This is a genomic window from Streptomyces sp. NPDC008163 (assembly GCF_042956885.1).
GTDB lineage: Bacteria > Actinomycetota > Actinomycetes > Streptomycetales > Streptomycetaceae > Streptomyces > Streptomyces drozdowiczii_A.
On record NZ_JBIBHG010000012.1, the window covers coordinates 113,812 to 169,370 of the forward strand.

Annotated in this window: 50 protein-coding genes, 5 tRNA genes and 1 pseudogene (1 of these 56 running past the window's edge); 26 read left to right on the forward strand and 30 right to left on the reverse strand. The window is 71.8% G+C overall.

Translation table 11 applies throughout. From position 1 onward, the window contains the following. Positions 1-38 precede the first annotated feature (38 nt). From ACFZAT_RS25515 to ACFZAT_RS25525, 3 genes are all read right to left on the reverse strand, one after another. The gene (locus ACFZAT_RS25515; protein WP_391267486.1) at positions 39-1,004 is read right to left on the reverse strand and encodes a DUF5926 family protein; all 966 of its coding nucleotides are present in this window, start codon (positions 1,002-1,004) and stop codon (positions 39-41) included. Between the two features lie 131 nt (positions 1,005-1,135). Next, the gene (locus tag ACFZAT_RS25520) at positions 1,136-1,600 is read right to left on the reverse strand and encodes an ATP-binding protein (RefSeq protein WP_391267742.1); all 465 of its coding nucleotides are present in this window, start codon (positions 1,598-1,600) and stop codon (positions 1,136-1,138) included. A 336-nt stretch (positions 1,601-1,936) separates the two neighbouring features. Further along, the gene (locus ACFZAT_RS25525) at positions 1,937-2,773 is read right to left on the reverse strand and encodes a glycerophosphodiester phosphodiesterase family protein (RefSeq protein WP_391267488.1); all 837 of its coding nucleotides are present in this window, start codon (positions 2,771-2,773) and stop codon (positions 1,937-1,939) included. Positions 2,774-2,963: 190 nt separating this feature from the next. Between ACFZAT_RS25525 and ACFZAT_RS25530 the strand changes: the two genes are divergently transcribed. The 6 genes from ACFZAT_RS25530 (at position 2,964) to ACFZAT_RS25555 (ending at position 7,993) form a co-directional block, all read left to right on the forward strand. Beyond that, the gene (locus ACFZAT_RS25530; protein ID WP_391267489.1) at positions 2,964-4,472 is read left to right on the forward strand and encodes a trypsin-like peptidase domain-containing protein; all 1,509 of its coding nucleotides are present in this window, start codon (positions 2,964-2,966) and stop codon (positions 4,470-4,472) included. Between the two features lie 53 nt (positions 4,473-4,525). Then, positions 4,526-4,610: transfer RNA gene (locus ACFZAT_RS25535), tRNA-Ser, on the forward strand. Positions 4,611-4,691: 81 nt separating this feature from the next. Further along, positions 4,692-4,765 (forward strand) — tRNA-Trp (locus tag ACFZAT_RS25540). 233 nt (positions 4,766-4,998) lie between these two features. After that, a complete protein-coding gene (locus ACFZAT_RS25545) occupies positions 4,999-5,310 on the forward strand; it encodes a hypothetical protein (protein WP_265542945.1) in 312 nt (103 codons plus the stop codon). Positions 5,311-5,563: 253 nt separating this feature from the next. After that, complete coding sequence (locus ACFZAT_RS25550) at positions 5,564-6,175, forward strand: SigE family RNA polymerase sigma factor (RefSeq protein ID WP_391267491.1); 612 nt, start codon at positions 5,564-5,566, stop codon at positions 6,173-6,175. Between the two features lie 168 nt (positions 6,176-6,343). Beyond that, on the forward strand, positions 6,344-7,993 hold the full coding sequence (locus tag ACFZAT_RS25555) for a long-chain-fatty-acid--CoA ligase (protein WP_391267493.1): 1,650 nt from the start codon (positions 6,344-6,346) through the stop codon (positions 7,991-7,993). Between the two features lie 94 nt (positions 7,994-8,087). Here the strand turns inward: ACFZAT_RS25555 and ACFZAT_RS25560 are convergent, their stop codons facing one another. After that, positions 8,088-12,602, reverse strand: coding sequence for a PAS domain-containing protein (locus ACFZAT_RS25560; protein ID WP_391267494.1), 4,515 nt, complete (start codon positions 12,600-12,602; stop codon positions 8,088-8,090). A gap of 224 nt (positions 12,603-12,826) precedes the next feature. Beyond that, entirely contained in the window at positions 12,827-13,285 is a 459-nt protein-coding gene (locus tag ACFZAT_RS25565; RefSeq protein ID WP_391267495.1) for an SSI family serine proteinase inhibitor, read from the reverse strand. Between the two features lie 199 nt (positions 13,286-13,484). Between ACFZAT_RS25565 and ACFZAT_RS25570 the strand changes: the two genes are divergently transcribed. The 5 genes from ACFZAT_RS25570 to ACFZAT_RS25590 all read left to right on the forward strand — a co-directional run bounded on the left by ACFZAT_RS25570 (position 13,485) and on the right by ACFZAT_RS25590 (position 15,767). After that, positions 13,485-13,575 (forward strand) — tRNA-Ser (locus ACFZAT_RS25570). Between the two features lie 162 nt (positions 13,576-13,737). Then, positions 13,738-13,810, forward strand: a tRNA-Arg gene (locus ACFZAT_RS25575). A gap of 54 nt (positions 13,811-13,864) precedes the next feature. After that, entirely contained in the window at positions 13,865-15,079 is a 1,215-nt protein-coding gene (locus tag ACFZAT_RS25580; protein WP_391267496.1) for a helix-turn-helix domain-containing protein, read from the forward strand. Between the two features lie 125 nt (positions 15,080-15,204). Then, complete coding sequence (locus tag ACFZAT_RS25585; protein WP_391267497.1) at positions 15,205-15,621, forward strand: ATP-binding protein; 417 nt, start codon at positions 15,205-15,207, stop codon at positions 15,619-15,621. Further along, positions 15,618-15,767: a hypothetical protein gene (locus ACFZAT_RS25590; protein WP_391267498.1), complete on the forward strand. Its 150-nt coding sequence runs from the start codon at positions 15,618-15,620 to the stop codon at positions 15,765-15,767. Before ACFZAT_RS25585 ends, ACFZAT_RS25590 begins: the two co-directional genes overlap by 4 nt. A 49-nt stretch (positions 15,768-15,816) precedes the next feature. Here the strand turns inward: ACFZAT_RS25590 and ACFZAT_RS25595 are convergent, their stop codons facing one another. Further along, positions 15,817-17,013, reverse strand: a complete 1,197-nt coding sequence (locus ACFZAT_RS25595; protein ID WP_391267499.1) for an FAD-dependent oxidoreductase — start codon at positions 17,011-17,013, stop codon at positions 15,817-15,819. Between the two features lie 114 nt (positions 17,014-17,127). Further along, positions 17,128-18,069: an RNA polymerase sigma factor SigJ gene (gene sigJ, locus ACFZAT_RS25600; RefSeq protein ID WP_391267500.1), complete on the reverse strand. Its 942-nt coding sequence runs from the start codon at positions 18,067-18,069 to the stop codon at positions 17,128-17,130. Between the two features lie 54 nt (positions 18,070-18,123). Here sigJ and ACFZAT_RS25605 point away from each other — a divergent pair, with 54 nt between their 5' ends. The 8 genes and pseudogenes from ACFZAT_RS25605 to ACFZAT_RS25640 all read left to right on the forward strand — a co-directional run bounded on the left by ACFZAT_RS25605 (position 18,124) and on the right by ACFZAT_RS25640 (position 26,976). Then, on the forward strand, positions 18,124-19,044 hold the full coding sequence (locus ACFZAT_RS25605; protein WP_391267502.1) for a DUF2797 domain-containing protein: 921 nt from the start codon (positions 18,124-18,126) through the stop codon (positions 19,042-19,044). 13 nt (positions 19,045-19,057) lie between these two features. After that, positions 19,058-19,933, forward strand: a complete 876-nt coding sequence (locus ACFZAT_RS25610) for an amidohydrolase family protein (protein ID WP_391267503.1) — start codon at positions 19,058-19,060, stop codon at positions 19,931-19,933. Positions 19,934-20,011: 78 nt separating this feature from the next. After that, positions 20,012-20,755: a response regulator gene (locus tag ACFZAT_RS25615; protein ID WP_391267504.1), complete on the forward strand. Its 744-nt coding sequence runs from the start codon at positions 20,012-20,014 to the stop codon at positions 20,753-20,755. 4 nt (positions 20,756-20,759) lie between these two features. After that, entirely contained in the window at positions 20,760-22,295 is a 1,536-nt protein-coding gene (locus tag ACFZAT_RS25620) for an ATP-binding protein (RefSeq protein ID WP_391267744.1), read from the forward strand. A gap of 4 nt (positions 22,296-22,299) precedes the next feature. Further along, complete coding sequence (locus ACFZAT_RS25625) at positions 22,300-22,677, forward strand: VOC family protein (RefSeq protein ID WP_391267505.1); 378 nt, start codon at positions 22,300-22,302, stop codon at positions 22,675-22,677. 160 nt (positions 22,678-22,837) lie between these two features. Next, positions 22,838-23,317 (forward strand): annotated as a pseudogene (locus tag ACFZAT_RS25630) (MOSC domain-containing protein); the annotation flags it as partial. A 99-nt stretch (positions 23,318-23,416) separates the two neighbouring features. Beyond that, the gene (locus tag ACFZAT_RS25635; RefSeq protein ID WP_391267507.1) at positions 23,417-24,799 is read left to right on the forward strand and encodes a glycosyltransferase; all 1,383 of its coding nucleotides are present in this window, start codon (positions 23,417-23,419) and stop codon (positions 24,797-24,799) included. After that, positions 24,796-26,976 (forward strand): glycosyltransferase family 39 protein, encoded by a 2,181-nt coding sequence (locus ACFZAT_RS25640; protein WP_391267510.1) that lies wholly within the window; start codon positions 24,796-24,798, stop codon positions 26,974-26,976. The genes ACFZAT_RS25635 and ACFZAT_RS25640 overlap by 4 nt, the downstream gene beginning before the upstream one ends. A 14-nt stretch (positions 26,977-26,990) precedes the next feature. Here the strand turns inward: ACFZAT_RS25640 and ACFZAT_RS25645 are convergent, their stop codons facing one another. Further along, positions 26,991-27,863: an endonuclease/exonuclease/phosphatase family protein gene (locus ACFZAT_RS25645; RefSeq protein ID WP_391267512.1), complete on the reverse strand. Its 873-nt coding sequence runs from the start codon at positions 27,861-27,863 to the stop codon at positions 26,991-26,993. Between the two features lie 219 nt (positions 27,864-28,082). Between ACFZAT_RS25645 and ACFZAT_RS25650 the strand changes: the two genes are divergently transcribed. After that, positions 28,083-28,853: a TetR/AcrR family transcriptional regulator C-terminal domain-containing protein gene (locus tag ACFZAT_RS25650; protein WP_391267515.1), complete on the forward strand. Its 771-nt coding sequence runs from the start codon at positions 28,083-28,085 to the stop codon at positions 28,851-28,853. Positions 28,854-28,919: 66 nt separating this feature from the next. On the opposite strand, the gene ACFZAT_RS25655 is transcribed toward ACFZAT_RS25650, so the two are convergent. From ACFZAT_RS25655 to ACFZAT_RS25675, 5 genes are all read right to left on the reverse strand, one after another. Next, on the reverse strand, positions 28,920-29,834 hold the full coding sequence (locus tag ACFZAT_RS25655; RefSeq protein WP_391267517.1) for an NAD(P)-dependent oxidoreductase: 915 nt from the start codon (positions 29,832-29,834) through the stop codon (positions 28,920-28,922). After that, positions 29,831-30,295 carry a TIGR03618 family F420-dependent PPOX class oxidoreductase gene (locus tag ACFZAT_RS25660; RefSeq protein ID WP_391267520.1) on the reverse strand — a complete coding sequence of 155 codons (465 nt, stop codon included), beginning with the start codon at positions 30,293-30,295 and terminating at the stop codon, positions 29,831-29,833. The genes ACFZAT_RS25655 and ACFZAT_RS25660 overlap by 4 nt, the downstream gene beginning before the upstream one ends. Before the next feature lie 26 nt (positions 30,296-30,321). Beyond that, the gene (locus tag ACFZAT_RS25665; RefSeq protein ID WP_391267523.1) at positions 30,322-31,140 is read right to left on the reverse strand and encodes a YceI family protein; all 819 of its coding nucleotides are present in this window, start codon (positions 31,138-31,140) and stop codon (positions 30,322-30,324) included. A gap of 212 nt (positions 31,141-31,352) precedes the next feature. Next, on the reverse strand, positions 31,353-33,845 hold the full coding sequence (locus tag ACFZAT_RS25670) for an MFS transporter (RefSeq protein ID WP_391267524.1): 2,493 nt from the start codon (positions 33,843-33,845) through the stop codon (positions 31,353-31,355). Positions 33,846-33,868: 23 nt separating this feature from the next. After that, entirely contained in the window at positions 33,869-34,390 is a 522-nt protein-coding gene (locus ACFZAT_RS25675; protein ID WP_391267526.1) for a MarR family transcriptional regulator, read from the reverse strand. A gap of 249 nt (positions 34,391-34,639) precedes the next feature. Here ACFZAT_RS25675 and ACFZAT_RS25680 point away from each other — a divergent pair, with 249 nt between their 5' ends. Then, entirely contained in the window at positions 34,640-34,852 is a 213-nt protein-coding gene (locus tag ACFZAT_RS25680) for a hypothetical protein (RefSeq protein ID WP_391267528.1), read from the forward strand. Positions 34,853-35,005: 153 nt separating this feature from the next. Here the strand turns inward: ACFZAT_RS25680 and ACFZAT_RS25685 are convergent, their stop codons facing one another. The 5 genes from ACFZAT_RS25685 to ACFZAT_RS25705 form a co-directional block, all read right to left on the reverse strand. Further along, positions 35,006-35,872, reverse strand: a complete 867-nt coding sequence (locus tag ACFZAT_RS25685) for a SigB/SigF/SigG family RNA polymerase sigma factor (protein ID WP_391267530.1) — start codon at positions 35,870-35,872, stop codon at positions 35,006-35,008. 234 nt (positions 35,873-36,106) lie between these two features. Next, positions 36,107-36,994 carry a SigB/SigF/SigG family RNA polymerase sigma factor gene (locus ACFZAT_RS25690; protein ID WP_391267531.1) on the reverse strand — a complete coding sequence of 296 codons (888 nt, stop codon included), beginning with the start codon at positions 36,992-36,994 and terminating at the stop codon, positions 36,107-36,109. A gap of 251 nt (positions 36,995-37,245) precedes the next feature. Continuing rightward, positions 37,246-37,539 carry a Dabb family protein gene (locus ACFZAT_RS25695; protein WP_018101787.1) on the reverse strand — a complete coding sequence of 98 codons (294 nt, stop codon included), beginning with the start codon at positions 37,537-37,539 and terminating at the stop codon, positions 37,246-37,248. 9 nt (positions 37,540-37,548) lie between these two features. Further along, positions 37,549-37,713: a hypothetical protein gene (locus ACFZAT_RS25700; protein WP_018101786.1), complete on the reverse strand. Its 165-nt coding sequence runs from the start codon at positions 37,711-37,713 to the stop codon at positions 37,549-37,551. A gap of 342 nt (positions 37,714-38,055) precedes the next feature. Then, complete coding sequence (locus ACFZAT_RS25705; RefSeq protein WP_391267533.1) at positions 38,056-39,249, reverse strand: DUF371 domain-containing protein; 1,194 nt, start codon at positions 39,247-39,249, stop codon at positions 38,056-38,058. A gap of 99 nt (positions 39,250-39,348) precedes the next feature. Between ACFZAT_RS25705 and ACFZAT_RS25710 the strand changes: the two genes are divergently transcribed. Then, positions 39,349-39,843 (forward strand): TrmH family RNA methyltransferase, encoded by a 495-nt coding sequence (locus ACFZAT_RS25710; RefSeq protein ID WP_391267535.1) that lies wholly within the window; start codon positions 39,349-39,351, stop codon positions 39,841-39,843. Between the two features lie 10 nt (positions 39,844-39,853). Here ACFZAT_RS25710 and ACFZAT_RS25715 read toward each other — a convergent pair whose 3' ends face one another. The 5 genes from ACFZAT_RS25715 to ACFZAT_RS25735 form a co-directional block, all read right to left on the reverse strand. After that, complete coding sequence (locus ACFZAT_RS25715) at positions 39,854-40,516, reverse strand: rRNA methyltransferase (RefSeq protein ID WP_391267537.1); 663 nt, start codon at positions 40,514-40,516, stop codon at positions 39,854-39,856. 175 nt (positions 40,517-40,691) lie between these two features. Further along, positions 40,692-40,779 (reverse strand) — tRNA-Ser (locus ACFZAT_RS25720). 77 nt (positions 40,780-40,856) lie between these two features. Further along, positions 40,857-41,354, reverse strand: a complete 498-nt coding sequence (tadA, locus tag ACFZAT_RS25725) for a tRNA adenosine(34) deaminase TadA (RefSeq protein WP_391267540.1) — start codon at positions 41,352-41,354, stop codon at positions 40,857-40,859. Between the two features lie 171 nt (positions 41,355-41,525). After that, the gene (locus tag ACFZAT_RS25730) at positions 41,526-42,080 is read right to left on the reverse strand and encodes a hypothetical protein (protein ID WP_391267542.1); all 555 of its coding nucleotides are present in this window, start codon (positions 42,078-42,080) and stop codon (positions 41,526-41,528) included. A gap of 191 nt (positions 42,081-42,271) precedes the next feature. Beyond that, positions 42,272-42,517 (reverse strand): hypothetical protein, encoded by a 246-nt coding sequence (locus tag ACFZAT_RS25735; RefSeq protein ID WP_391267545.1) that lies wholly within the window; start codon positions 42,515-42,517, stop codon positions 42,272-42,274. Between the two features lie 116 nt (positions 42,518-42,633). On the opposite strand from ACFZAT_RS25735, the gene upp reads away from it, so the two are divergent. After that, complete coding sequence (upp, locus tag ACFZAT_RS25740) at positions 42,634-43,269, forward strand: uracil phosphoribosyltransferase (protein ID WP_391267546.1); 636 nt, start codon at positions 42,634-42,636, stop codon at positions 43,267-43,269. Positions 43,270-43,313: 44 nt separating this feature from the next. On the opposite strand, the gene ACFZAT_RS25745 is transcribed toward upp, so the two are convergent. From ACFZAT_RS25745 to ACFZAT_RS25760, 4 genes are all read right to left on the reverse strand, one after another. After that, a complete protein-coding gene (locus ACFZAT_RS25745; protein ID WP_391267746.1) occupies positions 43,314-43,910 on the reverse strand; it encodes a LytR C-terminal domain-containing protein in 597 nt (198 codons plus the stop codon). 131 nt (positions 43,911-44,041) lie between these two features. Further along, positions 44,042-44,338, reverse strand: coding sequence for a type II toxin-antitoxin system VapB family antitoxin (locus ACFZAT_RS25750; RefSeq protein WP_003955420.1), 297 nt, complete (start codon positions 44,336-44,338; stop codon positions 44,042-44,044). 69 nt (positions 44,339-44,407) lie between these two features. Beyond that, positions 44,408-45,028 (reverse strand): HhH-GPD-type base excision DNA repair protein, encoded by a 621-nt coding sequence (locus ACFZAT_RS25755; protein WP_391267548.1) that lies wholly within the window; start codon positions 45,026-45,028, stop codon positions 44,408-44,410. 92 nt (positions 45,029-45,120) lie between these two features. Beyond that, positions 45,121-47,196: a TerD family protein gene (locus ACFZAT_RS25760; RefSeq protein ID WP_391267549.1), complete on the reverse strand. Its 2,076-nt coding sequence runs from the start codon at positions 47,194-47,196 to the stop codon at positions 45,121-45,123. A 264-nt stretch (positions 47,197-47,460) separates the two neighbouring features. On the opposite strand from ACFZAT_RS25760, the gene serS reads away from it, so the two are divergent. Further along, entirely contained in the window at positions 47,461-48,753 is a 1,293-nt protein-coding gene (gene serS / locus ACFZAT_RS25765; RefSeq protein WP_391267551.1) for a serine--tRNA ligase, read from the forward strand. A gap of 39 nt (positions 48,754-48,792) precedes the next feature. Here serS and ACFZAT_RS25770 read toward each other — a convergent pair whose 3' ends face one another. Both ACFZAT_RS25770 and ACFZAT_RS25775 read right to left on the reverse strand, forming a co-directional pair. Beyond that, on the reverse strand, positions 48,793-51,099 hold the full coding sequence (locus tag ACFZAT_RS25770) for a tetratricopeptide repeat protein (protein ID WP_391267553.1): 2,307 nt from the start codon (positions 51,097-51,099) through the stop codon (positions 48,793-48,795). 282 nt (positions 51,100-51,381) lie between these two features. Then, positions 51,382-52,161, reverse strand: coding sequence for a methyltransferase domain-containing protein (locus ACFZAT_RS25775; RefSeq protein WP_391267749.1), 780 nt, complete (start codon positions 52,159-52,161; stop codon positions 51,382-51,384). Positions 52,162-53,726: 1,565 nt separating this feature from the next. On the opposite strand from ACFZAT_RS25775, the gene ACFZAT_RS25780 reads away from it, so the two are divergent. Beyond that, positions 53,727-54,647 carry a hypothetical protein gene (locus tag ACFZAT_RS25780; protein WP_391267555.1) on the forward strand — a complete coding sequence of 307 codons (921 nt, stop codon included), beginning with the start codon at positions 53,727-53,729 and terminating at the stop codon, positions 54,645-54,647. Between the two features lie 30 nt (positions 54,648-54,677). Beyond that, the gene (locus ACFZAT_RS25785; RefSeq protein ID WP_391267556.1) at positions 54,678-55,226 is read left to right on the forward strand and encodes a hypothetical protein; all 549 of its coding nucleotides are present in this window, start codon (positions 54,678-54,680) and stop codon (positions 55,224-55,226) included. Between the two features lie 323 nt (positions 55,227-55,549). Here ACFZAT_RS25785 and ACFZAT_RS25790 read toward each other — a convergent pair whose 3' ends face one another. After that, a protein-coding gene (locus ACFZAT_RS25790; protein ID WP_391267557.1) for a histidine phosphatase family protein crosses the window boundary here: on the reverse strand, positions 55,550-55,559 show its 3' portion. The gene runs 584 nt beyond the window's last position; only the last 10 of its 594 coding nucleotides appear in the window; the start codon falls outside the window, past its right edge; the stop codon is at positions 55,550-55,552.

The window sequence follows — 55,559 nt, forward strand, 5'->3', positions numbered from 1 at the left end:
GTGACGGGAGTCACCTCCCGGCCGAGCCGCGGTCACGGTCAGCTGAGCGTCACCTGGCGATTGGTGAGACCGCCGCGCGCCCGTCGCTCCTCGGCGGTGAGCGGCGCGTCCGACGCGAGCGCCGTCGCGAGCCGCTCCGCGAACGCGGCGGCGGGCTTCTCGCAGTCCTCGGCGCCCATCGCGCTCGGCAGGTCCCAGACCGGGACCATCAGCCCGTGCGCCCGGAACGAGCCGACCAGCCGGGTGCCCTCGCCGAGCGAGGACTCGCCCGCCGCGTGCAGCCGGGCGAGCGCGTCGAGGAGCTGCTCCTCGGCGTGCGGCATGACCCAGCGCAGGTGGTTCTTCTCCGGCGTCTCGCACCAGTAGGCGGCGTCCACGCCCGACAGCAGGGCGGTCGGGATCGCCGCCTCGTTCGCACGTTCGAGCGAGGCGGAGACCTCGGCCGTGGCGTTCTCCGAGTCCGGCACCCAGAACTCGAAGCCGGAGTGGACGACCGGCTCGAAGGGCGCCTCGTTGTCCAGGAGGTCCTGCAGCCGGGGACCGTCGGCCGGCACACGGCGGGCGGCCACGGGCGAACCGGGCTCGGCCTCCAGCGCGCGGCTCAGCGTGTCCGCGAGGTCCCGGCTGAGGTCACCGGAGGAGGTGTCGTTCTGCAGAGCGAGCAGGACGGAGCCGTCGTCGCGGCGCAGCGCGGGCCACGCCATCGGCAGGACCGTCGCGAGCGTCACCGACGGCACGCCCTCGGGCAGGCCGCCCTTGAGCGTCAGCGGGGCCGTGGCCGCCGGGACCAGCTCGCGCAGCGCGACCCAGTCGCACTCGCCGGCCAGGCCCTCGAACGGACGCTGGACCAGCTCGGTCACCGCCTGTGCCGCAGCGCGGCCGTGACACGCCTTGTAGCGGCGGCCCGAACCGCACGGGCAGGGCTCACGAGCCCCGACCACCGGGATCTCGCCGTCCTTGAGCTGCTGCTTCCCGGCCTTGGTCTGAGGGCGCTTCTTCGCCATGGTGGGCTAACTCCCGATTGCGACAGTGCGGTCTGGCCCGCGAGCCTAGTCGCCCCGCCGCTCACCGCGGCACCACTGCCGCGCCGGCCGGCCCGGTCCACGTACGCGACCCGTCCGGGCCGCCCGGGTGTTCAGCCCGCGTCGTCGAACGCGTCGTCGAAGGCGCCGCTGAAATCCAGCCCTTCGAGACCCGGCACGACGGCGGCCGTGGGCGTGCCCGGCAGCCCGGTCATCCCGGCCGGCCGTCCGCTGCCCCGCGCGCCGCGCGAGCCGCGGCCCCCGTCGACCAGGACCCAGACGGTGACCTCGCCCGGTGCGTCGTCCCGTACGCCCCACTCCTGGGCCAGGGCGCTGATGATGTTGAGTCCCCGGCCGCCGCGAGCGGTCACCGAGGGGGTTGCCGGAATCGGCCGGGTCGGGCCGCCACCGTCCGTCACCTCGACGGTCAGTCCGCCCGTCCTGTCGACGCGCCAGGCGGCGCGCACGTCGCCGTCTCCCGTCTCGGTCTGCCAGCCCAGTGGCCTGCCGTGCCGGCAGGCATTGCTGAGCAGCTCGGAAAGAATCAGCACCGCGTCGTCGACGACCGAATCCGACACCCCGTGGCTGCGCAACTGCTCGCGCATCCGGTGCCGCGCCTGGCCCACGCCTGCAGGGCCATGGGGAACGGCCATGCTCGACGACGTGGGCACCTCCTGTGCCACCACCAACGCCACCCCCGAGACCTCCTTTGCCCCCACGCCACGGAGTGGATGCCCTCCTGAGCTGTGCCGGAAACCGGCCAGGGGGCTGTCAGTGACGCACTCGTCACGAACAGACACGGTCCGAGTGCGCCGGTGTACTCCCTGTAGCTGATCTCCTGATGAGCAGATGGGCTGATGCGTTGATACGTAAAGACGCGGCAATGTGTGAAGGCGCGACCGTGTGCGCCGCTGTCACGAACGGCCGAGCTGGGCCAGGACCTGCTTGGGGCGGTTGGTGATGATGGCCTCGACACCGAGCCGTACGCAGAGGTCGACGTCCTCCGGCTCGTTCACCGTCCAGACGTGCGCCCGGTGCCCGGCCCGGTGGAGCCGCTCGACGTAGCCGGGATGGCTGCGCAGGATCCGGACGCTGGGTCCGGCGACGCGCGCCCCGGCGGGCAGCCGTCCGTCGCGCAGCCGGGGCGACACGAACTGCATCAGGTACACGGTGGGCAGATGGGGCACGGCCGCCCGGACGCGGTGCAGCGAGCGGGCCGAGAAACTCATGACGCGTACTGGCGAAGGGGCGCCGGCCGGCGGTGGCGCGTCGAGCTCGAAGCGTTTCAGCAGGTGCAGAAGGCGTTCCTCGACCTGCCCCGCCCAGCGGGTCGGGTGCTTGGTCTCGATGGCCAGCTGGAGCGGCCGCCCGGATGCCCGCGTCTCCACCAGGAGCTCCAGCAGCCGTTCCAGGGTGAGTACGGAGGTGAGCTCCCCGGGCACCGGGTCCCAGTCCGGTGACTCCGTGTCGTCGCGGTCCTTCCAGGAGCCGAAGTCGAGGGCGGCGAGGGCGTTGAGCTCCAGGGCGGAGACCGCGCCGCGCCCGTTGGACGTACGGTTCACCCTGCGGTCGTGCACGCAGACGAGGTGGCCGTCGGCGGTGAGGCGTACGTCGCACTCCAGGGCGTCGGCGCCGTCCTCGATCGCCTTCCGGTACGCGGCGAGGGTGTGCTCGGGGGCGTCGTCGGACGCGCCCCGGTGGGCGATGACCTGAATGGGATGCTGCTGCCGTCCTCGGTTCACCCGGGTCATGGTGTCACCGCGGGAACACGGCCGTGCACACCTTGCGACGCGGGGCCGTTTTGTCCGATGTAAGGGTCGTGCGCAGATGCACAGGTCCTGCTTACAGTGGCCTGACGTGTCGTGGGAAAAGCTGACTGCGGACACGTACACAGCGGATCTCTTGCCGAATGACTGATGTGGAACCGAGGAGTAAAGAGCTGTGAGCACCGAGAACGAGGGCAACGAGGGCAACGCGGCCGAGGCCGCCCCGTCCGTACCTCCCGTGCCGGCCGACGCTCCCCAGGCGCACCCCGAGGACGCGCCCCCCGCCGCCTCCCACGCCGACGAGACGGCCACCCGGCAGCAGCCGGCCGCGCAGGCGCCCGATCACCAGGCCGCCCCGCCCGCCCCCTCCGCGCCCGACCCCGCGACCGCGCAGACGGCCGCCTACCCGACGAACCCGCAGTACGCGCCCCCGCCCCCGCCGCAGTCCGCGGCCGACGCGGGCTGGCCCCCGCCGCCGCCCGCCGTCCCCGCGTACGCCCAGGGGGCGCACGGCAGCGGCGGCGGTCCGGTGTGGGGCCCGCCCGGCGGGACGCACACGCCCGAGGCGCCGCGCAAGCGCGGTGCGGGCGGCCTGGTGGCGGCCGTGGTGGTGGCCGCGCTCGTGGCGGGCGGCATCGGCGGTGCCCTCGGCTACTGGGCCGCGGACCGCAACGACGACGCCGGCTCGACCACGGTCTCCGCGTCGGCGAACCCGCAGGACCTCAAGCGGGACCCGGGCACGGTCGCCGGGGTCGCCGCGAAGGCGCTGCCGAGCGTCGTGACGATCGAGGCGCAGGGCGGTGACGGCGAGGGCGGCACGGGCACCGGCTTCGTGTACGACAAGGAAGGCCACATCCTCACGAACAACCACGTGGTGGCCTCCGCGGCGGACAGCGGCCAGCTCACGGCGACGTTCTCCAACGGCAAGAAGTACGACGCCGAGGTGGTCGGCCGGGCCCAGGGCTACGACGTCGCCGTGATCAAGCTGAAGAACCCGCCGCAGTCCCTGACCCCGCTTCCGCTGGGCAACTCGGACAAGGTGGCGGTCGGCGACTCGACCATCGCGATCGGCGCCCCCTTCGGCCTTTCCAACACGGTCACCACGGGCATCATCAGCGCGAAGAACCGCCCGGTCGCCTCCGGTGACGGCAACGGCGGCAGCAACTCGTACATGAGCGCTTTGCAGACCGACGCCTCGATCAACCCGGGCAACTCCGGCGGCCCGCTGCTCAGCTCGGGCGGCGCGGTCATCGGCATCAACTCGGCGATCCAGTCGACCGGCAGCTCCGGCCAGAGCCAGGCGGGCTCCATCGGCCTCGGCTTCGCGATCCCGATCAACCAGGCGACGAACGTCGCCCGGCAGCTCATCAAGACCGGCCAGCCGGTCTACCCGGTCATCGGCGCCACGGTGACGATGGACGAGCAGAGCGGCGGCGCCGTCATCGCGGAACGCGGCACGGGCGGCACGGAGGCGGTCACGAAGGACGGCCCGGCGGCCAAGGCGGGCCTGCGCGCGGGCGACGTCATCACGAAGTTCAACGACACCGTCGTCGACAGCGGCCCCACCCTGATCGGCGAGATCTGGACCCACAAGCCGGGCGACCGCGTCACCCTGACCTACGAGCGCGACGGCAAGACGGCGACGGCCGAAGTCACCCTGGGCGAGCGCAAGGGCGACAACTGACCGGCTAGGCTGTCCCCGCGCCGAACCGGTCCTCACCGACCGCACCGGCGCGGGGTGGGTTGCCCGAGCGGCCTAAGGGAACGGTCTTGAAAACCGTCGTGGCGCGAGTCACCGTGGGTTCAAATCCCACACCCACCGCAGATGAACGGCCCCCGACCGGGCGAATCGGCCGGGGGCCGTTCGTATGGGTGCGGGGCTCCTAGGATGCCGGTGGGGGCGGGGCCGTAGCGCAGAGGTCGTCGCGCGCGGTCTCCAAAACCGTGAGGACGCCGGTTCGAATCCGGTCGGGCCCGCCTCCGCCTTTCCCTCGTCCGAGGACGCTCATGCGGGCGCTGGGCGCATAGTTCGCCCCAGGCCGGGGGTTTGGTTCGGGGTTCTCACGCTTGCGGGGGAACCGGAAGCTGTGGGTGGTTCGCCGGTACGGCGGTGGGCAGCTTTGGTCCGCGACGTCGTGATCAGCACCGGGCGGTCGGCCGCCGGCCCGGGTCCAGCCTCAGCCCTACTTCCGGTTCCTGGAGGAACAGACATGGCAAGCATCCGTACCGCTCGTGTCCTCGCCGTCGCTGCCGCGCTGCCGCTGGCCGCCGTTCTCCTCGGCGGAGTGGCGCAGGCGGACAACGGCTCTTTCGCGAGCAGCGGATCGAACGCGGGCGTGGCCACCATCAGCGGCAGCGGGGTCGGCCGGGACAACGCGGGCAACTCCTCGACCTCGCAGCAGCAGGCGACGGGTGCCGGAGCGTCGAACCAGAGCACCTCCGCGCAGGTGAACGGGTCCGCCTTCACCAATATCGACCAGTCCACGCACAACCTGGCGGTGAACTTCACGAACCTCTGGTGAGCCCCGCGCCGTTCGCGGCCCGGTCGGGGGGCCGGACCGCGACGGACGCACCCGGCGGCCCGCCCGTACGCCACCGAGGCGCACGGGCGGGCCGTCCGCCGTCCGTCCGCCTCAGGGCTGACCCCGAGGCCCCGGGTACACCCCCCTCCACCTACAGGAGGTCGATGGGGGCCCGGTCCTACACCCTGAGGCGGACGAGGTTTCGGGACCTGGGGGCGATTTGGGATGCGGGCCCCGCTCCTAGCGTGGAGCCATGACCACGCCAGTCCGCACGATCGCCCGCAGGGGAGCCGCACCGGTACGCACCTACACGCCGGGCGCCCCCGGCCGCGCCGGGCACGCCGCGCGCACGTCGGCGGCGCCGCATCTCCCGTACCCCTCCTTCACGTCGTTCGTGCAGGCGCGCGGTCCGGTGCTGCTGCGGGCGGCGCGCTCGCTCACCGCCAATCCGAGCGACGCCGAGGACCTGCTGCAGACCGCGCTCACCAAGACCTATGTCGCCTGGGACCGGATCGAGGACCACCGTGCCCTCGACGGCTATGTCCGCCGGGCGTTGCTGAACACCAGGACCTCGCAGTGGCGCAAGCGCAAGATCGACGAGTTCGCCTGTGACGAACTGCCCGAGCAGGAGGCCGTTCCCGGCCCCGACCCCGCGGAGCGGCAGTCGCTGCACGACGCGATGTGGCGCGCGGTCCTGAAGCTGCCGGCCCGCCAGCGGGCGATGGTCGTCCTGCGCTATTACGAGGACCTGAGCGAGGCGCAGACCGCCGAGGTGCTCGGGGTGTCCGTCGGCACGGTCAAGAGCGCGGTCTCCCGGGCGCTGGGCAAGCTCCGTGAGGACCCGGAGCTGACCTCGGACCGCTGAGCGGTGGTCTCCCGCGGAGGCGGAACAGGATGATCCTGCCCGGTCCCGGGTGGTGTGACATTGCGGGGCGACACCGATTCGTACCCCCGGAAGTAGTGACATACCAAGCGGTATGTGCGCAGAATCAGCGGAACCCTACTGCCGCGTAGCGCCCACCGGGAGGACGCCGTGCTCAGCACCATGCAGGACGTACCGCTGACTGTCACCCGCATCCTGACGCATGGGATGACGATTCACGGGAAGTCGCAGGTCACGACCTGGACCGGAGAGCCGGAGCCGCACCGGCGCAGCTTCGCGGAGATCGGCCGGCGCGCCACCCAGCTCGCCAACGCCCTGCGCGACGAACTCGGGATCGACGCGGATCAGCGCGTTGCCACGCTCATGTGGAACAACGCGGAGCACGTGGAGGCGTACCTCGCCATCCCGTCCATGGGCGCCGTCCTCCACACGCTGAACCTCCGTCTTCCCGCCGAGCAGCTGGTCTGGGTCGTCAAGCACGCGGACGACAAGGTCGTCATCGTCAACGGCTCCCTCCTGCCGCTCATCGCGCCGCTGCTTTCCCAGCTGACGTCGGTGGAACACCTGATCGTCGCGGGTCCCGGTGACCGTTCCGTCCTGGACGGCGCGACGGTGCGCGTGCACGACTACGAGGAACTGCTCGCCGGCCGCCCCACCAGCTACGACTGGCCGGAGCTGGACGAGCGCCAGGCCGCCGCGATGTGCTACACCTCCGGCACGACGGGGGACCCGAAGGGCGTCGTCTACTCGCACCGTTCGATCTACCTGCACTCCATGCAGGTCAACATGTCCGAGTCGATGGGCCTGACGGACAAGGACACCACCCTTGTCGTAGTCCCGCAGTTCCACGTGAACGCCTGGGGACTGCCGCACGCGACGTTCATGTCGGGCGTCAACATGCTGATGCCGGACCGTTTCCTCCAGCCCGCCCCGCTCGCCGACATGATCGAGCGCGAGCGCCCGACGCACGCGGCCGCGGTGCCGACCATCTGGCAGGGTCTGCTCGCCGAGGTCACCGCCAACCCGCGTGACCTCACCTCCATGGCCAACGTGACGATCGGCGGCGCCGCCTGCCCGCCCTCGCTCATGGAGGCGTACGACAAGCTGGGCGTGCGCCTCTGTCACGCCTGGGGCATGACGGAGACCTCGCCGCTCGGCACCATGGCCAACCCGCCCGCCGGACTGACCCCGGAGGAGGAGTGGCCGTACCGCGTCACCCAGGGCCGCTTCCCGGCCGGTGTCGAGGCGCGGCTGGTCGGCCCGGGCGGTGAGCACCTGCCGTGGGACGGCGAGTCGGCCGGTGAGCTGGAGGTACGCGGCGCCTGGATCGCCGGTGCGTACTACGGCGGCGCGGACGGCGAGGCGCTGCGTCCGGAGGACAAGTTCAGCGAGGACGGCTGGCTGAAGACCGGTGACGTCGGTGTGATCAGCGAGGACGGCTTCCTCACGCTCACCGACCGGGCGAAGGACGTCATCAAGTCCGGTGGTGAGTGGATCTCCAGCGTCGAGCTGGAGAACGCGCTGATGGCCCACCCGGACGTCGCGGAGGCCGCCGTCGTGGCCGTCCCGGACGAGAAGTGGGGTGAGCGTCCGCTCGCCACGGTCGTCCTCAAGGAGGGCGCCACCGCCGACTACGACGCGCTGCGGGCGTTCCTCGCCGAGTCCGGCATCGCGAAGTGGCAGCTGCCGGAGCGGTGGTCGGTCATTCCGTCCGTGCCGAAGACGAGCGTCGGCAAGTTCGACAAGAAGGTCATCCGCAAGCAGTACGCGCAGGGCGAGCTGGACATCACTCAGCTCTGAGTGAGTCCCCGTACGGAAAGGGCGAGGGCGGTACGGGTGCGTTCCCGTACCGCCCTCGTCGTATGCCTCCGCACGCCGACCGGTTGTACGCCGGTCAGTTCGTGCCGATCTTCGCGAGCAGGTCGACGATGCGGGCCTGAACCTCCTCGCTCGTCGAGCGCTCCGCGAGGAACAGCACGGTCTCGCCGGAGCCGAGGCGCGGCAGCTCCGCCTCGTCGATGTCGGCCGAGGTGTACACGACCAGCGGGGTGCGGTTCAGCCGGCCGTTGGCGCGCAGCCAGTCCACGATCCCGGCCCGGCGGCGGCGCACCTGCATCAGGTCCATCACCACCAGGTTGGGCCGCATCCGGGTCGCCAGCGCCACGGCCTCGCTGTCCGTCGCGGCGCAGGCGACCTGCATGCCCCGCCGTTCCAGCGTCTCCGTGAGCGCCGCCGCGATGTCCTGGTGCTCCTCGATGAGCAGGACGCGCGGCGGGTGCTGTTCGCTGTCGCGCGGCGCGAGTGCCTTCAGGAGTACGGCAGGGTCGGCACCGTACGCAGCCTCCCGCGACGCCTGTCCAAGGCCGGCGGTCACCAGGACGGGTACCTCGGCGGCGACCGCCGCCTGCCGCAGGGACTGGAGCGCCTTCCGGGTGATGGGCCCGGTCAGCGGGTCTACGAAGAGCGCGGCGGGGAACGCCGCGATCTGCGCGTCCACCTCCTCGCGCGAGTGCACGATCACCGGCCGGTAGCCGCGGTCACTCAGCGCCTGCTGCGTGGAGACGTCGGGCGCGGGCCAGACGAGCAGTCGGCGCGGGTTGTCCAGCGGCTCCGGAGGCAGCTCGTCGTCGACCGGCTGCGGGGACGGCCTGTTGGCGACCTCGACCGCGCCACCGGGGCCGTCCAGCGGCTCCGGTCCCTCGGCCGCACCCTCGTCGGGCGCCCCGATGGCGTACGCGCGTCCTTCGGCCGCGGGCGCGGAGAGCAGCTGTCCCGATCCCTGCCCGTGCACGGTGGGGGCGGGGGGTGTGGCGGCGGGTGCCGGGGGCGCGGGCTGCGGGGGTGCGGGGGCCGGAGCAGGGGCGGGCGGCGCGGGGCGCTCGTCCTGGCCGGGCTCCGGCGGCGCGGCCAGCTTGCGGCGCCGGCCGACGCTGCTGCCGCCGCCGCCCAGGGTCTGGTTCTGCTGGTGCGCGATGTGCTGGGCGAACGGCACGCCCTGCCCCAGGGTGCGCACGCTGAACGCGCGCCCCTGCGTCGAGTCGGACGCCCCCGGCATCGGCGCCTCGGCGGGCAGCGGCTGCCGCCGGGCGTCGGGCGCGGGCGCCAGCGTGCGGGGACGGGCCGGGGGCCCGGCGGGGGTGGCCGTGCCGGTGGTGTGGGCCGTACGTCCGGTGCTCTGCGTCTCCGGCGCGGCGGGCCCCTGCCCGGAGGAGTCGTCGTCGCCCCAGCCGCCGGGGTGCGCGGGCGGTACGGGCTGGTCGGCGGGGGCGGGCTGCTCCGGCTGCGCGGGGGGCGCGAAGGGGGCGCCCGGGGCGCCGAGCCCGGGGTCGCCGGCGGGGCCGTCGGCGGCGGGCGGCGCGGTGTCGGCGGCCGGAGTGGGCGGTGCGGTCTGCGCGGGCGAGGCGGGGAGCGCGAACGGTGTGGGCGGCGCTTCCTGCGGGCCCGTGTCCCCGTGGCGGGCGCGGCGCCGGCCGGTGGGGGCGGGCTGGGGCTGCGGCGGCACGGGGGCGTGCTCCGGCGTGCCGGCCGGGGAGCCGGAGGGGGTGGCGGCGGGGGCGCCGGGGTCGGCGTCCGGCGCGCCGGGCAGCCCGGCCCCGGGTCGGTACGCGGCGGGCCCGGCCTCGCCCGTACCCGCGTCGAAGCCGTGCGAACCGGCCGTGGCGGCGGCGTCCGTACCCGCGTCGAAGCCGTGCGAACCGGACGCGGAGCCCTCCTGCGTACCCACACCGACGCGGTACGAACCGGACGCGGCGGCCTCGCCCATACCCGCGCCGACGTCATACGAACCCGAATCGGCGCCCTCAAGCGCAGCACCGGCAGACCCCGGCGCCCCGGCCGCACCCGCGACCCGCGCATCCGCACGGGCACCCGCACCCGCTACCCCCGCGCCCAGGGAGCCGTCCGGCCCCTCGGCGCCTGGAGCCGCCCGGTCCGCGTCGGCGGGCGGGAGGGCGAAGGGGACGCGCGGTCCGGCCTCGGCGGCGGCGGCCCGTTCCTGGGCGGCGGCCAGGGCGCGGCGGCGGCGCCCGGTCGGCTGCGCTGCCGGGGCGGGCAGCTCCGGCGCAGGGGCGACCGCGCCGGAAGCCTGGCGGGCGGCGGCAGCGTCGTCGTCGAGGTTCGAGAACGCGGCGGGTGCCGTGGACTCGACGGCGTTCACGACGGGGGGAAGGGCGAGGCGGCCCTCGTCACCCGCGTTCCCCCGGTGCCCCCCGGCCGCGACCGGGACCTGTGCCCCGGCCGGAACGCCCTGCGGGGGCACCGTCTGCCCGAGCTGCGGCCGGCCGGCCTGCGCACCCTCGGCGGCGGTCACCACGGACCCCTCCGACGGGGCGGCCGCGGGCAGCGCGAGGGCCTGCCCCGGGGTGCCCGTCTCGGCGGGGCTGGGCCGCCCGCGACGGCGTCCGGAGCCCTCGGTGACCTGCTGGGCGGGGATCAGCTCGTTCGCGGCTTCGGGGGCGGGGGCCGCACGGCGCGCACGCCGGCGCCCGGTCGGCGCGGCCGCGCCGGTGTCCCCGGGGGCCGCCTCCAGCTCGCCGCTGCCGTCGGAGCCGCCCATGGGGCTTTCCAGGAAGGCGTCGGTGGAGGAACGCCGCGCACGGCGCCGCCCCCTACCCGCCTCGGGTGCGTCCGACGCCACCGGCGCCGGGCCCGCTTGACCGGTCTCCCCGGGGGGAACGGACTCGGGCGCCACCGGAGGAGCCGCCTCCACCTGCGGAACGGCGGGCGGCTCCGGGGGCGCCACGGTCCCCGCACCCGCGCCGATCGGCACCTCGAGCACGTACGCACTGCCGCTCATGCCCGGCATCTCGTGCGTCTGGAGGACACCGCCGTGCGCGCGGACGATGCCGCTGACGATGGGCACGTGCACCGGGTCTCCCCCGGCGAACGGTCCGCGCACCTCGATGCGTACGACGTCACCGCGCTGGGCGGCGGCGACCACGACGGTCGAGTCGACGTAACCGCCACCGGGCACGAGCCGGGCCTTGCCGGTCGAGTCGACGCCGGCGACGTCCGCGACGAGGTGCGCGAGGGCGGTCACCAGGCGTCCGGCGTCGACCTCGGCCTCGATCGGCGGGGCGTGCACCGCGAACTGGGCGCGGCCGGGACCGATCAGCTCGACCGAGGCGTCGATTCCGGCCGTGACGACGCCGTCGAGCAGCACACGCGTCTTGACCAGGGACTCGGTCCCGGCGTCGAGGCGCTGGTAGCCCAGCACGTTGTCGATGAGCGTCGTCATGCGCGCGTAGCCCGCGGCCAGGTGGTGCAGGATCTGGTTCGCCTCGGGCCACAGCTGGCCGGCGGGGTCGGCGGCGAGGGCGGAGAGCTCACCGCGCAGCTCCTCCAGGGGGCCGCGCAGCGACTCGCCGAGCACGGCGGTGAGCTGGCTGTGCCGGGCGGTGAGGTCGGTCAGCCGCTCGGACTGCTCCTCCAGCTCGGAGGCGTAACGCTCGGTGCGGTCGGCCTGCTCGGCGGCGTGCGCTTCCTTGAGGGCGGCGAGCTCGGCGGTGTGCCGCTCGGTGAGCTCGCTGACGGCCGCGGTGTGGCTCGCGGTCAGCTCGGCGATCTCGTCCTTGCGCCGCTTCTCCAGCTCCTCGTAGGGGCGGCGGTCGGTGAACGTCATGACGGCGCCGACGAGCTGGTCGCCGTCGCGGACGGGTGCGGTGGTCAGGTCGACCGGTACCTGTTCCCCGCTCTTGGACCACAGAACCTGTCCGCGCACCCGGTGTTTGCGTCCCGACTTCAGCGTGTCGGCGAGTGGGGACTCCTCGTACGGGAAGGGCTCGCCCTCCGCGCGCGAGTGCAGGATCAGCGGGTGCAGCTCCTGGCCGCCGAGATCGCTGGCCCGGAAGCCGAGGATCTGCGCGGCGGCGGGGTTGACCAGGACGACCCGGCCGTCCGTGTCCGTACCGACGACGCCCTCGGCGGCGGCGCGCAGGATCATCTCGGTCTGGCGCTGCGAGCGGGCCAGTTCGGCCTCGGTGTCGACGGTGCCGGAGAGGTCGCGCACGACGAGCATCAGCAGCTCGTCACCGGTGTAGCTGCCCCCGTACGAGCCCTGGACGTCCTTGTAGGCCGCCTGCCCGTCCTCCAGGCTGGCGCTGGTCACCTCGACGGGATACTCGTTGCCGTCGGTACGCCGCGCGATCATGCGCGTGGGCTTGGTACGGCCCCGCTCGTCCGCAGCCTCGGGCCGGCGCATCGACCCCGGGATCAGCTTGGAGTCGAACTCCGGCAGCAGATCGAGCAGCCCGCGGCCGACGAGCGCGGTGCCCGGCGACTCGAACATTTCGAGGGCGATGGTGTTGGCGTTGACGACCGTACCGTTGCAGTTGACGAGCAGGAGCCCGTCCGGAAGGGCGTCGAGTATGGCTGCGAGGCGAGCAGCGCCTCGGGATGGCCTGCTGCTCACGACGACGCTTCCTCCCTGATTACTGCACCTTGCCGACAGCGGCCCCATCTTGCCCCTCGGGCCTCAGGCTGTCACTGAAGGAGTCTAAAGGCAGGGGAGGGGCGTGGGGCTGCGGATGAGGGGGAGCTCTCACCAAGGTTTGGTGCGCACCTTGTACGGCTCCGAGTCGCATCGCGCACCGCGGCGACCCGCCGACGGGCCCCGGGGGCGGATACCGGGGCCGGTCAGCGCACGTTCGGCAGGACCGGCCGCAGACCGTTCCACCGGGCGATCTCGCACCCGTTGGTGCGCCGGAACGAGGCGTCGACGTGGCGGCCGTGCCAGGTGCCCGTGACGCGCGCGGTGGATTCCCCGCCGTACTGCTGCGTACACATCGCGTCCCGGGGAACCGGTGCGAACGGGTCCGCCCCCTCCCCGTCCAACTGATCCAGGCGCTCGCACGCCTGCGCCGCGACCGGGTGGCTCCCTCCGGCGGGCCCGCACTCCAGCTCGTACCGGCCGTCGGCCTCCGGGTTCCCCGAACCGGCGACGACCACGGTGAGCCGCGTCCCCGCGGCGTCGTCCTGGAGGAGCGGCAGGGACAGCGGCACCGGGAGGGGCCCGGACGCGGCGGTGGCGGCGGGCGCGGCGGCGGACAGTGCGGCGAGGGACGCGACAGCGGTGAGAGCGAGACGGCGCATCATGGCGGACTCCTGTGGCGGAAGAACCTGCGGGGGCGGCGCCCCCGCCCTGCCTAACGCGCCACACGCCCCGGCGTTGCGCACCGCAACCGCTTTGCCCTCGCGGCCGACCGCCTAGTACCGTAGGCGGCGATTGGTGGCGCGGCGTGCAGCTGTGTCATCATCTGCACGCACCACTCGCGCTCGCGCGGGCGTTGCGGATGGAGGCGTCGCCTAGTCCGGTCTATGGCGCCGCACTGCTAATGCGGTTTGGGGCTTACACCCCATCGAGGGTTCAAATCCCTCCGCCTCCGCACCACACCGAAGCCCCGGTCCCCAGGACCGGGGCTTCGGTCGTTCCCCGGCATCTGCCCAGCTCAGGCCGGGTGCGGCTAATGGATTTCGCGTCCCGGCGCAGGTCATGTAATGTTGTTCTCGCAACGCCGACGGGGCAGAAAAAAACCCCGGAAGCACAAGCACTCGTAGCTTAACGGATAGAGCATCTGACTACGGATCAGAAGGTTGCAGGTTCGAATCCTGCCGAGTGCACAGCAGGTGAGAGGCCCCGGAGAAATCCGGGGCCTCTTTGCGTACCGTGGCTGCGTGGCGAACGATGATCTGGGGCGGACTCTGCGGCGGTTGAGGCGGTTGGCTTCTCTCACGCAGGAAGAGCTGGCCGAGCGGGCGGATGTGTCCGTCGATGTGATCAGGCAGCTTGAGCAGGGGCGGAAGCAGTCGGCACGCCTTCCTACGTTGCACGCGCTCGCGAACGGTCTCGGCGTTGAGCTGACCACGCTGCTGGGGGACCCGCCCGCTGTCGCGTCCTCGGGCGAGAACGACGGGCCGCGCTTCGTGGCGGTGCGTCGTGCCATCATGCCCGCGCTCTGGGGGCCGGAGCCGGAGCCGCCCGGGGACGGCTTCTCGGTGGATCGGCTGCGTGAGCGGAGCGCGGAGGGGTGGACGCAGTACCACTCCGCCGAGTTCGACGCCGTGATGACGGCCTTGCCGGAGCTCATTTCGGATGCGCGCGCGGCCACCGCTTCACCCGATGGGGGTGTGCAGCGGGCCGGCTTCGGTGCTTTGGGCAAGGCGCTTCAGCTTGCCGGGCATGTTGCTGTGCGGATGGGGAAGACCGATCTCGCTCTCATCAGCCTGGAGCGCGCGATAGAGGCGGCCGGACAGTCGGCCGATCCGCTGCTCGTGCCGATGATCGTCAACTCCACGGCCTGGACGTACCAGCGGCAGGGCCGTCTGGAAGACGCGTTGGGCATTGCGCTGCGTACCGCTGACGAGATGGTGAGCGCGGGACGACTCGACACCGTTGACGGGCTGAAGGTGTGGGGAGCGCTGACCATGAGCGCTGCCACGTCCGCCGCGCGGAGTGGGGACTACGACCGTGCGGCGGCGATGATGGGGGCGGCGGAGAAGGAGGCCGCGCGCGTCGCCAAGCTGCCTGAGGGTGGTGACAACCGGATGGTCAGCGTCTTCAGCCCGTCCTCCGTGCGGATTGAGCGTGTTCGGCTGGCCGTTCAGTACGGGCACCCGCAGGATGCCCTGGCTCTGGCCAAGGGGATGCGGTTGAGCAAGGACACGCCGCCGTCCTGGCGGACGTGGCTGCTTCTGGACGTGGCACGGGCGCACACGGACACCGGGGACGCGGCCGGAGCCGTAAAGACTCTGGAATCGCTGCGCCGGGTGGCACCGACGTGGATGCAGCACCACACCCTGGCCGTGGCCATCGTGCGGGACCTCTGGTCTCTGCCCAACCACCCGGCCGGGCTGCGGCCGTTGGCCGAGTTTCTCGGGGTCTGCGCATAGCGTCTTGAAAGTAGGACGCTGCGCCCCTGTAACCCCTTCTCGCATGTCGCTTACATGAGCGGACAGTGCCCCGGCGGCCGTGCGACCGGCCCCGGGGCTCGGCCGATCTGAAAGAGCAGACCGACATGCCGCAAGCTACAGCGGAGGCCCGCCCTGTCGGGCCTCCCGGATACAGCCAGACGATGCCGCGCAAGCCGGAGAGCGCCGCTGCCGCCAGACGTTTCACCGATACCGCCCTGTCCTGTTGGGGCTTGGAGGAGTTGGCCGACGACTGCGCCCTGATCGTGAGCGAACTCGTCGCCAACTCCTTGAGGTACGCCCGCCGGGACTCCATCCGCGTGGTCGTGGAGCGGACCGCTCCCCTGGCGGTCCGCGTGGCTGTCACGGACTTCAGCCGCGCGCTGCCCGTCGAACGTCAGGTGGGCGACAGTGACGAGGGTGGGCGGGGCCTGTTACTCGTGGCGGCTCTTGCATCCGACTGGGGCACGGACGATCGCCGTTGGGGCAAAGTTGTCTGGGCTGAGCTGGAGGGGCGCGGATGAGCACCGACGAGAGCCTTGGCCGCAGCGTGGCCCGTGCCCATCTTTCTCAGCTGATCGACATGTTCGGCGTGGACGGGTGCTTGAGGGTCAACGTGGCGCCTGAACCCGCGCCGGAGGCCGCAAGTGAGGCTGTCGAGGAGGAGTAATTCAGATGGGCGCGGGAAGGGAGGCGGCGGCCGTGGCCCCCCGCACCCCTCACCGCTCCGCAGCCGCCACCGGCGTGGACGGGGCGGACGCCGCGACCGGGCGGCGCCGGGTCGGCATGCCCGTCGTCGGGTTGGCCACGCCCCAGGCCGCGCCCTTGCAGACCAACTCCTTGTAGACCGCGGCGATCCGGCCCGTCAGCGCCGCCTTGACCGCGCGGTCGTCGGCGGTGACGTACTGGATGAGGCCGTCCTTGCGGCCCAGCGAGATGCACTGGTTGAAGTAGCGCAGCGGGGTGGACGGGATCTTATTGCCGGTGAGGCGGGCCGCGAGGGCGTCGGCCGCCTGCCAGGCGGTGGGGACGCCCGAGGCGCAGGACATCCGCAGCGGCTTGCCGCCGGGGCCCGCGACGAGGGCCGCGTCCCCGATCGCGTACACATCGGGGTGCGAGACCGAGCGCATGGTCGCGTCGACCACGATCTGGCCGGTCCCCGAGGTCTCCAGGGCGGTCGCCGCCGCGAGCGGGTGGACCGCGAAGCCGGTCGTCCAGACGGTGACCGCCGCCTGGTACGAGGTGCCCTCGGCCGTGGTGGCGTAACCGGCGCCGACCTCCGCGACGGCGGTGTTCTCGTGGACGGTGATCCCGAGCCGGTCGAAGACCTTGCGGACGTGCGCGCGGCCGCTGGGCGAGAGCCAGTCGCCGAGGCCGCCGCGCGCGGCCAGGGCGATGTCGAGGTCCGGGCGGGCCTCCGCGAACTCGGTCGCCGCTTCGAGGCCGGTCAGCCCGCCGCCGACGATCAGCACGGACTGGCCGGGCGCGAGGGCGGCCAGCCGTTCGCGCAGCCGGAGCGCGCCGGGGCGGCTCGCGATCTCGTGGGCGTGCTCGGCGGCCCCGGGGACGCCCTGGGTGTTCCAGGCGCTGCCGAGGGCGTAGACGAGCGAGTCGTACGTCAGCTCCTCCTCGCCGTCCGCGCTGCCGACGGTGACCGTCTTGCGGTCGACGTCCACGGCGGTCACCCGGCCGACCTTCAGCTCCACGCCCGTACCGGCGAACATCTCGGTGAACGGGCGGGGCTTGAGGTCCTGGCCGGCCGCGAGCTGGTGCATGCGGACGCGCTCCACGAAGTCGGGCTCCGCGTTGACGAGGGTGACGGTGACGTCCTCGCGGCGCAGCCGCTTGGCGACGCGGCCCGCCGCGATGGCTCCGGCGTATCCGGCTCCAAGGACGATGATGCGGTGCTGCTGCATGTGCCTGCTCCTGTCTCGCGCGGGTTCGCCCCTGCGGGGTGGTTTCTCGCCCCTTGAACCGGGTAGCCCGCGCTTTCCTGACAGGAGTGTGGTGTGACCTGTGTCACTCGGCGCTCAGAAGGCTGTGAGCAGCGGCTTTCCGTGTTCCATGGCCGCCCACTGCCGGGTCGCGCGTTCCAGCTTGTCCGGGTTGACCTGGTTACGGAATGAAGCGATTCCCTCCGGGGTGACCTCCACACACATGACGCCGATGACGCGGTCGTCGACGACCGCCAGGACGGCGGTGGCGCCGTTCGCGTGGGTCATGTGCAGCTCGACGGAACCGCCGGTCATCGCGGTCTTCGCCTTGCCCGGCTTGAGCAGGCCGCGCATGAAGGTCGCGACGGCCTTCGCGCCCTCGAACGCCTTGGCGCGCGCGGGCACCTTCCCGCCGCCGTCACCGATGGAGATCGCGTCGGAGGTCAGCAGTTCCACGAGCGGTTCGGTACGGCCGCCGGCGGCGGCGAGCAGGAACTCCTCGATGACCCGGCGGGCGGCGGCCTCGTCCACCTCGGTGCGCGTCCGGCCGTCGGCGATGTGCTTCTTCGCCCGGTGGTACACCTGCTGCACAGCGGATTCGCTCAGGTCCAGGATCTCCGCGATCTCCCGGTGCGGATGGCCGAACGCCTCGCGCAGCACGTACACGGCCCGCTCGCCCGGCGTCAGCCGCTCCATGAGCGTGAGCACGGCGTACGAGACCGACTCGCGCTGCTCCACCGTGTCGGCGGGGCCGAGCATGGGGTCTCCGGCCAGTAGCGGCTCGGGCAGCCAGGCGCCCACGTACGTCTCGCGGCGGGCGCGGGCGGAGGTGAGCTGGTTGAGGCAGAGGTTGGTGAGGACCTTCGTCAGCCATGCCTCGGGGACCTCGATCCGCCCGGTGTCGGCGGCCTGCCAGCGCAGATAGGTGTCCTGCACGGCGTCCTCGGCCTCGCTCGACGAGCCCAGGAGGCGGTAGGCGATGGCCTCCAGCCGGGGCCTGGCCGCTTCGAACCGGTCCACGTCCTGCACGGTCGTCATGCCGGGAATCGTAGCCCCGGGCCCGTTGTCAGTGCTCGCCCGTACGCTGCGGTCATGGACTGGCAGTGCACCGGCCTCCGTTGGCCCGAGGGCTCCGACGGCCCCGCGCTGGGCTGGCGCAAGGGGGCGCGGACCCGGGCGAGCGCCCTGGCGTACGGAACGGAGTTCGGCTTCCGGGCGTCCGGTGAGCGGCGCTGCTCCGGGGCCCGGGGCAACGCCTGCCCACTGGGGGCCGCGGTCCCGGCGGGCAGTACGGGCGGGCGCTGCCCGGAGTGCGGGCGGCTCGACCGGGCGTATTCGGTGGCCGCCGACACGGTTCCGGACGACCCGCGCACGTACCGGGTGTATCTCGCGTGGTTCGGGCCCGGCATGGTGAAGGTCGGGATCACCGCCGAGGAGCGGGGCGCGGCACGGCTGCGGGAGCAGGGGGCGGTGGTCTTCAGCTGGCTGGGCCGGGGGCCGCTGATGGCGGCGCGCCGGGCCGAGGAGGTGCTGCGGGCGGCCCTCGGGGTCCCGGACCGCATTCCGTACGCCCGCAAGCGGGAGGTGCGGACGGCCCTCCCTGACCCGGCGGAGCGGGCCGCCGAGCTCGCGGAGCTGTACGGCGGAGCGGCGGCCCTGGAGGGCGCCGGCCTGCCGGAGGCGCTGGAGCGGCTGCCGTTCACGGCGGTGGACCATGCGGAGGTGTTCCGGCTGGGGGCGGGGGAGGGCCGGACGACGGCGGCCGGCGCGACGGCACGGTCCGGGCCGGTCCGCGCGGTGGCCGGCCTGGTGGACGGGGGCGCGGTGGCGGGGAGGCTCGTCGCGGCGGCCGGACCCGATCTCCATCTGGACGCGGGCGCGCAGGGCCTCGTCATCGTGGACACACGGCTGATGACCGGCTGGACGCTGTCGGCGGCCGGGGCGGGCGCGGCCGGGGTGAGCGTGCCGACCGTCGTGGTGGGGGGTGGGGCGGCGCAGGACGGGCTGTTCTGAGATCGTCGCCCGTATGGGTGACGATCACGACGACGTGGTGCGGTTCCGGCAGCGGCTCGGGCTGCCCGGACTCATCGACGTACACACGCATTTCATGCCGGAGCGGGTCCTGCGCAAGGTGTGGGCGTACTTCGACTCGGCGGGCCCGCTGACCGGCCTGGAGTGGCCGATCGCCTATCGGCACGAGGAGGCGGAACGGCTCGCCGTGCTCCGCTCGTTCGGGGTGCTCCGCTTCACGTCGATGCTGTATCCGCACAAGCCGGGGATGGCGGCCTGGCTGAACGACTGGGCGGCCGGTTTCGCCGCCCGGACGCCGGACTGCCTGCACACCGCGACGTTCTTCCCGGAACCGGACGCCGGACGCTATGTGCGGGAGGCCGTCGAGGCGGGGGCCCGGGTCTTCAAGGCGCACCTCCAGGTCGGTGCGTACGACCCGAACGACCCCCTGCTCGACCCGGTGTGGGGGCTGCTCGCGGAGGCGGGCATCCCGGTCGTGACGCACTGCGGTTCGGGCCCGGCGCCCGGCAAGCACACCGGTCCCGGTCCCATCGGCCGCGTCCTCGCCCGGCATCCCCGGCTGCCGCTGATCGTGGCGCACATGGGGATGCCGGAGTACGCGGAGTTCCTGACGCTCGCGGGGACGTATCCGGAGGTCCGGCTCGACACGACGATGGCGTTCACGGACTTCGTCGAGGAGTTCAGCCCCTTCCCGCCGGCGGAGCACGGGCGTCTCGCGGACCTCGGCGACCGCGTCCTGCTGGGCACGGACTTCCCCAACATCCCGTACCCGTACGCCCATCAACTGCACGCCCTGGAAGGGCTCGGTCTGGGCGACGACTGGCTGCGGGCGGTCTGTCACGACAACGCGAAGGCGTTGTTCGGCGTCTGAGATCCCCGGCGCGGCTTTCTCAGGGAATTCACAGAAACGGAAAAGAACTCTCTCAGAGCCGTCTCACAGGCTGGCGTCATGACGACGACGACCTCGCCCCAGGGGCGTACCGAACTGCTCAGGCCGGACCGGACCCCTGTGCGGGTGCTGGTCGTGGACGACGAGGCTTCGCTCACGGAGCTGCTGTCGATGGCGCTTCGTTACGAGGGCTGGGAGGTGCGCAGCGCCGGGGACGGTGCCGCCGCCGTGCGCGCGGCGCGTGCGTTCCGGCCCGATGTGGTGATCCTCGACGTGATGCTGCCCGACATGGACGGGCTCGCCGTCCTCGGCAGGCTGCGGCGGGAACTGTCCGACGTGCCGGTGCTGTTCCTGACCGCGCGGGACTCCGTGGAGGACCGGATCGCCGGTCTCACGGCGGGCGGCGACGACTACGTCACCAAGCCGTTCAGCCTGGAGGAGGTCGTGGCCCGGCTGCGCGGGCTGATCCGGCGGTCGGGGACCGCGGCGGCGGCGCGGGGCGAGTCGCAGCTCGTCGTGGGCGACCTGATGCTGGACGAGGACAGCCACGAGGTGAGCCGGGGCGGGAAGAACATCCACCTGACGGCGACCGAGTTCGAGCTGCTGCGGTTCCTGATGCGCAATCCGCGCCGAGTGCTCAGCAAGGCGCAGATCCTGGACCGGGTCTGGAACTACGACTTCGGCGGCCAGGCCAACGTGGTCGAGCTGTACATCTCCTATCTGCGCAAGAAGATCGACGCGGGCCGCACGCCCATGATCCACACCCGGCGCGGGGCGGGATACCTGATCAAGCCCGGTGAGTAGCGGAGTGCGGCGGCCGTGGACCCTGCGCACCCGCCTCGTGGTCTCGGCGGTGACGCTGATCGCCGTGGTCGCCGCCGTGATCGGTTCGGTGACCGCGATCGCCTTCCACAGCTACATGTACGGGAAACTCGACGACCAGCTGCGGGACATCGCGGTCCGGGCGCAGCGGGCGCCCGGTCTTCCCGCGCCCGGGGGGCCGAAAACGTCCCCGGAGCGTGATCCGCTGGGGTTCATCGGCATGGGCGGCCAGCCGCTGGAGACCTTCGGCGCGCTGGTCGAGCGCGGGGAGATCACGGACTCGGCCGTCGTGAAGGACGGCGGGTTCGACGCGGGCGAGAACACCGAACCGCTGACCGGCGCCCAGCGGGACGCGGTGACGGCGGCCGGGGTCACCGCGGACGACCGCGCGCACGATGTGGAGCTGCCCGGCCTGGGCGGCTACCGGGTGCGGGCGGTGCCGGCGGACGACGGCGGCACGGTCCTCGTCGGCATCCCCACCAGCGAGGTGAGCCGGGCGCTGGGCACCCTGATCCTGGTGGAGGTCTGCGTGACCGGCGCGGGGCTCGTCGCGGCGGGGATCGCGGGCGCGGCCATGGTCGGTGTGGCGCTGCGGCCGTTGCGCCGGGTGGCGGTGACCGCGACCCGGGTCTCCGAACTCCCGCTGCACAGTGGCGAGGTGGCGCTCCTCGAACGGGTCCCGGACGCCGAGGCGGATCCGCGCACGGAGGTCGGCCAGGTCGGCGCGGCGCTCAACCGGATGCTGGGGCACGTCGGTTCGGCCCTGGACGCGCGGCAGCGCAACGAGACACGGGTGCGCCAGTTCGTCGCGGACGCCAGCCACGAGCTGCGGACGCCGCTCGCCTCGATACGCGGCTACGCCGAACTCACCCGGCGCGGCCGGGAGGAGCCCGGTCCGGACACCCGGCACGCGCTCGGCCGCATCGAGTCGGAGGCGCAGCGGATGACGGGCATGGTGGAGGACCTGCTCCTGCTCGCGCGCCTGGACGCGGGCCGCCCGCTCTCGTACGAGAGCACCGATCTCTCGCCGCTCGTCGTGGACGCGGTGAGCGACGCCCGCGCCGCGGACCGCGCCGAGCCCGCCCGCCACTGGCGCCTGGACCTGCCGGACGCCCCGGCCACGGTCCGCGCCGACCCGACCCGCATCCACCAGGTCCTGGTCAACCTCCTGGCCAACGCCCGTACCCACACCCCGCCGGGCACCACGGTCACCGCCCGTGTCGTGGCCGCCCCCGGCGACCCCCGGGTCACCGTGGAGGTCCGGGACGACGGCCCCGGCATCCCCCCGGACCTCCTCCCCCATGTCTTCGAACGCTTCGCCCGGGGCGACGCCTCCCGCTCCCGCCACGCCGGATCCACGGGCCTCGGCCTGGCGATCGTGCGGGCGGTGGTGGCGGCCCACGGCGGCTCGGTGGAGGTGCGGTCGGTGCCGGGCGAGACGGTGTTCGCGGTGGGGCTGCCCGCGGAGCGGACCGAGGCCGGAAAGCCGCGTGACACGGCCGGCCGGGCTCCTCGATCATGAGCGGATGGCGCGACTCCACGACATCGTCTTCGACTGTGCCCACCCGGCGTCCACGGCCCGCTTCTGGGCCGCGGCACTGGACGGTTACGCCGTCGCGCCCTACGACGACGCGGAGCTGGCGCGCCTGCGCTCGCTCGGGATCCACAGCACCGAGGACGATCCCACGGTGCTCGTCGAGCCGTCGGGGGCGGGGCCCCGGCTGTGGTTCCAGCTCGTGCCGGAGGACAAGCACGTGAAGAATCGCGTGCACCTGGATCTGCGCGCGGCGGACCCGGAGACGGAGATCCGGCGCCTGACCGCTCTCGGGGCGACCGTCAGGGACCGGCAGGCGGACAACGTCGTGCTGGCGGACCCCGAGGGCAACGAGTTCTGCCTGTCCTGAGCCACGGTTCGCAGGTGCCCGTCCGGGGCGGGCCGTCGGGGCGGTGCAGCGCGGTGACCGGCAGCCGCCCATAGTGGTCGCAGACCGAAGGGAGCGGCGCGTGGCCAGGGTGGTGGATCTGATCCGATATCCCGTCAAGGGATGTGCGGGTACGTCGGTGAGCCGTCTCGTCCGGGTGCCGCCGGAGCACGACCGGATCGCCGACGGTGTGGTCTCCGGCCCGTCCGGATACGCCGACAGCAGCGCCGTGCACCTGCTCTCCGTCGCCTCCCTCGACCTCCTCGGCCGGCGGATGGCCGAGCGGGGCGCCCCGCCTCTGCCGATGGACCGTTTCCGCCCGAACATCGTCGTCGACGGCGGCTGGGCGGGCGAACCGCACGCCGAGGACCGCGCACGCCACGTCGTCATCGGCGGCGCCGAGCTGGGTTACGCGAAGCTCGCGGTGCGCTGTGCCGTCACCCTGGTCGCGCAGGAGGCCGGAGCACGGCGGGGTCCTGAGCCCTTGCGTACGCTCGCCGGCTATCGAAGGGCGGCCGGCGGGGGCGTCGTGTTCGGCGCGAAGTTCTCCGTGGTCGCGGCGGGGAAGCTGTCGGTCGGCGACGAGGTGGCCGTCACCGAGTGGGGCGACGCCGAGCTCTGAGGGCGGACGTCCCGGACAGCTCGGCGTTCCGCACCACTCACATGTGGGCCACAGCCTCAGCACATGGCCGTGACAGCGGGGTTGGCGACTGTCGACGGCATGCGAACAGAGACTCCTTGGAGCACCCTGCCGGCCCGGGACCACCTCCTCGCCGGGGTGAGCCGTGCGGCGGATGCGCCCGTGCTCGACGTGGTGGTACCCGTCTACAACGAGGAGAAGGACCTCGAACCGTGCGTGCTGCGGCTGCACGAGCACCTGGCACGCACCTTCCCGTACGCCTTCCGGATCACCGTCGCCGACAACGCCAGTACCGACCGGACGCCCGAGGTGGCGGAGCGGCTGGCGCGGTCGCTGCCGGGGGTGCGGTCCTTCCGGCTGGAGGAGAAGGGGCGCGGCCGTGCGCTGCGTACCGTGTGGACGCACTCGGACGCGCCGGTGCTCGCGTACATGGACGTCGACCTGTCCACCGATCTCAACGCCCTGCTTCCGCTGGTGGCGCCGCTGATCTCCGGGCACTCCGACCTCGCCATCGGCTCGCGGCTCGCCCGGAGTTCGCGGGTGGTGCGGGGGACGAAGCGGGAGTTCATCTCGCGGGCCTACAACATCATCCTGCGTTCGTCGCTGGCCGCCCGGTTCAGTGACGCGCAGTGCGGGTTCAAGGCGATCCGGCGGGAGGTCGCGCAGCGGCTGCTGCCGATGGTGGAGGACACCGGCTGGTTCTTCGACACCGAGATGCTGGTGCTCGCCGAACGGGCCGGGCTGCGCATCCACGAGGTGCCCGTCGACTGGGTGGACGACCCGGACTCCACGGTTCACATCGTCCGGACCGCCACCGATGACCTGAAGGGCGTGTGGCGGGTGGGGCGGGCGCTGGCCGTCGGCGCGCTGCCGCTGGACCGGCTGGCGCGGCCCTTCGGGGACGATCCGCGCGACCGGGCGATCGGCGGGGTGCCGGGCGGGCTGGCCCGTCAGCTCGTCGGGTTCTGCGTCGTGGGCGCCCTGTCCACGCTGTTCTACCTGGCGCTGTACTCCCTCTTCCGGCTCGGCGCCGGGCCCCAGCTCGCCAACGGGGCCGCGCTGCTGGTCTCGGCCGTCGCGAACACCGCCGCCAACCGGAGGCTCACCTTCGGGGTACGCGGCCGGGGCGGCGCGGTCCGTCACCAGGCGCAGGGCCTCGTGGTCTTCGCCATCGGCCTCGCCCTGACCAGCGGTTCGCTGGCGGCCCTGGGCGCGGCCTCCGGCTCGCCCTCCCACGGCACCGAACTCGCGGTGCTCGTCGCGGCGAACCTCGCGGCGACGGTGCTGCGCTTCCTGCTGTTCCGCGCGTGGGTCTTCCCGGACCGGGAGCGGGGAAACGCGGTGACGGCTCCGGCTCCGGCCGCGCCCTTCCCGGCCGCCGATCCGGCAAACCCCGTGCACGCGATCGCGGTTCCCGCTCCGCCCGCCGCCGAATCCACCCACGACCTGAGGAACGCCCGATGACCGCCCTCGATCCCGCCTACGCTCCGGCCGCCCGGCCAGACACGCCCCCGGGGCACGCACGGACCGGCGTCTCCCTGCCCCGCCGGATCTGGCGCGGCCGGTCCGAGGACGCCCCCTGGGTGCGCCCCGCCTTCCTGGCCCTCCTGCTCGCCATCACGCTGGCGTACCTCTGGAACCTCAGCGCCTCCGGTTACGCCAACTCCTTCTACTCGGCGGCCGTGCAGGCGGGCAGTCGCAGCTGGAAGGCGTTCTTCTTCGGCTCGCTCGACGCGGCCAACGCGATCACGGTGGACAAGCCGCCGGCCACCCTGTGGCCCATGGCCCTGTCGGTGCGGGTCTTCGGGCTCAGCTCCTGGGCGATCCTCGCGCCGCAGGTGGTGATGGCCGCCGCGACGGCCGGGGTGCTGTACGCCGCCGTGCGCCGCCGGTTCAGCGCCGCCGCCGGGCTCCTCACCATGGCGGTGTTCGCGCTGACGCCGGTCGCGGCGCTGATGTTCCGCTTCAACAATCCGGACGCGCTGCTCGCGCTGCTGATGACGGTCACCGTCTACTGCGTGCTGCGTGCGATGGAGGAGGGCCGCACGAAGTGGCTGGTGTGGGCGGGCGTCGCGGTGGGAATCGCGTTCCTGTCGAAGACCCTCCAGGCGTTCCTGATCCTGCCGCCCCTGGCCGTGCTGTACGCGGTGTTCGCGCCGGTTCCCGTACGCAGGAGGTTCGGGCAGCTCGGTCTGTCCGCGCTCGCCATGGTCGTCGCGGGCGGCTGGTGGGTGGCGGCCGTCGAACTGTGGCCCGCCTCCTCACGCCCGTACATCGGCGGTTCGCAGAACAACTCGTTCCTTGAGCTGACCTTCGGCTACAACGGGCTCGGCCGGATCAACGGCGAGGAGACCGGCAGCGTCGGCGGCGGAGGCGGCCGGGGCGGCGGCGGGCAGTGGGGCGAGACCGGCATCGGCCGGATGTTCAGCTCCGAGGTGGGCGCCCAGATCTCCTGGCTGCTGCCCGCGGCCCTGATCCTGCTCGTCGCCGGTATCTGGCTGACCTGGCGCGCGAAGCGAACGGATACCGCGCGGGCGGCATTCCTCGCGTGGGGCAGTTCGCTGCTGATGACGGCCGCCGTGTTCAGCTTCATGGCCGGGATCTTCCACCAGTACTACACGGTCGCCCTGGCCCCCTGTCTGGCCGCGCTGATCGGCATGGGCGTCACGGTCCTGTGGGAGGAACGGGCCCACTGGTGGGCCGGTGCCGCGCTCGCGGGGACGGTCGCGGTGACGGCGTACTGGGCGTACGTCCTGCTCGGTCGCACCCCGGACTACCAGCCGTGGCTGCGGACGGCCGTGCTCGTCACCGGTCTCTTGGCGGCGGTGGGCCTGCTGCTCGCGGCCCGGCTGAGCCGTCAACTGGCTCTCGTCGCGGTGGTCCTGGGGATCGGCGCGTCGCTCGCCGGGCCTGCCGCGTACACCGTGAGCACGCTGAACACGGGCCACCAGGGCTCCATCGTCACGGCCGGTCCGTCCTCGGGCGGCATGGGCGGTAGGCCCGGCGGCCCCGGCGGCGGCATGGGCGGCGGACCGGGCGGCGGCGGCATGCCTCCGGGCCAGGGCGGCGCCAACCAGCAGGGCACCGGTCAACAGCGCACCGGCATGGGCCGGCCCCCCACCGGCACCCCGCCCAACCAAGGCCAGAACCAGGGCCAACCCCCCACCCTGAACGGCGGAGCCACCCGGAACGGCGGCTCAACGCGGAACGGCCGAGGCTCCACCCCGCCCGGCATGGGCGAACGCGGAGCCGGTGGCATGGGCGGCCTCCTCAACGGAGCGTCCGTCGGCTCCGAGGCCAAGGCGCTCCTGGAGAAGAACGCCGGCGATTACACCTGGGCCGCCGCGGCCATCGGCTCGCAGAACGCCGCGAGCTACCAACTCGCCACCGAGAAGCCCGTCATGGCGATCGGCGGCTTCAACGGCAGCGACCCGTCCCCGACGCTCGCGCAGTTCAAGAAGTACGTCGAGGACGGCCGCATCCACTACTTCGTCGCGGGTGGCGGCATGGGCGGAGGCGGCGGCATGGGCGGCAGCGGCACCGCCTCGCAGATCTCCTCCTGGGTGGAGAAGAACTTCAAGGAGGTGACGGCGGGCAGCGCCACCTTCTACGACCTCACCCGGCCGAAGACGAGCAGCTGAGGGCTGGAGAGGGCTCAGCGCCGCAGCAACAGATCGGCCACGACGGGGCGGTGGTCCGAGGCGATCGTCTCCTCGGCCACCGCCGCGCGGCGTACCCGCACGGTGTCCTTCGAAACGGCCACATAGTCGATCCGCTGCACCGGATTCCGCGCCGGGTAGGTCGGTCCGCCCGGCTCGATGTCGGTGAGCTCCTTCCACAGCGGCGCCAGCTCCGGCGCGGTCGGCGGCGCGTTGAAGTCGCCGAGCAGGATCTGCCGCACCGGCCGCCGCTCGTGCGCCTGGTCCTCCGCCATGATCCGCCGGGTGTCCGCGACCTGCGCGACCCGGACGGACGGGTCGCCCCGGTAGTCGAGATGCGTCGCGTACACATGGACGGGCAGCCCGCGCACCTTCAGCACCACCTCGCCGAAGCCGGGCGCGGGCGCCGGGACCGGGTTCGGGTCCTGCGTGGAGAGCCGGGTCAGATCGTGGTTCTCGGCGCTCACGATCCTGTACCGGGACAGCACGGCGACGCCGAACTCCCGCCGGGGGCCGCCCTCCTCAACCGGATCGAGGCTGTAGATCGGCGCGAAGGAGACGTGCATCCGCAGCCGCCGGCCCAGCTCGGCCGCCAGGTCCCGCCATTCGCTGCGGTCGCCCCAGCGGACGTCCACCTCCTGGAGCCCGATGACATCCGCGTCCAGGGCGCGCAGCGCGGCGACCTGCCGGTCGAGATCGAAGACGTTGTCCATGCCGGCCCCGGCATGGATGTTGTACGTGGCGACGCGCAGCGGCACCGACGGCCCGGGCGCCCGCCCGTGCCCCGCCGCCGTCGCGGGAGGCGCGAGCGCGGCCCCCAACAACCCCGCGGCCACCAGGACTTCCACCGTACGACGACGCAGTGACATATCACTCCAGCTTCCGGGGCAGGTCGTATCCGATGCGGCGACCGGCACCGTACCCACGAGAAGACACTTGTACGCCCCAACCACCCCGATCCACGGCCGACCCGGCCGCGACGGCGGCATAGCATCGGGCGGGACCTGCCGGACCGTGAGCCTCCGTTTAAGGGGTACGCGAGAGGCCGCCGGTCCGTCCGTCCCGCCGGTGAGACGAGGGAGTGCGCCATGGTGTCCGCGGCCGACCGCGTGAAGAACCCCGTCCGGTCCAGCGTGTGGCTGAAGACCCGGCAGCCCTCGCGCTCCCGCCGCACGGACCAGCCGGCCGGGCTCGACCGGGAGCGGATCACCGCGGCCTCGGTCCGGCTGCTGGACGCCGAGGGCCTGGCGAAGTTCTCCATGCGCCGGCTGGCCGCCGAGCTGAACGTGACGGCGATGTCCCTGTACTGGTACGTGGACACCAAGGACGACCTGCTGGAACTGGCCCTCGACGCGGTCTACAGCGAGATCGCGCCACCGCCCGCCGACGCCCCCTGGCCGGACCGGCTGAGGGCGGTCGCGGCCGCGTACCGGGGGCTCCTTGTGCGGCACGTCTGGGTCTCACCGCTCGCGGGCCGCTTCCTCAATCTCGGCCCGCACGCGCTGCTGGTGACCCGCACCGTGCGGGACGTCATCCGGGCGACCGGGCTGCCACCGGAGAGCCGGGGCGGGGCGCTCTCCGCCGTCTTCCAGTTCGTGTACGGATTCGGCACGGCCGAGGGCCGGTTCGCGCGGCGGAGCGCGGAGGCGGGGCTCACCCAGGACGAGTACGTCCGGCAGGCGATGGTGGCGATCCAGGAGCAGCCCCGGCTGGACGGCCTCGTGGAGGACTCCCCGGCCCTGCTGGCGGCGCGGGGCGGGGCCGGCGTGGAGGAGACCCGCGAGCACGACTTCGCCTTCGCGCTGGACCTGCTGATCGCGGGGATCGAGGCGATGCGGGAGCGCGCCCGGGGCGCTTAGGGAGCGTTTCGGGGGCTGTCTGCCGGGGAACGCCTCGCGGCGGACGGCGCTCCCTCAAGACACGCGCTAGTAGCCCCGCCCCGTGTCCACCGTGAGCACCGGGGTCCGCCCCGCCGACAGCTCCCGCAGGCACGCCGCGAAGTCCGTGACGATGTCCTCGTCCGCCGTGATCCCCGCGGAGTGCGAGGTGACGACCGTGCGCGGCAGCCGCCAGCACGCGTCCCCGGGCGCCGGCGGCTCGTCGGCCAGCACGTCGAGCACCGCCCGCCCCACGGCCCCGGAGCGCAACGCCCCCTCCAGCGCCCCCAGGTCCACGGTCGCGCCCCGCCCCACATTGAGGAACGTCGCCCCGCCCATCGCCGCGAACCGGTCCGCCCCGAAGTACCCGGTGGTCGCCCCGGTCAGCGGGAGCGCGGCGACCACCCAGCGGCCGGCCACCGGTCCGTCCGCCGGGACCACCGCGTCGAAGCCGGGCGGCACCGGGCGCGTAGTGCGGGCGGCGGCCACGGTCCGGATGCCACAGGCCCGGAGCAGCGTGGCGACCGCGGAGCCGATGCGGCCGATGCCGTGCACCACGGCGGTCTGTCCGGCGACGAGTTCGGAGTCGATGCGGCGCCACTCGGCGCGGGCGTGCTGGGCGGCGAACTCCGGGACCGACTGGCACTCCGCGAGCACCCAGCCCAGCACGTACTGCGCGATCCGCTCGCCCATCCGTCCCACGGTCCGGGTCAGCGGCACGCCGGCCGGCCAGGGCCCGGAGCGGAGCAGGGCGTCCGTGCCCGCGTTGACGCTGTGGAACCAGACGAGGTCCGCTCCGCGCACCGCGTCGGGCAGCGAGGCACCCACGTACACGAAGGGGCCCTCGACGGGCCCGCGTTCGACCGGGCGCCCGGTGGCCGCCGCCAGTCCCCACACGGCGGCCTCGCCGACCTCGGGCCCGGCGACGATCCGGGCCCGGTCGAGCAGGGCGGGGGAGATCACGGGGCGAGGTGGGCCGGGAAGCCGCCGGTGGCGATGGGGCCCCAGCGCTCCGGGGTGATCCGGATGATCGACTTCCCCTGCTTCACCATCGCCGCCCGGTACTCGTCCCAGTCGGGGTGCTCGCCGGAGATGTTCCGGAAGTACTCGACGAGCGGCTCGACCGAGTCCGGCGTGTCGATGACCTCGGCGGAGCCGTCGACCTGGACCCAGGGCCCGTTCCAGTCGTCGGACAGGACGATCACGCTGACCCGTGCGTCGCGCTTGGCGTTACGGGTCTTGGCGCGCTCCGGGTACGTGGAGACCACGATCCGGCCCGCGTCGTCCACGCCACAGGTGAGCGGGGAGCCCTGGGGGCGGCCGTCGGCCCGGGTGGTCAGCAGGATCGCCCGGTGCCGGGGCCGTACGAAGTCCAGCAGGGCGTCGAGTTCCACGGCGGTGTTCGTTGCGATGTTGGGTGCCATGGAACCGACCCTACGGCGGGAAGCCGTCAGACGGCGGGCAGGGAATCGCCCTGCACGGCCTGGATGTCCAGCTCGACGCGGAGCGTGGTGCCGATCGCCGCGATGCCCGCCTGGACGACCTGGTTGTAGTTCATGGCGAAGTCCTCGCGGCGCAGTTCGGCCGTCGCGTGGAACGCCGCGCGCACCCCGCCCCACGGGTCGGGGCCGGTGCCGAGGTAGCTCAGGTCGAGGTCGACGGGCCGCCGCACGCCGCGCATCGTCAGCTCGCCGTGCACGGTCCAGCGGTCGGGCCCGGCCGGGGTCAGCCCGCTGGAGCGGTAGGTGATCTCGGGGAACCGGTCGGTGTCCAGGAAGTCGGGGGAGCGCAGGTGCTTGTCCCGCATGCCGTTGCCGGTGTCGATGCTCGCCGCGTCGATGACCGCCTCGACGCGGGAGCTCTGGAGGTCTTCGGAGATCTCGATGCGCCCGCCGAAGTCGGTGAACCGGCCGTGCACGCTGGAGATCCCCAGGTGCTGCGCGACCGCGCCCACCGAGGAGTGCGCCGGGTCCAGCGACCAGGCGCCCGGCGGGGGCAGTTCCACGCCGCCCTGGCGGTTGAGCACCACCGTGCCCGCCTCGACCGTGCCGCTCGCCGTGACGAGGGCGGTGGAGGCGGCGGGGGCGTATCCGACCGCCGTCACGATCACCGTGTACGCGCCCGCGGACAGCGGGGTGTCGGCCCGTACCGCCCCGGACTCGTCGGCGGCGGCACGCAGCACCTGGGTGCCGGTCATGTCGGTGACCGTCACGACCGCGTGCTGCACGGCCCAGCCGTCCCGCGTCCGTACCTGTGCGCGAAGTCCCATCCCGTTCTCTCTCCTTGCTCATGACCCGTCCGTCCACCGGACCGGGTCATTCAATGAGTCGGGCCCCGGGGCGGGGACGGCAGGCCGTCCCCTGCCTGCCGTCCCCGCCGCCGGGGCCCATTTCCACCGGCCGGTGCGGCGCCTCCGCTCGAAAAGCGCCGCCCCCGCAGGGGTTCTGATGCGGGCCGGGGGTCTACCCCGTACCCGTCGGGTTACTCGCCCGGGTGGACGAGTTCGATGTCGTGGCCGTCGACCCCGTGACCGGCCACCGTCAGGGCACCGGCCACCGGCGGGTAGCCGGTTGCGATGACCGTGTACTCGCCCGCGTCCAGGTCGGCGAAGGCGTACGCCCCGTCCTCCCCGGTCGTCGAGTTGGCGATCACGTTGCCGGCCGCGTCGACCAGCGTGACCCGGGCGTCGGGCAGCGGGCGGCGGCTCGCACCGGCCCGCACGACGCCCTGGACCAGCGCACCGGCCCGGAGCGCGGCGTCGACCCGGGTGACCCCCTGGCCGCCGATCTCGACGGGCAGGGCCAGCGGGCGGAAGCCGGCCGCGTTGACCGCGACGGTCACCGCGCCGGGGACCAGCTCGCCGAAGGTGAAGTCGCCCGTCTCGGCGGACTTGCCGGTGGCCAGGACATCGCCGCGCACATCGGTGACGATGACCATGGCGTCCGCGACCGGCATGCCGCCCTCGGCGGCGCGCACGGTGCCGGCCAGGCCGCTCGTACCGGAGAGCAGGATGTCGTACGCCAGCGGCTCGTCGCCGACGACCACGGTGGACGCCTGCGGCTGGAAGCCGTCGGCGGACGCGATCAGGACGTACGAACCGGCGCCCGGCGCGGCCAGCGCGTAACTTCCGTCGGCCTGCGCGGCGGCGATGCCCAGCTGCCGGCCGCCGAGCGAGATCAGCGTGACGGCCGCCCGGGCCACGGGCGCGCCCTCGGCGCCCCGGACCACACCGCGGACGGGGGTACCGCCCTCGGCGAAGTCCACGGGGGCCTCGGCGGGAGCCGCCACCGTGTCGACCGCGGTGACTCCGGCGGCGCCCTCGGCGACCGCCTCGGTGACGGTGTTGTCGGCCGGGGCCTCGGCGGGAGCGTCGGCCTGCGCCGGGGCGTCGTTGCCGGCCCGCGTCTTCAGCGCGACCTCCTTGATGAACAGCGTGATCAGGAAGGCGAGCAGCGCGGCCGGAGCGGCGTACAGGAAGACGTCACCGACGCCGTGCCCGTAGGCGGCCTCCATGACCGTACGGAACGGGGCGGGCAGCTTGTCCAGGTCGGGGATGCCCCCGCCGCCGGTGCCGCCGTGGCCCAGGGCCGCGCCCTGCGGGCCGAGGTCCGCCAGGCCCTCCTTCACGTAATGGGTGACGCGGTTCGCCATGACGGCGCCCAGCGCCGAGACGCCGATCGCACCACCGAGGGAACGGAAGAAGGTGACGACGGAGCTGGCCGAACCGAGGTCCTTCGGGTCCACCTGGTTCTGCGTGGCGAGCACCAGGTTCTGCATCATCATGCCGATGCCGAGACCCATCAGGAACATGAAGACCGCGATGTGCCAGTACGTCGTGTCGTAGCGGATCGTGCCGAGCAGGCCGAGGCCCGCGGTCACCAGGAAGCCACCGGTGACGAGCCATGCCTTCCAGCGGCCGGTGCGGGTGATGACCTGGCCGGAGATCGTCGAGGAGAGGAACAGCCCGCCGATCATCGGGATCGTCATGACACCGGACATCGTCGGCGACTTGCCGCGCGCCAGCTGGAAGTACTGGCTGAAGAAGACGGTGCCGGCGAACATCGCGACACCGACGAACAGCGAGGCGAGCGAGGCCAGCGTGATGGTCCGGTTGCGGAAGAGCCGCAGCGGGATGATCGGTTCGCTGGCGCGGGACTCGGTGAAGACGAACAGCAGCGCGAGGACCAGGGAGCCCGCGAGCATCGCGCCGGTCTGCCAGGACATCCAGTCGTACTTGTCGCCCGCGAACGTCACCCACAGGAGGAGCAGCGAGACGGCGGCGCTGATGAAGAAGGCGCCGGTCCAGTCGACCTTGACCTCGCGCTTCACGACGGGGAGCTTCAGGGTCTTCTGGAGCACGATCAGGGCGATGACCGCGAACGGCACACCCACGTAGAAGCACCAGCGCCAGCCCATCCAGCTGGTGTCGGTGATGACACCGCCGAGCAGCGGGCCGCCGACGGTGGCGACGGCGAAGACCGCGCCGATGTAGCCGCTGTAACGGCCGCGCTCGCGCGGGGCGATCATGGCGGCCATCACGATCTGGGCGAGGGCGGAGAGACCGCCGACGCCGATGCCCTGCACCACACGGCAGGCGATCAGCATGCCCGAGCTGGTCGAGAGACCGGCGACGACCGATCCGGCGACGTAGATGACCAGGGCTATCTGGACCAGCAGCTTCTTGCTGAACAGGTCGGAGAGCTTGCCCCAGAGGGGGGTGGTCGCGGTCATCGCCAGCAGCGAGGCGGTGACGACCCAGGTGTAGGCGCTCTGCCCACCGCCCAGGTCCGAGATGATCTCGGGAAGGGCGTTGGAGACGACGGTGGACGACAGGATCGCGACGAACATGCCGAGCAGCAGCCCGGCAAGTGCCTCCATGATCTGCCGGTGTGTCATCGGCGTGCCGTCGGAGGCGTCGTGGCCCCCGTGCTTGGCGTGGCCGCCCCGCACACCGGTTGGTGTGGTCGTAGCCATGTAAGTCCTTGTCTTTGCTTCTGTTACGCGGGTGTACGGGTGTACGAGCCGTCGTGGCTGTCGGCCTGGCGGGAGCGGCATTCGCCGCTGTGCTTTCCGGGGGCGCACCCTCCGGTGCCGCGACAGGAGAAGCTGTCGCGCAGCCGGGCCAGCAACGTGTTGAGCTGTCCGACCTCGGCGTCGGACCAATCCTGAAGATGGCAGGCGAACATCTCGGTCGACCGGCGGTAGAGGTCCTCCAGCACCCCTTCTCCCGCGGGGGTCAGCCGCAGGATGCGGGAGCGCTTGTCCGCCGGGTCCGGGAACCGTTCGATCCAGCCCCGTTCCGCCACGTGGGCGACGTGCCGGCTGGTCACCGACATGTCGACCGCGAGGAGCTCGGCCAGCCGGCTGATCCGCATCTCCCCGTGCCGGCTCAGCAGAGTCAGCACGGCGGCGGAACCACCGGGGCACTCGGCGGGCAGGATGCGGGCGAGACCTCGTTTGACGGCCCCGATGGCACTCAGCTGCCGGGCCAGTTCTTCGTACTGACTCCGTGCGGCCACGGGACCCCCAGACAATCTCACCGGTCATCTTGTTGCTTAGGGCAACCATAGAAGCCGTTGGTTGCTGCAGGCAAACGAAAAGGGGCTTGCGGGAGTAAAGGAACGCAAAAGGCTGCGCCTGGTCCTGGTCAAACCCGCAGTGTCTGCGGTAGTGGAGGGCGTGATGTGTTACGCGCCACACCGGCCGTGGATCGGCGGGCGGCGCCCGGGGGTTGGGCCGTTGGCCCGAGTTCGCTAGGGTCCTGCGACATGGCACACAATCCCCACGCACCGCAGGGTCCCGAGGGCTCCCACGACCCGGCCGGCAGCACCCAGATGTTCCGCGCCTTCGTCGACGAGGGCGAGCCGCAGCGCGCGCAGCAGCCCGCCGCCGCCTCCTCCGGTCCGAGGACCGGACTGATCGCCGGGATCGTCGCGGTGGTCATCGTGCTCGGCGCGGTCGCCTGGCTCGCGCTCGGCTGACGGACCCGTTACGCGTCCCCTTCCGCATCCGTTTTCGCGCCGCCCCCGCTCATACCGCGAGGGGCGGCGCTCCGGTTTTCGGCCGCCGCCGTACGGGAACGCGCGCCGGCCGCCGAGGGAGCCCCGGCGGCCGGTGGTGAGGCGGGTGCGGACTCAGTCCGCGATGAGCCCTTCCCTGAGCTGGGCGAGCGTACGTGTCAGCAGGCGGGAGACGTGCATCTGCGAGATGCCGACCTCCTCGCCGATCTGCGACTGGGTCATGTTGGCGAAGAACCGCAGCATGATGATCTGGCGCTCGCGCGGCGGGAGCTTGGCCAGCAGCGGCTTGAGCGATTCGCGGTACTCGACGCCTTCCAGCGCCGTGTCCTCGTAACCCAGCCGGTCGGCCAGCGAGCCCTCGCCGCCGTCGTCCTCGGGGGCGGGGGAGTCCAGCGACGAGGCGGTGTAGGCGTTGCCCACGGCCAGACCGTCGACCACCTCCTCCTCGGTGACCCCGAGCGCCCGGGCCAGCTCCGGGACGGTCGGCGAGCGGTCCAGCTTCTGCGCGAGCTCGTCGCTGGTCCGGGTGAGGGCGAGCCGCAGCTCCTGGAGCCGGCGCGGCACCCGCACCGACCACGAGGTGTCCCGGAAGAACCGCTTGATCTCGCCCACGACGGTCGGCATCGCGAACGTCGGGAACTCGACACCCCGCTCGCAGTCGAAGCGGTCGATCGCCTTGATCAGGCCGATGGTGCCGACCTGGACGATGTCCTCCATCGGTTCGTTACGGCTCCGGAACCGCGCCGCCGCGTACCGCACGAGGGGCAGGTTGAGCTCGATGAGTGTGTCCCGCACATAGGCACGCTCCGGGCTGTCGGTTCCGCCGGGACCCGGGGCGGGGCCCAGCGCGGCGAGCCGCAGGAACAGGGAGCGGGAGAGCGTGCGGGTGTCGATGGCTTCCGGCGAGCTGGTGAGCGCAACGGGTGCGGGCTCGCTCTTGTCGAGCGTGAGCACCTTCGAGCTGCCCTGTTCTTCGGACATGCCACCCCCTTGAGGTCGCGGACGGTCGCGGTGGCCACGACCATCGGAGGAACGCAGCCTCCACCTGAATACCGGAGGCGGGGCTGCGGCAAACTCACTTCCCGCAGAATGTCACATGTCGGCAACACGCTGTAGTGACTTGTCGACAAGTCCAGGGGGAGTCTGCGCAGTTAACAAGGGGTGTGAGGCTTTTGGCCCCGGGGGAACGCCCCGGGAACGGTCTACCCGTTTCGGTTACGCCTCGATCCTGTTTGCGGATCGGAGTCTGGCGAAACTCCGGGCCAGGAGTCTTGACACATGCATCTGGGAGACGCCCAGTTCGGCACTGATCTGGGACTGCGTCAGATTGCTGTAGTACCGCAGCATCAGGATCCGCTGCTCCCGCTCGGGCAGTTGTACGAGGAGGTGCCGGACCAGGTCCCGGTGCTCGACGCCGGCGAGGGCCGGGTCCTCGTAGCCGAGCCGGTCGAGGAGGCCGGGGAGTCCGTCGCCCTCCTGGGCGGCCTCCAGGGAGGTCGCGTGGTACGAGCGCCCGGCCTCGATGCAGGCCAGCACCTCGTCCTCGGAGATCTTCAGGCGCTCGGCGATCTCCGCGGTGGTGGGCGAGCGGCCGTGAGCGGTCGTCAGGTCCTCGGTGGCGCCGGTCACCTGCACCCAGAGCTCGTGCAGCCGGCGGGGGACGTGGACGGTGCGCACATTGTCCCGGAAGTACCGCTTGATCTCGCCGACCACGGTGGGCATCGCGAACGTCGGGAACTGGACGCCGCGTTCGGGGTCGAAGCGGTCGATCGCGTTGATCAGCCCGATGGTGCCGACCTGGACGACGTCCTCCATCGGCTCGTTCCGGCTGCGGAACCGCGCGGCGGCGTACCGCACGAGCGGGAGGTTGGCCTCGATCAGCGCGGTGCGGACCCGGTCGTGCTCCGCGGTGCCCGGCTCCAGGTTCTTGAGCTGCCCGAAGAGCACCTGGGTGAGCGCCCTGGTGTCGGCGGTCCGCGACCGGGCGGGGGTGGCCGTCTCGTCCGGGGTCTCGTGGACCGTCGTCTGCACCTGGCCCGGTGGCAGGGCGGACGGCTCGGCGGGCGGGGCGGCCGGTGCCACTTGGTGGATCTGGGGCGGCACTTGAGGCGCTGTACTGGCCGGCACGATGACGCCACCCCTTCGCGGTCAACAACTACGGTTTGCGGTCAACTTCGGTCAATCCGTCCGTCAAAAGCGGTCATAGCATCACAAGACATGACCACTATGTGCAAGCACCCCATAGCGCCGTGTTGACCTTCCCCGGGTTTAAAACCCGCGCCGGGCGTCCATCGGGCCTGGGACAAAGAAAAGCCCCTCACCGTCGCGGTGAGGGGCTCGCAGGGCCGAAGGCGTCAGAACGGGTAGTCGGCGATCACCCAGGTGGCGAATTCACGCCACTGACCGGCGGCCGCCTGATGGTCCGGGTGCTCGATGTAACGCTTCAGCGCGGCCTCGTCCGCGACCGCCGAGTTGATGGCGAAGTCGTACGCGATCGGCCGGTCGGTGATGTTCCAGGCGCACTCCCAGAACTCCAGCTCCGGGATGGTCCCCTCCAGCGCGCGGAACGCCTCCGCACCCGCGACGACCCTCGGGTCGTCCCGCTCGACGCCGTCGTTCAGCTTGAACAGGACCAGATGGCGGATCACGCGGTACCCCTAGTTGACGAGCTCGGACATGAAGTCGCCGACGCCCTGCGCGGCGTCCGCGATGCCCTCGAACCCTACTTGCACCAGGTCCGCGGCCCGGGCGGGGGAGTTGATGATCGTGTAGAGCACGAAGACGACAATCACGTAGAGAGCTATCTTCTTCGCTTGCACCATCAGCCCCTGACTCCCCTTCGATCCCCTGCGGTTTCGATCCCCTGTGCGGTCGGGCGAGTCTATCCACACGCATGCTCGGATCCGCCGGTCGTTTCCGTCACAGGCCGTGCCCGCGGCCCCGGGGGGCCAGGGACCAACGTCCCGCGCATCGGGGCCCTTGGTCCGCCCGCGAGGGGGCCCCGGCGAGGCAGGATGGAAGGTGAGCCCCTCGGACTCCGAGGGGCCGGGAGCGGGACCCCTGCCGGGGACCCAGCCGCGGCCTCCCCCCGACCGCGGCGAGGAGCGGCAGGCCCCGTGACCGGGGGAAGCGGCACATCCCCCCGATGCCGCTTCCCCCTCCTCCTACTTCTTCTCGCGCCCCTTGTCCCGCGAGCCCTTGTTTCGCGGGCCCGCGCTCCGGTTTTCCGGGCCCGCGCTGAGGGAAGCCGGCGCATCGCCCAACGCGTCGTAAAGGTCCCGCCGGCTGATCCCGAACGGCCGGAGCACCGTGCTGAGGGTGCGCGCGGTGACCCCCTGCTCCACCAGCAGCGGGAGCAGCGGCCGCAGGTCCACGTTCCACGCCGCGCGCTCCGGCGGTGCCAGCACGTACACCCGCTCGTCCTCCGCGCCCCCGACGGCCGCGACCGCCTCGGAGAGCGGCAGCCACGTCACCCCGTGCCCGAGATCGGCATGCCCGTCCGGCACCGCGATCCGGCGGTCCTCGGCGGACCCGGCCAGCACCTCCGCGAGCACGCCGAGATCGGCGGCGGACGCCCGGAACACCACGGGTGCCGGAGCGGTCCGCAACAGCTCCGCCTGCGCCGGGGCCGCGAGCGCCCGGCGGTCGGTCCGGCCCAGGTGGACCGCCGGTGCGACCGGCAGGCCCGCCGCGAGCAGCGCCGGTACGGTCCCGGTCGCGTCGCCCGTCACCTCGAACCGGGCCCCCTGAGCCGCCGCATCGGCCAGCCACGCCCCGGCCGCCTGCGAGACGCCCTCCAGTGCGCCGGAGACGGACGCGGCGATCACCCCGCCGTCCGCGAGGGCCGCGCGCGCCTCGTCCGGGACGCGCGCCGCGTCCAGGTCCACCGAGGCGTCCGCCGCGCGCCACAGCAGCCCCGGACGCCCCTCCGGTGTCGGCAGGCCGCGGCCGTGGACGAGGATCAGCGGCCGGCGCGGCCCGGTCTCGGTGAGCGTCAGGGTGACCTCGGTCGCCGGGTCTCCCAGCGCCGCCACGAAGTCCGGGTCGAGGTCGCTCGCCACCAGGGTGCTGCGGAAGGCGAAGGTGTCCGGTGAGGCGTGCTCGCTGCGCCGGAGCACGAGACGGTCGGTCACCTCGTGGTGCGGGTTGACCACGGCGGTGCCGGTGGCGGCATGGGGCCCGGCCGCGAGGCGGACGGCGACGGGGCCGCGCAGGAGGGCCAGATCCTCCTCGTCGAAGGCGGCGGCCACCCCCACGACGCAGGTGGCGCGGGGCGTGATCTCCCGCTCGCCGGTGAACTCCAGGGTCTTGGCGTGGGTCGCGCGGACGTGTGCGTGCCCCCTGGCGTGGATCTTCATTGCCTTCTCCAGGCCCTAGGTGCGTTGTCCGGACCGGTCATGCTAGTCCGCGCCCGCGTGCGCGGAGCCGGTCGGCCGGGGCCCAGTAGACTTCCCGGCATGTTCGAACACCTCCGCCATAAGCCGGGCACCCCTCTGCTCCGTGATCGCGAGCTCGTCATCGCGTGCTCGGCGTTCCGCAGCCGCGTGAATCTGTCCAGCGTGGTGCGGACGGCGGGGTGCTGCGGAGTGGAACGGATCATCGCCTGCGGCAATGTGAAACTCGATCCGAAGATCGCGCGCGACGGTGCCGACAACGTCGAGATCGAAATGCGCCGGAGCCTTCCGCCGGTGCTGAAGAAGATGCGCGAGGACGGTTACACCATCATCGCGCTCGAACAGGCCACCCATTCGAAGAGCCTGCACGAGATCAGCTTCCCCCGTAAGTCGGTCATCGTCCTCGGAAACGAGCGGACCGGCCTCAAGGAGGACGAGCTCGCGTGTGTGGACGAGTGCGTGGAGATCCCGGTCTGGGGTTCCCCGCACAGCTACAATGTCGCCACGGCCGGCGCCATGGCCATGTACGAGTACTGCAGGCAGTTCCCGACGGGCTGACCCGCAGGGCTCACTCCTCCGGCCCGGCCGTGACCGCCGTCAGGGTCGCGATGACCTCGGTGCTGTCCGAGTCCAGCCTGCGCGCCCACGAGGACGAGACGGCGGCGGTCTCGTCGGCCTTCGTGAGCTGGAAGCCGGTGACCTTCCAGCCGGCGGCGAGCGCCTTTCCGGTGAGCACCTCTTCGACGTACGAAGGGGTCAGCTCGGGAAGCCCCTGGATGTCGCGCGGCACCGGCTCCCGCCAAATGCTGGTGCCGACCGTCGCCGTGAGCGGCGCATTCGGCTTGGCGACGGTACGAAGGCCGCTCCAGATGTCCTCGTCGCCGCGCACGAGACCGTGCAGCAATTTCCCCCACGGCATCAGGACCAGCAATTCATCGGCGGCACCCCGCAGCTCCTCCGGGGCATTCTCGATCGACGCGTTCACGAGCAGCAGATTGGGTACGCCGCCCTTGGCGGGTTTGCGGCGGCTGCGAATGCTCGTCTGCGTCATCCGCTGCCAGGCCGGGTCCACGCCGACGACCAGCCAGTCCGGATTCTCCTTGGCGATGCGATAGGACGCCCGGGCGTCGCCCGTACCGACATCGACAACGACCCGGGAACTCTCCTGGACCAGCCGCTCGAATTCACCCTCGGCGGCCTTTTCGAGCTTCTTGCCCCGCACGATCTGCATAACGGCCAGTGCTTTCTTCTCTCGGCTGCCCGACCGGCGGTGGCCGGCCCCGGCGGGCGTCCCGCCGCCCCCGGCATGATCCCCCAGCGCGGGGCGCGATGACCAACCGGCACCGGGCGCGGGCACACGCAAAACCGCCCCCGATCCGTTCACACGGTTCGGGGGCGGTTCTCGCTGGCGGTAGCGGAGGGATTTGAACCCTCGGTGAGTTTCCCCACACTCGCTTTCGAGGCGAGCTCCTTCGGCCGCTCGGACACGCTACCGAGAGAGAGCTTAGACCATGTTGGCCGTACGCCGAAATCCGTTACGGGGCGGTGCCCCGCGCCCCGGCCCCGCCAGGTCAGCGGTCCCGGAAGAAGGCCGTCAGCGGGGCCGCGCACTCGGCCTCCAGGACCCCGGCGACCACCTCGGGGCGGTGGTTGAGGCGGCGGTCGCGTACGACGTCCCAGAGCGAACCGGCGGCCCCGGCCTTCTCGTCCCGGGCGCCGTAGACCACCCGGTCCACCCGGGCCTGCACCAGGGCGCCCGCGCACATCGTGCAGGGCTCCAGGGTGACCACCAGGGTGCAGCCGGACAGGCGCCACTCACCGAGCGCCGCGGCGGCCCGGCGCAGCGCCAGGACCTCGGCGTGCGCGGTCGGGTCGCCGGTCGCCTCGCGTTCGTTGTGCCCGGCGCCCAGCGGTGTGCCGTCCGGGCCGAGGACGACGGCGCCGACCGGTACGTCACCGGTCGCCGCCGCGCGGTCGGCCTCGGCCAGGGCGCGGCGCATCACCGCCCGCCACGGGTCCCGTACGGGATCGGGCAGGTCCGGGGCGTGCGGACGGGATGCTTCGGTCACCCGCGGACCCCAGCGCCTTTCCTTTGGACCATGCCGGGCTCGCGGGCTGTGGCACCGCGCCTCGCGGCGTTGTCGTCAATCACCAACGCTCCGCGTTGATTCAATCCTCCGCCTTGCGATGCACGGCACCACAGCCCGCTCCCTGATCCGGCCTGATCCAGAGGAAAGACCCTAGCGGACGGTCTCCAGCACCTCGGCCGCTCCCAGCGCGTCCGCGATCTCCGCCAGGGCGTCCGTCCGCAGCATCAGCAGCTCGGCCTCGGGGAGCCCGAGGTCGGACAGGACCCCGGAGTCGCCGATCGGGCCGGCCGGGACGACGCCCGCGGAGGGCCCGTCGTCGTCCTCGTCGTCGTTGTTGTCGGTGGTGGTCTCGGGCTCGCCGTCCTCGGTGCCGTCGAGGCCGACGAGCTCCTCCAGGGCGGCGATCGTGTCCTCGGCCCCTGGTTCGCGGCCGAGCAGTTCGTCGGTGAGCAGGATCTCCCCGTACGAGGAGCGGGCGGCGGCGGAGGCGTCCGAGACGTAGATCCGGGGGTCCTCCTCACCGTCCACCCGGACGACGCCGAACCAGGCGTCCTCCTGTTCGATGAACACGAGCACCGTGTCCTCGTCAACCGAGGCGTCACGGGCCAGATCCGTCAGGTCGGACAGGGTCTCCACATCGTCGAGCTCCGTGTCGCTCGCTTCCCACCCGTCTTCGGTGCGCGCGAGCAGTGCGGCGAAGTACACCGTGACTCTCCCACTGGTCTCGGGGCCAAGGGCCGGTCCGGGCGGGGAGCAGTCGGTGCTCCGGCTGCCCTGCGTCCCGCCCATTCGGCATCGTGACAGAAACCGGCGCTTCGCGAGAGCAGTTCGACGGTTGAGTCGGCCATCAGTTCTCTCCACCACCGTCACCAGCGGCTTTTCCGCAGGCCGTGGGGCTACCAGCGGAACGTACGCATCCGCATGGCCTGGCGCATTCGGGCGGCTTTGACCCGCCGCGGCTGGACCCGGTCGCGCAGCGCCTTCGCCTCGTGGAGCTCGCGGAGGAACTGGGCGCGCCGCCGCCGGCGCTGTGCGTCGGTCTCAGGTGCGTCGGGGGAGTCCGGTGCGTCGGGGGTGTCCGGTGTGCTCCGGGGGTTCCGCGCGTTCCTCGGGTCATCGGCGCTCCGTGCCCCGTCGGCCATCGGCTCTTCACCCCCAAGGCTGGCTGCGTCGCTGGGTCCGTATGCCACCACCTTCCCCCCGAACGTGTGGATGATGCCAGCGCACGGGTACGGGAGGCGCGGCTACGCTGGGAGTCATGCGGATCCACGTCGTCGACCACCCGCTGGTCGCGCACAAACTCACCACCCTGCGCGACAAGCGCACCGACTCCCCGACCTTCCGGCGCCTCGCCGACGAGCTGGTGACCCTGCTCGCGTACGAGGCCACCCGCGATGTGCGCACCGAACAGGTCGACATCGAGACCCCGGTGACACCCACCACCGGCGTGAAGCTGTCGTACCCCCGCCCCCTGGTCGTCCCGATCCTGCGGGCCGGTCTCGGCATGCTCGACGGCATGGTCCGGCTGCTGCCGACCGCCGAGGTGGGCTTCCTGGGCATGATCCGCGACGAGGAGACGCTCAAGGCGTCCACGTACGCGAGCCGGATGCCCGACGACCTCTCGGGCCGCCAGGTCTATGTGCTCGACCCGATGCTGGCCACCGGCGGCACGCTCGTCGCGGCCATCCAGGAGCTGATCAGGCGCGGCGCCGACGACGTCACCGCGGTCGTGCTCCTCGCCGCCCCCGAGGGCGTCGAGGTCATGGAGCGCGAGCTCGCCGGGACGCCGGTCACCGTGGTCACCGCCTCGGTCGACGAGCGGCTCAACGAGAACGGCTACATCGTGCCGGGCCTCGGCGACGCGGGCGACCGCATGTACGGCACCGCCGACTAGGCACTCCTCACCGAACGTCCCCGCCCCGGCGCCGGCCTCCGCAGTCAGCAGGAGGAGGGCGCCGGGGCGGGCTTCGTCAGCGCGGACAGCGCGGAGGCGGCGGCCTGCGGCTTGCTGAACGCGGTGAACTTCTTGCCGATGATCAGATCGACCTCCCCGTTCTTGCGGGCGTCGGTCTTCGTCGTCGCCCCGGGCAGCTGGGCGCCCAGCACCGGGAACGTGCCGTCGGCGGCGGCCGGGGCGCCGAGCAGAAGGCCCGTACCCGGCACCTTCTTGTCGTACGCGGCGGTGGCGTTCCCCACCTCGCCGATCTTGAACCCGCGCTTCTTCAGCTCGTCGGCGGCCGCCTTGGCGAGACCGCCGCGCGTGGTCGCGTTGTAGACGTTGACCGTGATCTTCGCGGGCTGCGGCAGCACCTTGGCGGGTTTCGACGCCTTCGGGGACGGGCAGCGCTCGTTCCGGTCGGCGGCGCTGGCCGTCTTGTCGCCGCCCGTGAAGACATCGATGAGCTGCAGGGTGCCCCATCCGGCCAGCCCGAGGGCGACCACGGAGGCGATGGTCGCGAGGACCACTTTGCTGCGGCGGCGGGGGCGACGCATGCGGGGGTACTTGTCACCCGTGATGCGGTACTTTCCGCCCATGCCGGGGGGAGTGAGCATGCTCATGGGCGCAGCGTAGTGCGACCCGGTGATGATGCCTACTAAATGATCAATGGATCGCACCCGTCCGGGTGGGAAAACACCCGAACGAACCCCGTACGGGCTCCGAGGCGTCAGCCCAGTTCGAGTACGCGGGCGTGCAGCACCTGGCGCTGCTGGAGCGCGGCACGGACCGCGCGGTGCAGTCCGTCCTCCAGGTAGAGGTCGCCCTGCCACTTCACGACGTGCGCGAAGAGGTCGCCGTAGAACGTGGAGTCCTCGGCGAGCAGGGTTTCGAGGTCCAGCTGGCCCTTGGTGGTGACGAGCTGGTCGAGGCGGACCGGGCGCGGCGCGACGTCCGCCCACTGCCGGGTGCTTTCCCGGCCGTGGTCGGGATAAGGCCGCCCATTTCCGATGCGCTTGAAGATCACACGGAAAGCCTACCGGTCAAGAGCCACCGGGCGCAGCCACGATTGCCACCACGCGGCGTACAAGAAGGCTCACTTGCCCTTCGCCGCGGCTTTCGCGGCCTTCGCCGCCTGCTTCGCCTCCTGCTTGTAGGCGCGCACCTCGGCCAGTGACTCGGGCCCGGTGATGTCCGCGACGGAGCGGTGCGAGCCCTCCTCCCCGTACGGCCCCGCCGCCTCCCGCCAGCCCGGCGGCCGGACCCCGAACTGCTTGCCGAGGAGCGCGAGGAAGATCTGCGCCTTCTGCGTGCCGAATCCGGGCAGGGCGTTGAGCCGGCGGCGCAGCTCCGCCCCGGTCGCGGCGTCGTTCCACACGGCGGCCGCCTCGCCGTCGTACTGGGCCACCAGGAACTGGCACAGCTGCTGCACCCGCTTGGCCATCGAGCCCGGATAGCGGTGCAGCGCGGGTTTGGCGGTGAACAGTCCGGTGAACGCCTCCGGGTCGTACGCGGCGATCTCATGGGCGTCCAGATCGTCCTTGCCCATGCGCTGCGCCAGGGCGTGCGGGCCCGCGAAGGCCCACTCCATGGGCACCTGCTGGTCGAGCAGCATGCCCACCAGGGCGGCGAGCGGACTGCGTGCGAGAAGCTCGTCCGCCGCCGGCTCCTGGGCGATCCGGAGGGTGATGTCTCGGCCATCGTCGCTCTTGGTCATGGGCGGCATCATGGCGAGCGCCGGGGGCGACGGCCAGCACAACCACCGCCGAGCGAGCGGTTTGCAGCCGTTTGCCGGTCAGCGGGGCCGGCTCAGGCCCCCGCGGGCGCCGGGACCGGGGCGCTTTCCGGCTCCGGGGACGGCGTGCGGCGGGTGCGGCGCTCGGCCTGCGCGAGGTGCGCGATCACGTGCGAGTGAAAGCGGTCCACGGCGTTGTCGACGCTGCGGATGAACCCGGTCTCGGCGTTGCCCCGCGTGGCGCCCATGCTCTTGAAGAGGGAGAGCCGGAACCCGGTGATCCGGCTGCCGTCGCGGGGAAGGACGTCGCCCGGCTCCGGACGCAGGCGTTCCAGGGTGCCCCGCGGGCCGCTCTGGCCCTCGACCAGCGTCTCGACGTGCAGGTCGGCGGGTGCCTCGGCGAGCTGCCGCATCAGGCGCTTGGCCGACGTCAGCGGATAGGCCCCCTCGGGCACCGGGATCTCCACCGAGGTACGCAGCTTCCCGGTGCGCAGGTCGGCGACGATCGTGATGGTGCCGGGCGAGCCGTCCACCCGCAGTTCGGCGGCGAGCCGCCCCTCCTCGCAGAGCCGGTCGGCGTGCGCCGCGCGCCGGGAGAGGGCGGTGGTGCCGCGCTGGGTGCGCTGGACGGGCAGGGCCTTCTGCCCGAGCTCGCCGCCGATCCGCAGGCAGACCTGGCGGATGAGCCGCTCCCAGCTCTCCACGACCTCCACGGCGCGCGGGTCGCCCTGGCTGAGCGTCTCCTCGTCGATGCCGTTGCGCACGGGCACCCAGGAGGGGCCCATGTTCTGGAAGCCGTGGCAGCCGGAGTTCTCGTGCTGGAGGTAGTGCAGCAGTTCCTGGAGGAGCCACGCGTGGGCGGCGTTGCCGACGCCCTCGTGCCGGATGAGCATCTGGGCCTGGTGCGCCACCTCTGCCCACGACAGGTGCCACAGGGCCACCTTGTGCTTGCGCCGCCCGTCGGTCTTGACCTCGACCAGCGGGCTGCCCTCCAGCGCCACGTCGTTGGAGAGCGTGATCACCGCCTCGTAGCCGCGGCGGGCGGCGATGTCCATGTAGTTCTGGACCTGCTCCGACCTCAGCGCGTTCCCGTTGGTCTTCGTCTCCACGAGCGCGGTCCACAGCTTTCCCGCTCGCTCGACCCGGATCACCCCGTCGGGACGTTTCGGGGTCTCGCCGTGCGGGAGGGAGACCTCGGTGAAGGTCTGCATGCGCCCGGCGGGGGCCCCGAAGGCCGCGGTCAGCCGACGGCCGAACTCCGGCACCTGCGCCATCACGGACAGCAGCACGGAGGTCGCCCGGACCTCGCGCTCCTTGTCGCTCTTGAGGTTCGAGGCGGGGAAGAGCCGTGCGGCCCGCCAGGAGTCGTTCTCGGCGAGCGACTTCGTGGCGACGGCGGGCAGGGTCACCTTCTTCTTCGCCGTACGGGCGCGGGGCCGCTTGGGCGCGGGGGCGGCCGGCTGCTCTTCGGCCGCCGCGGTTTTCGGGCCGGGCTGCGCGGGAACGGCGGGGAGCGGCTGGGCGGCACCGGCGGACCCGACGGCGGTCGCGGCGCCTCCCCCGTCACCCGGGTCCGCAATCGCGTCCGCCGCCTCGTTCTCGCCCTCGTCGTCCACGTCGATGCCGAAGTCCGTGGCGAGGCCGGCGAGCCCGGTCTCGTAACCCTGGCCGACGGCCCGGTACTTCCACTCCGTACCGCGCCGGTACAGCTCGCCGAAGATGAAGGCGCTCTCCACGGACGCGTCGCCGATCGAGAAGCCGAGCAGCACCTCGCCGGACCGGTCGGCGACGGTCATCCGCAGGTCGTCCAGATCGCCGAAGCGGGAGCCGCCGTACCGGCTCGCGGCGACGACCAGGCGCTCCACGTCCTCGGGGACGGCGGTCAGGTCGAGGCTGATGCGGTCCTCGCTGCCGCCATCCGTCGGCGTCTTGCCCAGCAGGTGCACGCTGCCGTCGGCCGCGGAAGGGTTGTTGTAGTAGAAGAAGTCGGCGTCGCCGCGGACCTTTCCGCCGGCGTCCAGCAGGAGCACGGAGACGTCCGCGTCACCGTCCCCGGCGGTGCTGCTCCAGCTCAGACTCGCGATGACCGTGCCGGCATCGTCGCTGAGGTCCGCCAGCCCGACGTTGGCACCCTTGGTCATCTCACGCATGCAGTCCCCCAGACGCGCGGCCGCGTCGGGTCGCGCCCAGGCAACGGCAGCAGGTGGTTCCGTGACACAGCGCAACTCGCCGCACACGGGAGAACCGTATCGCCCGTATGGACCACTCGTGAAGGAATCGTGAAGTCCGATTGCGGTCCGCCCGGAGCCGGCGGGGCGGTCCCGCCGATATTGCGGGTCGCGCGCGGTGCGCTGATTGCTACCGTCGGTGCGACAACGCACCGACCCGTTCGCCGGACCAGAAGGATCTTCCTCATGCATGATGCCCGCGCCCTGATCGACATGGGTGCCGAAGCGGTACGCCGGCTCGCTCGTCGCGGTTACACGCTGGACCTGCCCGCACTGGAGGACCTCCAGTCCCGGCGCAACCAGAACATCCGCTCGGCCGACGAGCTGCGTGCGGAGTCCAAGCGGGTGGCGAGCGAGGTCCAGCAGACGGCACGTCAGGGCGGTGACATCACCAAGCTGAAGGAGCGGGCCCGCGAGCTGAAGGACGAGATCCGGGACATCGACGCGGACCAGGAGCAGGTCCAGGAGCAGCTGCGCGACCTTCTCCTGGGCATCCCCAACCTCCCCTCCGACGAGGCCCCGGACGGCGACAGCGACACCGACGCGGTCGAGGTCAGGCGCGTGGGCACGCCGCCGGTGTTCTCCTTCGAGCCGAAGGACCACGTCGACCTCGGCGAGGCGACGGGCATCCTCGACTTCGCCCGGGCGACCAAGCTCTCGGGCCCCCGCTTCGCGGTCACGCGCGGCGCGGGCGCGGCCCTGGAACGCGCCCTGGCGACCCTCTTCCTCGACCTGCACACCCGCCGCCACGGCTACGTGGAGCACTCGGTCCCGTACCTGGTCACCCGTAAGACGATGACCGGCACCGGACAGCTCCCGAAGTTCGAGGAGGACCTGTTCAAGACGGGTGTGGCCGATCGCGAGCTGTTCCTCATCCCGACGGCCGAGGTCCCGCTGACCAACCTGTACGCGGACGAGATCATCCCGCCCGCCGAGCTTCCCCTCGCCCTGACCGCGCAAACCCCGTGCTTCCGGTCCGAGGCGGGTTCGTACGGCCGGGACACCCGGGGCCTCATCCGCCAGCACCAGTTCTCCAAGGTCGAGATGGTGCGCATCGTGGACCCGGCGGAGGCCGACGCGGAGTTGGAGCGGATGGTCGGCCACGCCGAGGCGTGCCTGAAGGAGCTGGGCCTCGCCTACCGCGTGGTCATGCTCGCCGCCGGCGACACCGGCTTCTCGGCGCAGCTCACGTACGACATCGAGGTCTGGATCCCGAGCCAGAACACGTACCGCGAGATCTCCTCGGTCTCCAACTTCGGTACGTTCCAGGCCCGTCGCGCCCACATCCGCACCCGTGACGAGAACGGCAAGCCCAAGCTCGTCGCCACCCTCAACGGCTCCGGCCTCCCCATCGGCCGCACCCTGGCCGCCCTCCTCGAACAGTGCCAGCAGGAGGACGGCTCCCTCGTCCTGCCCGAGGCCCTGACCCCGTACCTCGGCTTCCACCGCATCGCGGCGGACGGGACGCCGGAGGCGTAACCGGTCCTCGCCTCAGCCGCCCGCCGCGTCGGCCTCGCGTCACAGCCGGCGGGCGGGCTGGGCGCGGGCCATGCCGTCGGCGAGTCCGGCGAGGACCGCCCCGGCCTCCGTGCGGCAGGACTCCGCCCGCTCCGTCTCGCCCGCACCCGCGTAGAGGTCCGCCAGGGCGTCGAGCGTGTAGGCCTGCCACTGGAGGTCGCCGAGCTGCCGGAAGGCGGCGAGGCTGTCCTCGTAATGCCGCACGGCCGCTTGAGCCTGGCCCATGGACTGGTGGAGGGCGCCGATCGCGTCCACGATGCGGGCGATTCCGCGCCGGTCGCCGTGGGCCCGCAGAAGGTCCACGGCGGCCTCGTACTGGGCGAGCGCCCGGTCGTACTGCTCCTGTTGGCGGTAGACGTCGCCCATGATGCGCAGCGTCCAGCCCAGGCCGCGGCTGTCGGCGATGCCGTCGAAGGTCTCCCGCGACTGGTTGAGCAGAGTCAGGGCGGCGTCCAGGTTGCCCGCGTCGATCTCCAGATCGGCGCGCATCTGGAGAACCCATCCGCGCGTCCGGGGGATACCGCAGGCATCCGCGACGTCCAGCGCTCTCGTCAGGTACGTGTGGGCCCGGTCGCGTTCGCCGCGTACCCGGTACAGCCAGCCGAGATTGGAAAGACAGTCGGCGGTGTCCGCCGGCTCGCCGCAGCGTTCGAAGATCGCCAGCGCGTCGAGCCCGTGCTGCTCGGCCTCGGACAACCGGCCCTGCAGCCGCCGCAGTACGGCGAGGTCGCGGAGGCTGACGCCTGCTCCCCACTCGTCGCCACCCGCTCTGCATGCCTCCAGCACGGCGTGCTGCGTCTGCTCCCAGTCACTCCACAGCGCCCGGGTGTCCTGGTACGCCGCGAGCAGACTCGCCAGCTCCGACGCCGCTGCGGTCATTCCGGCGTCCAGTGCCTCACGGACCACGCAGAGCAGGAACTCGTACTCGGCCGCCAGTTGCCGGAGAGCGTCCGGCTCCGTGACCGCATCGCCGTCTTCCGGTGGGGGCGACCAACGGGGAAATCCCGCGCTCGGCCGGTGACTTCCCGGCGCTATCCGGCGTTCGGCGCTGTCGGCCAGGTGCAGGCAGTGCCCGACGATCCGGCCGAGTTCGGCCCGGTGCGCCTCTCGGCCGAGGCCTTCGGCGGTGAGTAGTTCGACGGCGTAGTCCCGTACGAGGTCGTGGTAGCGGTACACGGACTCACCGGCGGCGTTGTTGCCCAGCCACTCCAGCATCTGGGCCGCGGCGAGTTCGTCCATGCACTCCTCCGCCCGCGTCCGCGTGCAGTCCATGGCCGCCTGCAAGGGCAGGACGGAGAAGGCCGGTGCGTCGCAGAGGGCTAGAAGCAGGAAGGCTCGCTGGTTTGCGGCGGGCTGTGCGTGGTAGCCGACGGCGATGCTGGCCCGGACATCGAGGCCGCCTGCCCGTAGTTCCCCGAGGCGCCGGTGCTGGGAAACCAGGCGGAGTGCGAAGTTCTCCAGCGGCCAGCCGGGCCGGCCCGCCAGGCGGGCGCCAGCGATGCGTACGGCCAGGGGGAGCAGACCACAGGCGTGCACGATCTGCGAGGCCGCCGTCGGCTCGGCGGCCACCCGGTCGAAACCCGCTAACTTGCCCAGCAACTCGACAGCCTGCGCGTGTTCGAGGGCGGTCAGCTCGAAGGACGTGCCGCCTTCGAGACCGGACAGCCGGGGCCGGCTGGTCACGATGACCAGAGACGTCGACGTGCCGGGGAGCAGCGGCCGGATCTGGGCCTCGTCCAGTGCGTTGTCCAGGACTATCAGCAACCGCAGGCCCGCTGTGCGCGACCGGAACAGCCGTGTGCGGTCGTCGAGGTCCTCCGGGATCGCGCTGGGATCGACCCCCAGGTCGCGCAACAGCACGGTCAGGACGTCGGCCGGTGCCCGCGGAGTCGTACCGGACGCGCCGCGCAGGTCCACATAGATCTGGCCGTCGGGGAAGTCGTGGGCCAGCTCGTGCCCGAGCCGTACGGCCAGCGCGGTCTTCCCGACCCCACCCCGGCCCCACAGCAGCACCATCCGCAACCGGCCGCGCCGTCCTGCCCCCCGCCGCCCGAGGTGACGGCGCCACCGGTCCGGCAGCCCGGGGCCGAGGACCTGTCTCCGGATGTGCTTGACCAGCTCCCACCTTCCGGTGAAGTGGTCGGGAATGGCCGGAAGCTGATGGGTCACCATGGGTGTGACCGGGCCGGACGCCGCACCACCGGCGCTGTTCCCCTGGAGAACGCCCGTCGCGAGAAGGCTGAACGCGGAGCCCAGCGCTCCCACCGCGGCACTCGCCCCGAGCACCCAGGGCTGTGGGGAGTGCACCGCGTTGAGCATGGCCGCGCAGGCCGCCGCACTCACCCAGGCGCATATGAGGCCCACAGTCCGTGTCCGGCGAAAAGTCCTGCGTGTGGTCATCGAACCGTCCCCTTCGAACCGGGCAGAGACCCTCCCCTTGGTGCGGAACCACGCTCGTGGGGCCTGGCGGACCGACCCGGAAGGCGCGCTGCGGGCCGGCGCCTCCGTGAGGCGCACCGCTCAGGCGTCCTGACGCCCCCGGGCCGAAGCGGGATCACGAGCGCCCGTCCCCGTCATGTGTATGTCCCCTCATTTGATCGCCGCGAAAACGGTCCAGCCCTTCGTGTCCCGCCAAGGCCCGCTGCCCTCGGCGAAGGCTCGTGCCGCCTCTTCCTCGAGCATCCGCACCATCCGGATGTGCCTGGCCGTACCTCGCTCCAGTCCGTAGAACACGAGCAGCGAGGCGGCGAGCGCGGCCAGCGGCCCGGGCTCGTGGAATATCAGCTCTCCCCGATACTCCACCTCCTCCACCACCGCACCGAAGGTCTCCTTCAGCCATGGGCGCAGGTTCTCCGAGTCAACGCGTGGGAACGACGGCAGGGCCGCCCCTCCGTCACTGACGCACCTGCGCAGGAGCCGGGACAGCCGAGGCGTCGTGCCCGGCATGTTCACCACGGCGACGAAGGCCCCGCCCGGACGTATCACCCGTCGTGACTCCTTCAGCGCCCGCTCCGGATCGGCGACGTGATAGAGCATGTGGCGCTCCAGCAGGCAGTCGACCGAGTCGTCGCGCAAGGGGAGTGCGCACGCGTCCCCCCGGAGCGCTTCGATGCCGCCGCCGCGCGTCTCGCGCACCGCCGCCGCGGACCGGTCCACCCCTATCAACTGTCCGGCGCCGTCCTCCCGGGCCCACTTCCGGAGCAGGTCTCCGGTGCCGCAGCCGACATCCACGACCGTCCCGCGCGCTCCGGTCCACCGGCGTGCCAGCTTCAACGTCACTTCGTCCACGGCGTCGGCCGGCGAACTGTAGGTCCTGTGCACGGCGCGACGGGTCCGCAACGCCCCCAGGTCCGCGTACTCATGCTCCACGAGGTTCAAGCGACCCCCCATACAAAGCCACGACCGGCTGCCCGGCCGTCCTCGGCCGGCGCCCACAGCGGACGCGATCGTGCACCGCTCGGTGGCCACACGGCCGCGCCGATCAGATCATTACCCTGTGTGACGCACTGGCCAAACCGGACGTGGCAGGTGTGACGCTTTCCCGGCGGGTCCGGCGCGAGACCGCCGGCAGCCTGTGGGCCGAGTCCGGCTACGTGTGCAAGGGCCGGAACAACGAGGGCAGACACAACGTCGAAGGGCCCCACCGCAAGCGGTGGGGCCCTTCGACGTATTGCCCGGTGAGAGCAATGGCGGAGGATACGAGATTCGAACTCGTGAGGGGTTGCCCCCAACACGCTTTCCAAATGTTCGCCTGGGGGTCCGACGGGGTGCGTGCCTGTCCTGACCTGGGGCGGAACATCTAATGTGACCCCGTGTGGACGGGCCCGGACGGGGGCGAATGAGACCAGAACTGAGACCAACTTCTCCCAGGCGGGCCCCCTGGTCAGAGGTCCCGGGCCCTGCCGGGCCGCCTGTGTAGGGGCCGTTGGTGGATCTGGATGTTCCTCCCCCCCCCCATGATGCTTGGCCGCTCTGGGCGGATTCCATGGCGCCTGTCGTTTCTTGAAGGGCATCATGAGGGCATGGCGAAGTCACGTAGACCTCACCCGCTGGCCAAACCGCGGAAGCGGCCTCCGGGATCGGGCCAGCGCGCCTCCTCCCGCCTGACCGCGACCAACAACCACGTCGCTCTGACTGCTGGGGGCAGCACCGCCCAGCCGCGCGGCCGCATCTACGCAGTTAGGCTGGAGTTCAGTTCCACCCCTTGTACGCGGTGCAATACGTATCTGCTCCGCGTACGGGCCAACTCATGGGTGTGTGAGGGTTGCCGACTGCATGAGTGGGCCGAGCGGAAGACCGCGTTGGTGCAGCGCCTTCGTGAAACGTCAGCGACCAAGGAGAAGGCATTTGCGTCCCTTGAGGAAGAGCGCGCAAGACTGAAGCGTCGGTACCAGGCAGCCGACAAACGGGCCAAGAACACCAGAGCCACAGGAGCCCAGCGCGGGGCAGCAGCTCTGGAATCGCGCCTGGTCCAAACGGTGCTGCGAGCGGCAGATGGCCGCGCTTAAGGTCATGTAGGGAACGGTCTCAGAATCGTCCAAAGTCGAGCAGTGCCGGCAGCCAGGTGCTGTGGATGGACTGGTGCCGTGAGCACTGTCGCACAGGGCAACCAAGGTTGGCGGATCGTCCTGCTCCCCAAGGGGTGGCTCACGTCTGTAGCGGTCAACGCGTCGCTCGATGAGCAGGATGCACGATGCGCGGCAGCAGTCGGGCTGGTTGACGGCGGGCATGACTGCATCTCTTGCGGGTTCGTTTTCCCCTGCTTGGCGCCGCCAAATGCCGGGCCCCTGTGGCGGCGGGTTTCGTGACGGGTATCGATGCGACATGGGCCGAGGTCTACGATCAGATCGGACGTGCTGATGGGCGGGCGGGCTGACGATAGGGCAGCTGCGCGCTGGAGATGCGAGGGGGTCGCCTTGGCCACGTTGGGTCATATGAAGGAGCGCACAGTCGGCTTCTATGAAGTTGTTGTGGTCCAAGACGGAGTGGCCAAACGAGCCGCGAACCGGATGGATTGGGATGGCGCGCTTTCCGACGTTGCTCGGGCAGATGTTGCGGCTCGATCCTTCGAGGGCGACTCGCACATGGTGGGGACTGTCGCCACTTACGACATGCAGGACCACTTGCTGCTGCACCGAGTGAAGGATGCGGGTGAGTGGCTGTCGGTGGTGAACTGGGACACGGGTGATCTGCGAGAACTGGAACAGTCCGCGCAGGAGGGATACGTGGACACTTCGGTGATCTGCTTCCTTCCCTTCGGGAACGTCATTGGGATCATGCAGGGCGGCGTCTCCGCTCCTAGCCACAAGGCCCTGGAAACCTGGCTGAACGGGATCCAGCTGTTCCCTGGCTACCAGCTGCAGGTTCGGCCGGTCGTCGCGCATGCAGAGATGGAGCGGTTGAAGACCGCTTCCGGCGCCAGTCGCGTAGAAGTCAAGATTATGGCCAACAAGATGGGCGCCTTGGAGGAGCGCCGGGGCGGACTTGCGCGCACACTTCGTGTGGCGGGCGAAGCGTACGGGGAGATCAGCGTGACAATGATCATTTCCGTTCCGAAGAAGAAGGAACTTCGGGAGCACCGTGAGCACCTCCTCGCTGATCTTGAGGAAATCTCGGATGTGGTCACCGGAGCCGAGCGGGCGCGCGCGCGGCTGGTCTACTCAGATCCGGGCGGGCCGGAGCATACGCGCCTCGTTGAACTGGTCGAACACAGCATCACGGCTAAGAAGCGCGTGCCAGCCACTGATGGTGAGGGCAACTCGATCCGGATCGTGTCAGCGGTAGATGCGATCCTGGCAGCAGCCATCGAGCACGAGGATGCCCTGCGGTTGGCGGTCGATGCAGGGGACTCGTGACCTGGGCGATGAACTGGGGGGCACGTGAGTGTGCGTACGAGCATCGAAGATCGCTGGGCCGCCTACCTGTGGATCGACTACCTCCTCGCAGCTCTGGCCGTCGGAGTTCACATCTTCGTCATATGGAGTACCGGGTCGTCGGATTGGCTCTCGTGGATTGATTCGGGGCAGCGCACCGATCTGTACGCTACGGCCGCTGGCGTGGTGTCAGCCATCGGCGGTCTGAGTGCTATCGCCGTCTCGCTCTACACCGCCGCCAACGGCGAACGGCTGCGGGCGGTGCGCGCACAACATCACAAGGAGCTCAGGCGCAGCTGGCGCAGTTTGATCCAGAGCACTGCGCTCTGCTGTCTGTTGTTGTTGATCTCCCTGGCGCTTGACAGAGAGACGGATCCTCTTTCCTGTCGCTTCTTGTTCGAGTACACCATGGTGTTTGCTTCGCTTCGCTTCATGCGGCTGGTCTGGTTGTTCGATCGCATGATGCAGGTTTCAGACGCGGACCTGGTCCGCGAAGAGCAGACGACAACTCCTGTTAGGGACCCGGCCTGGCTGCGCCGGCGGGAAGGGGCCCGGCGCTGAAGGTACCGTGTGCCGGGGTCTGCGGTGTGGCCAGGCTGTGCGCCCTCGGTGCTCACCTAGCTGGAGGTGGATGGGTGGCAAACCGTCCAGCAATGGGCGGCCATGCAGTCCCGATCTCCGTTCCCACGAGTAGCGACAGCCACGTGTTTTGCGGCACCCTCGCCCGATTCAGATAGGTCCCGACCAACTGCTGCCCTCAGCCTGCCAGCCGCTGTTGAGTGCTCGGTGACGGTATCGGTCAAAGGGGCAATCTTTCGACCCGCAAGTGCTGGTCGCCACGGGCTTGGTGGCGGGCCAGACGTAGCGACTGACCGGAGGCCGTCCTACTGGGAC

What these genes read in the sequence shown, in the direction of transcription:
- ACFZAT_RS25605 (WP_391267502.1), top strand. Translation starts at nt 18,124, where the DNA reads ATGGACTGGCAGTGCACCGGCCTCCGTTGGCCCGAGGGCTCCGACGGC.
- ACFZAT_RS25585 (WP_391267497.1), top strand. Translation starts at nt 15,205, where the DNA reads ATGCCGCAAGCTACAGCGGAGGCCCGCCCTGTCGGGCCTCCCGGATAC.
- ACFZAT_RS25735 (WP_391267545.1), bottom strand. Translation starts at nt 42,517, where the DNA reads ATGGCCGACGGGGCACGGAGCGCCGATGACCCGAGGAACGCGCGGAAC.
- ACFZAT_RS25760 (WP_391267549.1), bottom strand. Translation starts at nt 47,196, where the DNA reads ATGCGTGAGATGACCAAGGGTGCCAACGTCGGGCTGGCGGACCTCAGC.
- ACFZAT_RS25660 (WP_391267520.1), bottom strand. Translation starts at nt 30,295, where the DNA reads ATGGCACCCAACATCGCAACGAACACCGCCGTGGAACTCGACGCCCTG.
- ACFZAT_RS25640 (WP_391267510.1), top strand. Translation starts at nt 24,796, where the DNA reads ATGACCGCCCTCGATCCCGCCTACGCTCCGGCCGCCCGGCCAGACACG.
- ACFZAT_RS25590 (WP_391267498.1), top strand. Translation starts at nt 15,618, where the DNA reads ATGAGCACCGACGAGAGCCTTGGCCGCAGCGTGGCCCGTGCCCATCTT.
- ACFZAT_RS25595 (WP_391267499.1), bottom strand. Translation starts at nt 17,013, where the DNA reads ATGCAGCAGCACCGCATCATCGTCCTTGGAGCCGGATACGCCGGAGCC.
- ACFZAT_RS25780 (WP_391267555.1), top strand. Translation starts at nt 53,727, where the DNA reads ATGAAGGAGCGCACAGTCGGCTTCTATGAAGTTGTTGTGGTCCAAGAC.
- ACFZAT_RS25625 (WP_391267505.1), top strand. Translation starts at nt 22,300, where the DNA reads ATGGCGCGACTCCACGACATCGTCTTCGACTGTGCCCACCCGGCGTCC.
- ACFZAT_RS25545 (WP_265542945.1), top strand. Translation starts at nt 4,999, where the DNA reads ATGGCAAGCATCCGTACCGCTCGTGTCCTCGCCGTCGCTGCCGCGCTG.
- sigJ (WP_391267500.1), bottom strand. Translation starts at nt 18,069, where the DNA reads ATGACGACCGTGCAGGACGTGGACCGGTTCGAAGCGGCCAGGCCCCGG.
- ACFZAT_RS25710 (WP_391267535.1), top strand. Translation starts at nt 39,349, where the DNA reads ATGTTCGAACACCTCCGCCATAAGCCGGGCACCCCTCTGCTCCGTGAT.
- ACFZAT_RS25615 (WP_391267504.1), top strand. Translation starts at nt 20,012, where the DNA reads ATGACGACGACGACCTCGCCCCAGGGGCGTACCGAACTGCTCAGGCCG.
- serS (WP_391267551.1), top strand. Translation starts at nt 47,461, where the DNA reads ATGCATGATGCCCGCGCCCTGATCGACATGGGTGCCGAAGCGGTACGC.
- ACFZAT_RS25515 (WP_391267486.1), bottom strand. Translation starts at nt 1,004, where the DNA reads ATGGCGAAGAAGCGCCCTCAGACCAAGGCCGGGAAGCAGCAGCTCAAG.
- ACFZAT_RS25550 (WP_391267491.1), top strand. Translation starts at nt 5,564, where the DNA reads ATGACCACGCCAGTCCGCACGATCGCCCGCAGGGGAGCCGCACCGGTA.
- upp (WP_391267546.1), top strand. Translation starts at nt 42,634, where the DNA reads ATGCGGATCCACGTCGTCGACCACCCGCTGGTCGCGCACAAACTCACC.
- ACFZAT_RS25705 (WP_391267533.1), bottom strand. Translation starts at nt 39,249, where the DNA reads ATGAAGATCCACGCCAGGGGGCACGCACACGTCCGCGCGACCCACGCC.
- ACFZAT_RS25685 (WP_391267530.1), bottom strand. Translation starts at nt 35,872, where the DNA reads ATGTCCGAAGAACAGGGCAGCTCGAAGGTGCTCACGCTCGACAAGAGC.
- ACFZAT_RS25645 (WP_391267512.1), bottom strand. Translation starts at nt 27,863, where the DNA reads ATGTCACTGCGTCGTCGTACGGTGGAAGTCCTGGTGGCCGCGGGGTTG.
- ACFZAT_RS25755 (WP_391267548.1), bottom strand. Translation starts at nt 45,028, where the DNA reads ATGACCAAGAGCGACGATGGCCGAGACATCACCCTCCGGATCGCCCAG.
- ACFZAT_RS25670 (WP_391267524.1), bottom strand. Translation starts at nt 33,845, where the DNA reads ATGGCTACGACCACACCAACCGGTGTGCGGGGCGGCCACGCCAAGCAC.
- ACFZAT_RS25745 (WP_391267746.1), bottom strand. Translation starts at nt 43,910, where the DNA reads ATGGGCGGAAAGTACCGCATCACGGGTGACAAGTACCCCCGCATGCGT.
- ACFZAT_RS25700 (WP_018101786.1), bottom strand. Translation starts at nt 37,713, where the DNA reads ATGGTGCAAGCGAAGAAGATAGCTCTCTACGTGATTGTCGTCTTCGTG.
- ACFZAT_RS25715 (WP_391267537.1), bottom strand. Translation starts at nt 40,516, where the DNA reads ATGCAGATCGTGCGGGGCAAGAAGCTCGAAAAGGCCGCCGAGGGTGAA.
- ACFZAT_RS25565 (WP_391267495.1), bottom strand. Translation starts at nt 13,285, where the DNA reads ATGATGCGCCGTCTCGCTCTCACCGCTGTCGCGTCCCTCGCCGCACTG.
- ACFZAT_RS25665 (WP_391267523.1), bottom strand. Translation starts at nt 31,140, where the DNA reads ATGGGACTTCGCGCACAGGTACGGACGCGGGACGGCTGGGCCGTGCAG.
- ACFZAT_RS25525 (WP_391267488.1), bottom strand. Translation starts at nt 2,773, where the DNA reads ATGACCCGGGTGAACCGAGGACGGCAGCAGCATCCCATTCAGGTCATC.
- ACFZAT_RS25635 (WP_391267507.1), top strand. Translation starts at nt 23,417, where the DNA reads ATGCGAACAGAGACTCCTTGGAGCACCCTGCCGGCCCGGGACCACCTC.
- ACFZAT_RS25650 (WP_391267515.1), top strand. Translation starts at nt 28,083, where the DNA reads ATGGTGTCCGCGGCCGACCGCGTGAAGAACCCCGTCCGGTCCAGCGTG.
- ACFZAT_RS25680 (WP_391267528.1), top strand. Translation starts at nt 34,640, where the DNA reads ATGGCACACAATCCCCACGCACCGCAGGGTCCCGAGGGCTCCCACGAC.
- ACFZAT_RS25610 (WP_391267503.1), top strand. Translation starts at nt 19,058, where the DNA reads ATGGGTGACGATCACGACGACGTGGTGCGGTTCCGGCAGCGGCTCGGG.